At 67.4% G+C, this 54,363-nt stretch carries 56 protein-coding genes and 5 tRNA genes (2 of these 61 cut by a window edge); 36 read left to right on the top strand and 25 right to left on the bottom strand.

Translation table 11 applies throughout. The annotated features are described in order from the left end of the window. The 3 genes from alaS to NMB40_RS05745 form a co-directional block, all read left to right on the top strand. Nucleotides 1–1,256, top strand: the final stretch of a protein-coding gene (gene alaS / locus NMB40_RS05735; RefSeq protein WP_494360426.1) for an alanine--tRNA ligase. Its footprint begins 1,393 nt before the window's first position; 1,256 of the gene's 2,649 nt are visible here — the last part of the coding sequence; its start codon lies beyond the left edge, outside the window; its stop codon occupies nt 1,254–1,256. Between the two features lie 141 nt (nt 1,257–1,397). Next, the gene (csrA, locus tag NMB40_RS05740) at nt 1,398–1,601 is read left to right on the top strand and encodes a carbon storage regulator CsrA (RefSeq protein ID WP_019183311.1); all 204 of its coding nucleotides are present in this window, start codon (nt 1,398–1,400) and stop codon (nt 1,599–1,601) included. Between the two features lie 81 nt (nt 1,602–1,682). Continuing rightward, a tRNA-Ser gene (locus NMB40_RS05745) sits at nt 1,683–1,775 on the top strand. A gap of 200 nt (nt 1,776–1,975) precedes the next feature. Here NMB40_RS05745 and NMB40_RS05750 read toward each other — a convergent pair. Beyond that, nucleotides 1,976–2,677 (bottom strand): pirin family protein, encoded by a 702-nt coding sequence (locus NMB40_RS05750; RefSeq protein WP_282247741.1) that lies wholly within the window; start codon nt 2,675–2,677, stop codon nt 1,976–1,978. A gap of 141 nt (nt 2,678–2,818) precedes the next feature. On the opposite strand from NMB40_RS05750, the gene NMB40_RS05755 reads away from it, so the two are divergent. Together NMB40_RS05755 and NMB40_RS05760 are read left to right on the top strand one after the other, a co-directional pair. Then, nucleotides 2,819–3,742 (top strand): LysR family transcriptional regulator, encoded by a 924-nt coding sequence (locus NMB40_RS05755; RefSeq protein WP_494360427.1) that lies wholly within the window; start codon nt 2,819–2,821, stop codon nt 3,740–3,742. 111 nt (nt 3,743–3,853) lie between these two features. Continuing rightward, nucleotides 3,854–5,002 carry an alpha/beta fold hydrolase gene (locus NMB40_RS05760; RefSeq protein ID WP_494360428.1) on the top strand — a complete coding sequence of 383 codons (1,149 nt, stop codon included), beginning with the start codon at nt 3,854–3,856 and terminating at the stop codon, nt 5,000–5,002. Nucleotides 5,003–5,055: 53 nt separating this feature from the next. Here the strand turns inward: NMB40_RS05760 and NMB40_RS05765 are convergent. The 9 genes from NMB40_RS05765 to NMB40_RS05805 all read right to left on the bottom strand — a co-directional run bounded on the left by NMB40_RS05765 (nt 5,056) and on the right by NMB40_RS05805 (nt 10,226). Then, nucleotides 5,056–5,132: transfer RNA gene (locus NMB40_RS05765), tRNA-Arg, on the bottom strand. 32 nt (nt 5,133–5,164) lie between these two features. After that, a tRNA-Arg gene (locus tag NMB40_RS05770) sits at nt 5,165–5,241 on the bottom strand. Nucleotides 5,242–5,296: 55 nt separating this feature from the next. Continuing rightward, nucleotides 5,297–5,373, bottom strand: a tRNA-Arg gene (locus tag NMB40_RS05775). A 61-nt stretch (nt 5,374–5,434) separates the two neighbouring features. Continuing rightward, a complete protein-coding gene (locus NMB40_RS05780) occupies nt 5,435–6,274 on the bottom strand; it encodes an alpha/beta hydrolase family protein (protein WP_494360429.1) in 840 nt (279 codons plus the stop codon). Further along, nucleotides 6,271–7,080: a bifunctional hydroxymethylpyrimidine kinase/phosphomethylpyrimidine kinase gene (thiD, locus tag NMB40_RS05785; RefSeq protein WP_282248204.1), complete on the bottom strand. Its 810-nt coding sequence runs from the start codon at nt 7,078–7,080 to the stop codon at nt 6,271–6,273. Before thiD ends, NMB40_RS05780 begins: the two co-directional genes overlap by 4 nt. Before the next feature lie 42 nt (nt 7,081–7,122). Continuing rightward, nucleotides 7,123–7,626 (bottom strand): hypothetical protein, encoded by a 504-nt coding sequence (locus NMB40_RS05790; protein ID WP_494360430.1) that lies wholly within the window; start codon nt 7,624–7,626, stop codon nt 7,123–7,125. Continuing rightward, on the bottom strand, nt 7,623–9,023 hold the full coding sequence (locus NMB40_RS05795) for a PhoH family protein (protein ID WP_448142460.1): 1,401 nt from the start codon (nt 9,021–9,023) through the stop codon (nt 7,623–7,625). The genes NMB40_RS05790 and NMB40_RS05795 overlap by 4 nt, the downstream gene beginning before the upstream one ends. 81 nt (nt 9,024–9,104) lie before the next feature. Continuing rightward, nucleotides 9,105–9,584, bottom strand: a complete 480-nt coding sequence (locus NMB40_RS05800; protein ID WP_494360431.1) for a peroxiredoxin — start codon at nt 9,582–9,584, stop codon at nt 9,105–9,107. An 81-nt stretch (nt 9,585–9,665) separates the two neighbouring features. Next, on the bottom strand, nt 9,666–10,226 hold the full coding sequence (locus NMB40_RS05805; protein WP_019183297.1) for a glycine cleavage system transcriptional repressor: 561 nt from the start codon (nt 10,224–10,226) through the stop codon (nt 9,666–9,668). A 163-nt stretch (nt 10,227–10,389) separates the two neighbouring features. On the opposite strand from NMB40_RS05805, the gene dapA reads away from it, so the two are divergent. Beyond that, a complete protein-coding gene (gene dapA / locus NMB40_RS05810) occupies nt 10,390–11,283 on the top strand; it encodes a 4-hydroxy-tetrahydrodipicolinate synthase (RefSeq protein ID WP_282248200.1) in 894 nt (297 codons plus the stop codon). A 28-nt stretch (nt 11,284–11,311) separates the two neighbouring features. After that, a complete protein-coding gene (locus NMB40_RS05815) occupies nt 11,312–11,818 on the top strand; it encodes a hypothetical protein (RefSeq protein WP_494360432.1) in 507 nt (168 codons plus the stop codon). Between the two features lie 409 nt (nt 11,819–12,227). Here NMB40_RS05815 and fdxA read toward each other — a convergent pair whose 3' ends face one another. Beyond that, the gene (fdxA, locus tag NMB40_RS05820; RefSeq protein ID WP_282248242.1) at nt 12,228–12,551 is read right to left on the bottom strand and encodes a ferredoxin FdxA; all 324 of its coding nucleotides are present in this window, start codon (nt 12,549–12,551) and stop codon (nt 12,228–12,230) included. A 249-nt stretch (nt 12,552–12,800) separates the two neighbouring features. On the opposite strand from fdxA, the gene NMB40_RS05825 reads away from it, so the two are divergent. Beyond that, nucleotides 12,801–14,222 (top strand): sugar porter family MFS transporter, encoded by a 1,422-nt coding sequence (locus tag NMB40_RS05825; protein ID WP_282248241.1) that lies wholly within the window; start codon nt 12,801–12,803, stop codon nt 14,220–14,222. A 63-nt stretch (nt 14,223–14,285) separates the two neighbouring features. Here the strand turns inward: NMB40_RS05825 and NMB40_RS05830 are convergent. Next, nucleotides 14,286–14,360 (bottom strand) — tRNA-Glu (locus NMB40_RS05830). A 50-nt stretch (nt 14,361–14,410) separates the two neighbouring features. Here NMB40_RS05830 and pcnB point away from each other — a divergent pair. The 6 genes from pcnB to pgi all read left to right on the top strand — a co-directional run bounded on the left by pcnB (nt 14,411) and on the right by pgi (nt 20,138). Next, nucleotides 14,411–15,781 (top strand): polynucleotide adenylyltransferase PcnB, encoded by a 1,371-nt coding sequence (pcnB, locus tag NMB40_RS05835; RefSeq protein WP_494361046.1) that lies wholly within the window; start codon nt 14,411–14,413, stop codon nt 15,779–15,781. A gap of 3 nt (nt 15,782–15,784) precedes the next feature. Continuing rightward, a complete protein-coding gene (folK, locus tag NMB40_RS05840; protein WP_494360433.1) occupies nt 15,785–16,273 on the top strand; it encodes a 2-amino-4-hydroxy-6-hydroxymethyldihydropteridine diphosphokinase in 489 nt (162 codons plus the stop codon). Between the two features lie 31 nt (nt 16,274–16,304). Further along, nucleotides 16,305–17,120, top strand: coding sequence for a 3-methyl-2-oxobutanoate hydroxymethyltransferase (panB, locus tag NMB40_RS05845; protein ID WP_494360434.1), 816 nt, complete (start codon nt 16,305–16,307; stop codon nt 17,118–17,120). Then, complete coding sequence (gene panC / locus NMB40_RS05850; protein WP_282248238.1) at nt 17,117–17,959, top strand: pantoate--beta-alanine ligase; 843 nt, start codon at nt 17,117–17,119, stop codon at nt 17,957–17,959. Before panB ends, panC begins: the two co-directional genes overlap by 4 nt. Nucleotides 17,960–18,249: 290 nt before the next feature. Further along, on the top strand, nt 18,250–18,630 hold the full coding sequence (gene panD, locus NMB40_RS05855; protein WP_068850963.1) for an aspartate 1-decarboxylase: 381 nt from the start codon (nt 18,250–18,252) through the stop codon (nt 18,628–18,630). Further along, nucleotides 18,627–20,138, top strand: coding sequence for a glucose-6-phosphate isomerase (pgi, locus tag NMB40_RS05860; RefSeq protein ID WP_489989850.1), 1,512 nt, complete (start codon nt 18,627–18,629; stop codon nt 20,136–20,138). Before panD ends, pgi begins: the two co-directional genes overlap by 4 nt. 93 nt (nt 20,139–20,231) lie before the next feature. Here pgi and NMB40_RS05865 read toward each other — a convergent pair whose 3' ends face one another. Together NMB40_RS05865 and NMB40_RS05870 are read right to left on the bottom strand one after the other, a co-directional pair. Continuing rightward, nucleotides 20,232–20,810 (bottom strand): response regulator transcription factor, encoded by a 579-nt coding sequence (locus NMB40_RS05865; RefSeq protein ID WP_184124062.1) that lies wholly within the window; start codon nt 20,808–20,810, stop codon nt 20,232–20,234. Next, nucleotides 20,807–22,033, bottom strand: a complete 1,227-nt coding sequence (locus NMB40_RS05870; protein ID WP_448142469.1) for an ATP-binding protein — start codon at nt 22,031–22,033, stop codon at nt 20,807–20,809. The genes NMB40_RS05865 and NMB40_RS05870 overlap by 4 nt, the downstream gene beginning before the upstream one ends. A 93-nt stretch (nt 22,034–22,126) precedes the next feature. Here NMB40_RS05870 and ispG point away from each other — a divergent pair, with 93 nt between their 5' ends. The 3 genes from ispG to NMB40_RS05885 all read left to right on the top strand — a co-directional run bounded on the left by ispG (nt 22,127) and on the right by NMB40_RS05885 (nt 24,950). Continuing rightward, a complete protein-coding gene (gene ispG / locus NMB40_RS05875; RefSeq protein WP_448142470.1) occupies nt 22,127–23,392 on the top strand; it encodes a flavodoxin-dependent (E)-4-hydroxy-3-methylbut-2-enyl-diphosphate synthase in 1,266 nt (421 codons plus the stop codon). Further along, on the top strand, nt 23,373–24,080 hold the full coding sequence (locus NMB40_RS05880; RefSeq protein ID WP_494360435.1) for a phosphatase PAP2 family protein: 708 nt from the start codon (nt 23,373–23,375) through the stop codon (nt 24,078–24,080). Before ispG ends, NMB40_RS05880 begins: the two co-directional genes overlap by 20 nt. Before the next feature lie 222 nt (nt 24,081–24,302). Continuing rightward, complete coding sequence (locus NMB40_RS05885; protein WP_282248100.1) at nt 24,303–24,950, top strand: response regulator; 648 nt, start codon at nt 24,303–24,305, stop codon at nt 24,948–24,950. A 252-nt stretch (nt 24,951–25,202) separates the two neighbouring features. Here NMB40_RS05885 and NMB40_RS05890 read toward each other — a convergent pair whose 3' ends face one another. The 5 genes from NMB40_RS05890 to zwf all read right to left on the bottom strand — a co-directional run bounded on the left by NMB40_RS05890 (nt 25,203) and on the right by zwf (nt 31,202). Next, nucleotides 25,203–25,862, bottom strand: coding sequence for a bifunctional 4-hydroxy-2-oxoglutarate aldolase/2-dehydro-3-deoxy-phosphogluconate aldolase (locus tag NMB40_RS05890; RefSeq protein WP_494360436.1), 660 nt, complete (start codon nt 25,860–25,862; stop codon nt 25,203–25,205). Between the two features lie 211 nt (nt 25,863–26,073). Further along, nucleotides 26,074–27,990: a phosphogluconate dehydratase gene (edd, locus tag NMB40_RS05895; RefSeq protein ID WP_494360437.1), complete on the bottom strand. Its 1,917-nt coding sequence runs from the start codon at nt 27,988–27,990 to the stop codon at nt 26,074–26,076. A 46-nt stretch (nt 27,991–28,036) separates the two neighbouring features. Continuing rightward, nucleotides 28,037–28,762, bottom strand: a complete 726-nt coding sequence (gene pgl / locus NMB40_RS05900; RefSeq protein ID WP_282248211.1) for a 6-phosphogluconolactonase — start codon at nt 28,760–28,762, stop codon at nt 28,037–28,039. Beyond that, nucleotides 28,759–29,766, bottom strand: a complete 1,008-nt coding sequence (gene glk, locus NMB40_RS05905) for a glucokinase (RefSeq protein WP_282248212.1) — start codon at nt 29,764–29,766, stop codon at nt 28,759–28,761. The genes pgl and glk overlap by 4 nt, the downstream gene beginning before the upstream one ends. Continuing rightward, on the bottom strand, nt 29,763–31,202 hold the full coding sequence (gene zwf, locus NMB40_RS05910) for a glucose-6-phosphate dehydrogenase (protein WP_336618878.1): 1,440 nt from the start codon (nt 31,200–31,202) through the stop codon (nt 29,763–29,765). Before zwf ends, glk begins: the two co-directional genes overlap by 4 nt. 332 nt (nt 31,203–31,534) lie before the next feature. On the opposite strand from zwf, the gene NMB40_RS05915 reads away from it, so the two are divergent. Then, on the top strand, nt 31,535–32,629 hold the full coding sequence (locus tag NMB40_RS05915) for an ABC transporter ATP-binding protein (RefSeq protein ID WP_494360438.1): 1,095 nt from the start codon (nt 31,535–31,537) through the stop codon (nt 32,627–32,629). Between the two features lie 74 nt (nt 32,630–32,703). Here the strand turns inward: NMB40_RS05915 and ygfZ are convergent, their stop codons facing one another. Continuing rightward, a complete protein-coding gene (gene ygfZ / locus NMB40_RS05920) occupies nt 32,704–33,567 on the bottom strand; it encodes a CAF17-like 4Fe-4S cluster assembly/insertion protein YgfZ (protein WP_494360439.1) in 864 nt (287 codons plus the stop codon). Between the two features lie 39 nt (nt 33,568–33,606). On the opposite strand from ygfZ, the gene NMB40_RS05925 reads away from it, so the two are divergent. The 10 genes from NMB40_RS05925 (at nt 33,607) to NMB40_RS05970 (ending at nt 40,539) form a co-directional block, all read left to right on the top strand. Then, nucleotides 33,607–33,780: a DUF1674 domain-containing protein gene (locus NMB40_RS05925; protein ID WP_282248070.1), complete on the top strand. Its 174-nt coding sequence runs from the start codon at nt 33,607–33,609 to the stop codon at nt 33,778–33,780. Between the two features lie 57 nt (nt 33,781–33,837). Then, a complete protein-coding gene (sdhC, locus tag NMB40_RS05930) occupies nt 33,838–34,230 on the top strand; it encodes a succinate dehydrogenase, cytochrome b556 subunit (protein ID WP_282248071.1) in 393 nt (130 codons plus the stop codon). Then, entirely contained in the window at nt 34,227–34,613 is a 387-nt protein-coding gene (sdhD, locus tag NMB40_RS05935) for a succinate dehydrogenase, hydrophobic membrane anchor protein (protein ID WP_494360440.1), read from the top strand. The genes sdhC and sdhD overlap by 4 nt, the downstream gene beginning before the upstream one ends. 30 nt (nt 34,614–34,643) lie before the next feature. Beyond that, nucleotides 34,644–36,434, top strand: coding sequence for a succinate dehydrogenase flavoprotein subunit (gene sdhA / locus NMB40_RS05940; RefSeq protein WP_282248073.1), 1,791 nt, complete (start codon nt 34,644–34,646; stop codon nt 36,432–36,434). Nucleotides 36,435–36,518: 84 nt separating this feature from the next. Further along, nucleotides 36,519–37,304 (top strand): succinate dehydrogenase iron-sulfur subunit, encoded by a 786-nt coding sequence (locus NMB40_RS05945; RefSeq protein ID WP_282248074.1) that lies wholly within the window; start codon nt 36,519–36,521, stop codon nt 37,302–37,304. A 71-nt stretch (nt 37,305–37,375) separates the two neighbouring features. Further along, the gene (locus NMB40_RS05950; RefSeq protein WP_494360441.1) at nt 37,376–37,624 is read left to right on the top strand and encodes an FAD assembly factor SdhE; all 249 of its coding nucleotides are present in this window, start codon (nt 37,376–37,378) and stop codon (nt 37,622–37,624) included. A gap of 52 nt (nt 37,625–37,676) precedes the next feature. Beyond that, entirely contained in the window at nt 37,677–38,012 is a 336-nt protein-coding gene (locus NMB40_RS05955) for a hypothetical protein (protein ID WP_494360442.1), read from the top strand. Nucleotides 38,013–38,046: 34 nt separating this feature from the next. Beyond that, on the top strand, nt 38,047–39,288 hold the full coding sequence (locus tag NMB40_RS05960) for a lipoprotein-releasing ABC transporter permease subunit (RefSeq protein WP_282248077.1): 1,242 nt from the start codon (nt 38,047–38,049) through the stop codon (nt 39,286–39,288). Further along, nucleotides 39,281–39,994 (top strand): lipoprotein-releasing ABC transporter ATP-binding protein LolD, encoded by a 714-nt coding sequence (gene lolD, locus NMB40_RS05965; protein ID WP_068851023.1) that lies wholly within the window; start codon nt 39,281–39,283, stop codon nt 39,992–39,994. The genes NMB40_RS05960 and lolD overlap by 8 nt, the downstream gene beginning before the upstream one ends. Before the next feature lie 86 nt (nt 39,995–40,080). Then, the gene (locus NMB40_RS05970; protein WP_282248078.1) at nt 40,081–40,539 is read left to right on the top strand and encodes a DUF6491 family protein; all 459 of its coding nucleotides are present in this window, start codon (nt 40,081–40,083) and stop codon (nt 40,537–40,539) included. Nucleotides 40,540–40,550: 11 nt separating this feature from the next. On the opposite strand, the gene NMB40_RS05975 is transcribed toward NMB40_RS05970, so the two are convergent. From NMB40_RS05975 to htpG, 4 genes are all read right to left on the bottom strand, one after another. Next, nucleotides 40,551–40,820 (bottom strand): oxidative damage protection protein, encoded by a 270-nt coding sequence (locus NMB40_RS05975; RefSeq protein WP_214901428.1) that lies wholly within the window; start codon nt 40,818–40,820, stop codon nt 40,551–40,553. 3 nt (nt 40,821–40,823) lie between these two features. Continuing rightward, nucleotides 40,824–41,942, bottom strand: coding sequence for an A/G-specific adenine glycosylase (gene mutY / locus NMB40_RS05980; protein ID WP_494360443.1), 1,119 nt, complete (start codon nt 41,940–41,942; stop codon nt 40,824–40,826). Further along, nucleotides 41,942–43,231 (bottom strand): signal recognition particle-docking protein FtsY, encoded by a 1,290-nt coding sequence (gene ftsY / locus NMB40_RS05985; protein WP_494360444.1) that lies wholly within the window; start codon nt 43,229–43,231, stop codon nt 41,942–41,944. The genes mutY and ftsY overlap by 1 nt, the downstream gene beginning before the upstream one ends. A 199-nt stretch (nt 43,232–43,430) precedes the next feature. Then, on the bottom strand, nt 43,431–45,329 hold the full coding sequence (gene htpG / locus NMB40_RS05990; protein ID WP_494360445.1) for a molecular chaperone HtpG: 1,899 nt from the start codon (nt 45,327–45,329) through the stop codon (nt 43,431–43,433). 161 nt (nt 45,330–45,490) lie between these two features. Here htpG and rsmD point away from each other — a divergent pair, with 161 nt between their 5' ends. The 6 genes from rsmD to NMB40_RS06020 all read left to right on the top strand — a co-directional run bounded on the left by rsmD (nt 45,491) and on the right by NMB40_RS06020 (nt 50,268). Beyond that, nucleotides 45,491–46,096: a 16S rRNA (guanine(966)-N(2))-methyltransferase RsmD gene (gene rsmD, locus NMB40_RS05995; protein ID WP_494360446.1), complete on the top strand. Its 606-nt coding sequence runs from the start codon at nt 45,491–45,493 to the stop codon at nt 46,094–46,096. Nucleotides 46,097–46,103: 7 nt separating this feature from the next. Beyond that, on the top strand, nt 46,104–46,613 hold the full coding sequence (gene coaD / locus NMB40_RS06000) for a pantetheine-phosphate adenylyltransferase (RefSeq protein WP_068851045.1): 510 nt from the start codon (nt 46,104–46,106) through the stop codon (nt 46,611–46,613). 45 nt (nt 46,614–46,658) lie between these two features. Continuing rightward, nucleotides 46,659–47,150 carry a hypothetical protein gene (locus NMB40_RS06005; RefSeq protein WP_494360447.1) on the top strand — a complete coding sequence of 164 codons (492 nt, stop codon included), beginning with the start codon at nt 46,659–46,661 and terminating at the stop codon, nt 47,148–47,150. Between the two features lie 126 nt (nt 47,151–47,276). Beyond that, nucleotides 47,277–47,558, top strand: a complete 282-nt coding sequence (locus tag NMB40_RS06010; protein ID WP_068851051.1) for a YfhL family 4Fe-4S dicluster ferredoxin — start codon at nt 47,277–47,279, stop codon at nt 47,556–47,558. Beyond that, nucleotides 47,555–49,300 carry a gamma-glutamyltransferase gene (gene ggt, locus NMB40_RS06015; RefSeq protein WP_494360448.1) on the top strand — a complete coding sequence of 582 codons (1,746 nt, stop codon included), beginning with the start codon at nt 47,555–47,557 and terminating at the stop codon, nt 49,298–49,300. Before NMB40_RS06010 ends, ggt begins: the two co-directional genes overlap by 4 nt. Nucleotides 49,301–49,380: 80 nt before the next feature. Next, nucleotides 49,381–50,268, top strand: coding sequence for an MBL fold metallo-hydrolase (locus NMB40_RS06020; RefSeq protein ID WP_494360449.1), 888 nt, complete (start codon nt 49,381–49,383; stop codon nt 50,266–50,268). 54 nt (nt 50,269–50,322) lie between these two features. Here NMB40_RS06020 and upp read toward each other — a convergent pair whose 3' ends face one another. Continuing rightward, nucleotides 50,323–50,958 (bottom strand): uracil phosphoribosyltransferase, encoded by a 636-nt coding sequence (gene upp, locus NMB40_RS06025; RefSeq protein WP_068851060.1) that lies wholly within the window; start codon nt 50,956–50,958, stop codon nt 50,323–50,325. A gap of 157 nt (nt 50,959–51,115) precedes the next feature. Between upp and NMB40_RS06030 the strand changes: the two genes are divergently transcribed. Beyond that, nucleotides 51,116–53,665 (top strand): TonB-dependent receptor, encoded by a 2,550-nt coding sequence (locus NMB40_RS06030; RefSeq protein ID WP_494360450.1) that lies wholly within the window; start codon nt 51,116–51,118, stop codon nt 53,663–53,665. Continuing rightward, nucleotides 53,665–54,363, top strand: partial view of a phytase gene (locus tag NMB40_RS06035; RefSeq protein ID WP_494360451.1) — the 5' portion only. The gene runs 414 nt beyond the window's last position; only the first 699 of its 1,113 coding nucleotides appear in the window; the start codon lies at nt 53,665–53,667; its stop codon lies off the right edge, out of view. The genes NMB40_RS06030 and NMB40_RS06035 overlap by 1 nt, the downstream gene beginning before the upstream one ends.

Below are 54,363 nucleotides of genomic sequence, written 5' to 3' on the forward strand. Positions count from 1 at the left end.
GCTATGACCGCCTGCAGGCCGACGGCCTGACCGTGGTGGCCCTGCTCAAGGATGGCCGCCCGGTGGACAGCGTGCAGGCCGGCGACGAGGTGATCGTGCTGACCGACCAGACCCCGTTCTACGCCGAATCCGGCGGCCAGGTCGGCGATACCGGCACGCTGTCCGGCAACGGAGTGCAACTGCAGGTGAGCGATACCCAGAAGTTCGCGGGCCAGTACCACGGTCACGTGGGCCAGGTCGCCAACGGCAGCCTGAAGGTGGGCGATGTGCTCAGCGGACAGGTCGATGGCCAGCGCCGCGGCGCCACCATCCTCAACCACTCGGCCACCCACCTGCTGCACGCCGCGCTGCGTGAAGTGCTGGGCACGCACGTGCACCAGAAGGGTTCGCTGGTCGCGCCCGACCGCCTGCGTTTCGACTTCTCGCACTTCGAGCCGATCAGTGCGCAGGACCTGGCGCTGATCGAGCGCAAGGTCAACGAACAGGTGCGCATCAACAACGCTGTCGAAGTACGCAACATGGCCATGCAGGAAGCGCTCGACTTCGGCGCGATGGCGCTGTTCGGCGAGAAGTACGGCGAGAACGTGCGCGTGCTGAAGATGGGCGATTACTCCACCGAACTGTGTGGTGGCACGCACGTGTCGCGCACGGGTGACATCGGCCTGTTCAAGATCACCTCCGAAGGCGGCATCCAGTCCGGTGTGCGTCGCATCGAAGCGGTGACCGGGCAGGGCGCGCTCGACTATGTAGCCCACGAAGAAGCGCAGCTGGCCGAAGCCGGCGCGCTGCTGGGCGGCAATGCCGGCGAGGTGGTCGACAAGATCCGCCAGCTCACCGAGCGCCAGAAGAAGCTGGAACGCGAACTGGACGCGCTGAAGGCCAAGCAGGCCGCCGGCGCGACCGCCGACCTCGGTGCTGGCGCAGTTGAGGTCAATGGCGTCAAGATCCTGGCCGCGCGTCTGGAAGGTTTTGATGCCAAGGCACTGCGTGAAGCGATCGACCGCCTCAAGCAGCAGCTGGGCGATGCGGTGATCGTGCTGGCCGGTACCCAGGACGGCAAGGCAGCACTGGTGGCCGGCGTGAACGGCAGCGCAACGGGCAAGGTAAAGGCCGGGGAACTGTTGTCCCACATCGCCGGTCAGATCGGGGGCAAGGGCGGCGGCCGCCCGGACCTCGCCCAGGGTGGTGGTGAGGACGGGCCCGCCCTTGCTTCTGCACTGGCTGCCGTCGTCGACTGGGTCACCCCTCGTATCTGAACGCCTGAATCCTCCTGCTCCTTGATGGGGCGGGAGAGCTGACGGTACTATGGCTAATCTTTTCCCTTTGTCGTGTGGCGTTCCTTGGCTGGGCGCCGAGCCGGTCGGGAAAATCCACCGGTTCCCTGGAGACTTGCAAAAATGTTGATCCTGACTCGCCGTGTCGGCGAAACCCTGATGATCGGTGACTCGGTCAGCGTGACCGTGCTCGGCGTCAAGGGCAACCAGGTGCGTATCGGTATCACCGCCCCGAAGGACGTGGCCGTGCACCGCGAAGAGATTTACCAGCGTATCCAGCGAGGCGATGAGCCGAATGCATCGGGAAGTGAAAATTCTTCCGATTAAGGCTTTACCTCGGGGTGTGAAAAACGTTATTCTTCGCGCCCCCGCTGAGAAGAAACACCGCAGCGACGGAACCAGAATACTGGAGCGGTGCCCGAGTGGCTGAAGGGGCTCCCCTGCTAAGGGAGTATACGGCCAAAAACTGTATCGAGGGTTCGAATCCCTCCCGCTCCGCCAGTAATAGAAAAGGCCTTCGTACGCGAGTACGAAGGCCTTTTTCTTTGTGTGCTGTTGCCGCTGCGTTGACGCGATGCCCGCACGCCGTGCACCGGCACTACGCTTTCCTGCTTGGTCGCCAATACTCGCTGCTGGACAACCAGGCGGCGTTGCACGACAACGCCCCGATCAGCTCGGGGCGTTCTCTTCAACGGCGACGATTACAGCGGCAGGTCGAACACCAGCACTTCGGCATCGCTCGCGTTCTCCAGCGTCACCTGGGCCTCGTCGGTGATCTGCAGCGCATCGCCGGTGTCCAGGGTGATGCCGTTGACCTGCAGCTGTCCACGGGCCACCTGCACGTACGCACCGCGGCGCGGGGCCAGGGCCAGGTGGGCGCGCTCGTCGCCGTCCAGGATCGTGGCGTAGATGTTGGTGTCCTGGTGGATCAGCAGCGAACCGTCACGGCCGTCCTTCGAGGCGATCAGGCGCAGCTGGCCGCGCTTGGCCTCCGGGGCGAAGTGCGTCTCCTGGTAGCTCGGGGTGATGTTCTCGGCATCCGGGAACAGCCAGATCTGCAGGAAGTGCACGGTCTCGTCGGCCGAATGGTTGAACTCGCTGTGGCTGACCCCGCTGCCGGCGCTCATGCGCTGCACGTCGCCGTAGCGCAGCACCGAACCGGTGCCCATCGAGTCCTTGTGCTCCAGCGCGCCGCCGAGCACGTAGGAGACGATCTCCATGTTGCTGTGGCTGTGGGTGCCGAAGCCCTGGCCGCCGATCACCTTGTCTTCGTTGATCACGCGCAGCGGGCCGAAGCTGGTGTAGCGCGGGTCGTAGTAGCTGGCGAAGGAGAAGGTGTGCTGGGAGTTCAGCCAGCCATGGTTGGCCTGGCCACGGGTAGCGCTCTTGCGGATCTGCAGCATGATGTTCTCCTTGGGGTGTTCGATGGTTTCGATGGCGGTCCGGGGCGGTATGTGCTGCCCCTTTCCTGTTGGCGCCAGTATCCGCTTGCACCCGTCGCTTGAAAAACGGATAGTTTTGCAAGCCATCATCGAAAAATTCGAATGCTCAAGCTCAGCCTCGACGCCCTGCAGATCCTGGATGCCATCGACCGCCGTGGCTCGTTCGCCTCAGCCGGCAAGGAGCTGCACAAGGTGCCTTCGACCATCTCCTACACGGTGTCCAAGCTGGAACAGGACCTGGGCGTGCAGCTGTTCGACCGGATCGGCCCGCGCGCGCACCTCACCGAGGCCGGGGTGGCGTTGCTGGACGAGGGCCGGCACCTGCTGCGCGCGGCGCGCGAACTGGAAATGCGGGTGCGCCGGGTGGCGTCGGGCTGGGAGGCCGAGCTGACCGTGGCGGTGGATTCGTTGTTCCAGCCGGCGCTGCTGGCCGAGGACGTGCGCGCGTTCAGTGCGGTGGCCGAGCAGACCCGGATCCGGCTGATCAGCGAAGCGCTGTCGGGCACCTGGGAGGCCCTGCTGGACCGGCGCGCGGACCTGCTGGTGGGTGCGGCCGGGGAGGGGCCCAGTGGCGGCGGCTACGTGGTCGAACCGCTGGGCGTGGTGCGGTTCGTGTTCGCGGTGGCGCCCGGGCACCCGCTGGCGGCGCTGCCGGAACCGCTCGGGCGTGAGCAGCTGGCGGCGCACTGCGCCATCGCGGTGGCCGATTCGGCGCGGCGGCTGCTGCCGCGCACGGTCGGCCTGCTGATGGGCCAGGAGACGGTGACCGTGCCCGATACGGTCAGCAAGTTCCGCCTGCAGTGCGCGGGGCTGGGCTTCGGCTTCCTGCCCGAGCCGTATGTGCAGGCGGCGGTGGCGCAGGGGCGGCTGGCAGTGCGGCAGGTGGAGGAACCCAAGCCGGACGAGACCTTCTGGCTGGCCTGGCGCACCGGGGAGGAGGGTGCTGCGCTGCGCTGGTGGCGCGAGCGGATGCGCCAGCCGGGGCTGATGGAGGGGTGGTGGGGGCAGATGCGCGAATGGCTGTGATGCAGGATGGCTGAATGAATGCCGTCCTGTCATCGATTGGTCATCTGGTTGCGGTAGAGCGCCATCGGCGCGGTCGATAACCTGCGCGGCTCAATCTGACTCTCTGCGCCCATGAAACGCCTGCTGCTGCTCTTGCTGGCCGGGGCCGGCCTGTGGCTGGCTGCGTGCTCATCGCTCAATTCCTCTGCCGCGTCCACCTCGCTCAGCGATCGACTGGTCGCGCCCGGTGGGGTGTCCACGCTGCTCGATACCGCCCGCATCAGCGAAGCGGTGGCGGCGGTGCCCAACCGGCATGGCTTCGTGACCGGCCGGGCCGGGGTACCGCTGTTCTGGCGGGCGTTCGATCCGGGCCGCTATGGCCTGCGCTACCAGTACCTGGCGCAGCACCATGAGAACGGCGAGCCGTTGAACACGGGCCTGCAGCTGGCCCTGCCGCACCCGTTCAAGCCGCAGGCCCCGCGCGGCACCGTGGTGCTGCTGCACGGCTGGATGATGAACGGCGATTCGATGCTGCCGTGGTCGCTGCAGCTGGCCGAATCGGGCTACCGGGTCATCACCATCGACCTGCGCAACCACGGCCAATCCGGGGCGGGGCCGTCGGGCTACGGCACGTTCGAATCCGACGATGTGGTCGATGTGATCGATACGCTGCAGCAGCGCGGTGAAGTGGTCGGGCCGCTGTACCTGTTCGGCGTGTCCTACGGCGCGGCCACCGCGCTGTTCACCGCGGACAAGCTGGGCGACCGGGTCACCGGTGTGGTGGCGATGGAATCGTTCGCCAATGCCGGCGAGGCGATCCGCAGCATGATCCCGCACCTGATGTCGCTGCAGCCCACCGCGTGGAAGGCGCAGGCGATGGCCGCCTACGGGCGCTGGCGCTATGGCGGGCAGGACATCAACGCGGTGATCGCCGCCGCCAGCCAGCGCCTGGACCTGGACCTGGACGCGGTGGACGTGACCCGTGCGCTGGCCGATACGCGCGCCTGCGTGCTGCTGCTGCACGGCCAGGACGATGCACACGTGCGGGTGGACCAGGGGCGTGCACTGGCCGCCGCCAGCCCGCGCGTGCATTACATCGAGATGCGCGGCGAAGACCACATCACCCTGCCGCTGCGGCTGGACCTGCTGGGTGGCGTGGTCGATGACTGGCTGGCGCATGACGACCATGCCGGTGGCAGCTGCCCGGCGCCGGAGATCCCGCGCGAAGCGGACCGGATGGCCATGTCGGCGGTACCTGTCGGCGACCCGGTGCGGTCGTGAGCGCACCAACAAAAAAGGCAGCCCGTGGCTGCCTTTTTTCGTCTTCGATGCAATGGTGCGCCCGGAGAGATTCGAACTCCCGACCGCCTGGTTCGTAGCCAGGTACTCTATCCAACTGAGCTACGGGCGCGCTTGCATTGTCTGGTTGTTGCCGCGATGTAATGGTGCGCCCGGAGAGATTCGAACTCCCGACCGCCTGGTTCGTAGCCAGGTACTCTATCCAACTGAGCTACGGGCGCATTTACATCACGTTGTCTGTTGCTACCGGCAGAGGCGAAACTGCCAGCCTGTTGATGGTGCGCCCGGAGAGATTCGAACTCCCGACCGCCTGGTTCGTAGCCAGGTACTCTATCCAACTGAGCTACGGGCGCGTCAACAGGAGCGGAATTATGCGGATCGACGCCGCATCCGTCAACGCTTTTGTGAAGGACTTCATTCAAATGAATGAAAAAGCGCCTTCACCACGGCCTCCGGCGCCTTCATCCACGCGAAGTGGTCGGCCCGCGTGCCCAGCGTGCCCGCCGGTACGACGGACAGTGTGGAAGTGACCTGCGGCAGCTTGGCCAGCAGGCCCTGCATCGAGCTGGGCGGCGCCAGCCAGTCGTCGGCCAGCACCACCGCGTCGGCGTGGCCGTGCAGGCGCCGCATGCCGCCTTCCAGGTCCGCCTGCACGCCCTTCGCCGCGTAATGGTTGTTCAGGCCCACCCGGGCCCAGTCGCGGATCAGCCCGCGCGCTTCGGTGCCGCCAAAGCCGAGCCGGCGCCCATGCAGCACGCCCTGGCGCTGCGCCAGCCACGGCAGCAAGCGGTACACCAGCGGCAGCGTCCAGCCGCGCGGGGCAGGGAAGGTGCGCCAGTACGGCGTGCCGGTGGCGACCAGCCAGAAGCGTGCGAACACGCTGGGATGCAGGCCGGCGAACACGCAGGCCAGCTGCCCACCGAGGCTGTGCCCGCCGATGATCAGCGGCGCGGTGCCATGCAGGCGCAGCGCGGCGAGGCTGGCCGGAAGATCCTGCTCGAGGATTTCGCGGTAACCCCAGTCCTGCGCGCGCGACGGGCGCAGGCTGCTGCTGCCGTTGCCGCGCCATTCGTGCAGGAACACGCTGATGCCGCGTGCGGCCAGCGCATCGGCAAACGGCTGGTAGTTGCGCGCCGATACGCCCAGTGCCGGCAGCCACAGCAGCTGCGCGCGCGGCTGCTGTGGCACGCGCCCGATCAGTTCGAAGCGATGGCCGTCATCGGCCTGCACGGGAACCACCAGCGCGCGCGTCATGCCGGCCGCGCCGCGCCGAAGTGATCCAGCACCAGCACCTCGCTGCGGCCAGGCGTGTAGCCGCCCTGCAGGCCGCGTGCGACGTAGTCGATGGCCGCCTCGCAGGCGTTCGGCAGCGACAGCCCGCAGCACAGCTGCGCGGCAATGGCCGAGGCCAGCGTGCAGCCGGTGCCATGCGCGTCCACCGGCAGCCGGGTGTGGATGAATTCTTCGCGGGTGACGCCATCGAAGTAGCGGTCGATCACCCGCGCACCTTCGGCCATGTGGCCGCCCTTGAGCAGCACCGCACCGGCGCCGAGGTCGAGCAGCGCGGCGGCGGCATCTTCGGCGTCATCGGCGTTTTCGATGCGGCGGCCGAGCAGCAGTTCGGCTTCGGGGGTGTTGGGGGTCAGCAGCGTGGCCAGCGGCAGCAGCCGCGTGCGCAGCGCGTCCAGTGCGCTGCCTTCCAGCAGGCGCGCGCCACTGGTGGCTACCATCACCGGGTCCAGCACCACGTGGGTGGGACGATGCTTCTGCAGGGCATCGGCGACCAGCCCGATCACCTCGGCGTTGGCCAGCATGCCCAGCTTGACCGCGTGGATGTCGAAATCGGCGAAGCAGGCATCGATCTGTGCCTGCAGGAAGTCCAGTGGCGGCACGTGCACGGCGGTCACGCCGCGGGTGTTCTGTGCGGTGAGCGCGGCAATCGCCGACAGCCCATGCACGCGGTGCGCGGCAAAGGCCTTCAGGTCGGCCTGGATGCCGGCACCACCGCCGGAATCGGAACCGGCGATGGTGAGGACGGACACGGGGGTGGAAGGGCTCATCCCGCGATTGTGCAGCCGGGCGGCGCGTTGCGCCATCGGGTGCTACCCGGTCTTGCCGCCGTTGAACGCCAGCTCGGAGAACTCGCCACTGGCCGGATCGAACAGCGCGCCCCAGAACTGGTTGCCGCCATCGCACACGCGGATCGCTTCGCGGGCGGGGTCCATCTCGCTGTGGTCGGGCAGGCGGAAGGCGTTGAGGTAGATCAGCTTGCGGCCTTCCACTTCGATGCCGACGTATTGGCGGTCGAAATCGGTGACGTTGGGCACCTGCGCTTCCAGCGAGGGCAATCGGCTTTCCAGCTGTTCGATCTGCTGGCGGCTGGGCGCCCAGTAGCCGGTCACCCGCCCCGGCGTCTGGCCGGGGCTGGGACGCGAGCAGGTATCGAGTACCTGGGCAACCACCAGTGGGCGGGTCACCACCCACGACTGGCCGGTCTTGACCGCCGTCGGCACGGTGGCGCCGGGGCGGGTGTTGGCAGGCGTGCAGGCAGCCGCCAGCGCGGCCAGCGCCAGCGGCAGCAACGCACGGGAGAGGGAACGGTTCACAACACCTCCGAAGCGTAATCGGCCAGGCGCGAACGCTCGCCACGGCGCAGCGTGATGTGCGCGCTGTGCGGCCAGTTCTTGAAGCGGTCCACGGCGTAGGTCAGGCCCGAGGTGGTTTCGGTCAGGTACGGCGTGTCGATCTGTTCGACGTTGCCCAGGCAGACGATCTTGGTGCCGGGGCCGGCACGGGTGATCAGCGTCTTCATCTGCTTGGGGGTGAGATTCTGCGCCTCGTCCAGGATCAGGTAACGCGACAGGAAGGTGCGCCCGCGCATGAAGTTCAACGAGCGGATCTTGATCCGGCTGGCGATCAGGTCGTTGGTCGCCGCACGGCCCCAGGCGCCGCCTTCCTGGGTGTGGGTGAGCACTTCCAGGTTGTCGGTGAGCGCGCCCATCCACGGGGTCATCTTTTCTTCCTCGGTGCCGGGCAGGAAGCCGATGTCCTCGCCCACGCTGACCGTGGCGCGGGTCATGATGATTTCACGGTAGCGCTGCTGGTCCATGGTCTGGGCCAGGCCCGCGGCCAGCGCCAGCAGGGTCTTCCCGGTACCGGCGGTGCCGAGCAGGGTGACGAAATCGATCTCCGGGTCCATCAGCGCGTTCAGCGCGAAATTCTGCTCGCGGTTGCGCGCGCCGATCCCCCACACCGCATGGCTGCCATGGCGGAAATCGTTGACCAGCGACAGGGTGATCTTGCCGCTGCCGTCGACCTTGGCCACCCGCAGTTCGACTTCATCGTCGCCCGGCAGGTACGCGTACTGGTTGGGATGCCAGTCCTCGTCATCGGTGGCCTGGATTTCGTAACTGGTCCGGCCCTTGTCGCTCCAGCTGCGCAGGTCGTTGGTGTGCTTCTTCCAGAAATCTTCCGGCAATTCGGTGGCGCCGGTGTAGAGCAGGCTGAAGTCGTCCAGCGCGCGGTCGTTCTCGTAGTCTTCCGACACGATCCCGGCGATGGCCGCCTTGATCCGCAGGTTGATGTCCTTGGACACGAACACCACCGGGATCTCAGGCACCTGTTCCTTCAGCGCCAGGATCGCGCCGAGGATGGCGTTGTCCGGAATCACCGCGCCGAAGCTCTTGCCGGCATCGAAGTGGCTGGTCTGGAAGCGCAGCAGGCCCACGCTCTGCTTGCCGCGCAGCTGCAGCCCGTTCGGGCGCTGCAGCGGAATGCCGTCTGCCAGGTTGTCCAGGCCTGAGGCCTGCACCAGCTCGTTGAGGAAGCGGCTCACCTGGCGGGCGTTGCGGCTCGCTTCGGAGGTGCCCTTCTTGCCGTTGTCCAGCTCTTCGATCACCTGCATCGGCAGGTAGACATCATGCTCCTCGAACTTGAACAGCGCGGTTGGATCGTGCATGAGCACGTTGGTATCCAGAACGTAGATGCGCTTGCCTCGGGTCATCGTCATTTCCTGGTGGCAGAACAGGGACAAGCCATCACGACCTGCAGGGCAGGGTGATGGCCATTGTGGGGTGCAGGTGGGTCACTGGGTTTTCGCGCCCTTCAGCGCTTCAAGCACGGATTCGGCGTGGCCGGCGACTTTCACCTTGCGCCACGACTGCACGATACGACTGTCGGGAGAAATGAGGAAGGTGCTGCGTTCGATGCCGCGCACCTGCTTGCCGTACATGTTCTTCAGCTTGATCACATCGAACGCGGTGCACAGCGCTTCGTCGCCATCGCTGACCAGCGGGAAGGCAAAGCCCTGCTTGGCGCAGAAGTTGTCGTGGGACTTGACCGAATCGCGCGAAACGCCGAACACCTGGGCGCCGGCGCGCTTGAACTTCGGCAGCAGGGCGTTGAAATCGGTGCCCTCGGTGGTGCAGCCCGGGGTGCTGTCCTTGGGGTAGAAGTACAGCACCAGCCACTGGCCGGCGAGATCGCCGAGGGTGGTGTGGTCGCCGCCGGACAGGGCCAGCGGGAGGGCGAGGGTGGTGCTGTCCAGGGTATCGCCGTTGTTCATGAGGTCCTTGCTGCGGAGCCTGAGTGAAGCGTCTTACAACTGCATGAAACACCGCGCGTTCGTGATGAACGCGCGAAGCCGTCAGAACTTCATCGGGTCCATGATCGCGTCCAGGTTGAGGTGGTCGCAGAATTCGAGGAAATCGTCGCGCAGTGCGGCGATGTGCATGTTGGCGGGCACCCCGATGGTGACCTGCGCCGAGAACATCTCCGCGCCGGTCTGCATGGCGCGGTAGCGGGTGCTCTGCAGGTTTTCGATGGTGATGCCCTGGCGGTCGAAGAAATCGGCCAGCTGGAACAGGATGCCGGGCTTGTCGGCGGCGATCACTTCCACGATGTAGGGCAGCAGGTTGGACTGCGCCTGCTTGGCACCGGTGCGGTACCACACCAGTTTCAGGCCTTCCTCGCGTTCGAGCCGGGTCAGCATGGCTTCCAGCTTGGCCACCGAGTCCCAGGAGCCGGTGGCCAGGGCGGTGACCGAGACATCGCGGCCCACGGTGGCAAGGCGGGCATCGACCAGGTTGCAGCCGCTGTCGGCGATGCGCCGGGTGACGGGCAGCAGGGGGGACTCCGGATGCGTCGTGTAGGCGTTGATCAGGAGATGGTTTTCGGTCGGCGCAGGCCGCGGCGTGGTGTCGGTCAAGGTGGTTCCGGTAATGCGGGATGAGTCTGAACGGCGCCGGCGACGGCGCGTTCGCCGGAGTCCAGCATACTTGCCCGCGCTTTCGACCCGCAAGTAACATGCAACGTACGTCCGACCGCGCTTCCAGCGGCCTTCGTCCCCCTTTCTTCCGAGCATCGTTTCCTTGTCCCTTTCCGGTCTCATCACCGCGCTGGCCACGCCTTTCCAGGCCAATGGCGCATTGGATCCCGACGGTTGGCAGCGCCTGCTGCACCTGCAACTGGAGGGTGGCGTTCACGGGGTGGTGGTCGCCGGGTCGACCGGCGAGGCCGCGACCCTGTCCGATGACGAATACGACCAGCTGCTGCGCAGTGCGGTCAAAACCGTCGCCGGGCGCGTGCCGGTGCTGGCCGGTACCGGCCTGTCGGGAACCGCCAAAACGATCGAACAGACCCGCCGGGCGGCGGCCAGCGGCGCGACCCACGCGCTGGTGGTGACCCCGCCGTACGTGCGCCCGACCCAGGCCGGGCTGATCGCGCACTACCGGGCGGTGGCCGACCAGGGCGGCCTGCCGGTGATCCTGTACAACGTGCCGGGCCGTACCGGCTGCGACATGCTGCCGGAGACGGTGGCCGAGCTGGCCGCGCACCCGAACATCGTGGGCATCAAGGAAGCGGTGGGCGATGTGGGCCGGGTCCAGGCCCTGCTGGCGCTGCGTTCGCCGACCTTTGCGATCCTCAGTGGCGATGACGGCACGGCCGCCCGGTCGATCCTGTCCGGGGTGGACGGGCTGATCTCGGTCGGCTCGAACGCGCTGCCCGGTGCCTACCGGCGCATGTGCGACCTGGCTGCGGCGGGCGAGCGCGAGGCCACCGAGGCCTGGGATGCCCGGCTGGAGCCGTTCCATGAATTCTGCGGGGTGGAACCCAACCCCATCCCGGTGAAGGACCTGCTGCGCCGGATCGGCATCGGCCACGGCCTGCGGCTGCCGCTGCTGCCGTTGTCGGCCGCCCACCACGCCGCCGCCGAACACCTGGCCACCGACATCGGTGCGCTCGAAGCCCTTTCCAGCCACTGACATCAGTGGCCTGACCCAGGAGATTCACATGCGTCAATCCGTTTCCGCCATCCGCGTGCTGTCGTTCGCGATTCTGGCCACCGCCACGCTGGCAGGTGTCACCGGCTGCAAGCGCGGCGTCAAGGGCGACTACGCACTGGCGCCGGAAGTGCGCCCGCTGGAAATCCCGCCGGATCTGAACGCCCCGGGCGCCAGCCCGGCCGCCCAGATGCCGGTGCTGGCCTCGCAGGCCAACAAGCCGGCCCCGTCGCAGGCGCCGGCCAACAATGCCGGTTTCACCATCCCGGGCAGCAAGGACGAGGTGTTCGGCAAGGTCGGCACGGCGCTGGAGTCGGTTGAAGGCGTGAAGATCGCCAGCAAGGCGCAGCTGCTGGGCTCCTACGACGTGGCCTTCGAAGGCAGCGATTTCCTGGTCCGCGTGGTGGCCGTCGAAGCCGGCGCCTACATCTCGGCCGTGGATCCGCGCGGCCTGCCGGCTACCGGCGCGGCCCCGACCAAGCTGCTGGGTGAGCTGAAGGCCAAGCTCGCGCCGTAATTGCACGCTTATTGCGGTTGCAGATTGAAAGAGGCTGCCTGGCTTTGCCCGGCAGCCTTTTTGCATTTTGGCGAACAGCCGGTGGTTTTCGCATGGTCTGGGCTGGGCCGGCGGGTGCGGGGGTACGGGGGGGGCGCCGTAAACCCATCCTTGGGGGCTCTTGCGAAACATCCATGTTTCGCAAAGCCCCCGTACCCCCGCACCCGCCGGCCCCCGACGGTGTGTCGGTGGCCACGGGAGATCAAAAGCAGACGCACGCGCCGCGTAGAGCCGCGCCCTGCGTGGCTGCTCTTGCCATCCGCCTGCGGCCTCCCCGGCACGGGACAATGAAACGTTGCTGTTGCCGTTGCCGTTGCTTCTGCCCTGAAACCAACCAACAAAAAAGGCGCCAGAGGCGCCTTTTTCAGCTTCACCGCTCCAGATACTGGAGCTTGTCCGGCTTGCCGTCCCACTCGCCGGCGTCCTCGGGCGGGTCCTTGCGCACGGTCAGGACCGGCCAGGCCTTGGCCAGCTCGGCATTGAGTTCCACGAACTTTTCCTGGCCGGCGGGCACGTCGTCTTCGGGGAAGATCGCGTTGACCGGGCATTCGGGCTCGCACAGGGTGCAGTCGATGCACTCATCCGGGTCGATCACCAGGAAGTTCGGGCCTTCGTGGAAGCAATCCACGGGGCACACTTCCACGCAATCGGTGTGTTTGCACTTGATGCAGTTTTCAGTGACGACAAAGGGCATGGCTGGATCTGGATCCGACAGTAAGCCGGACAATTCTAGAACAGTTGGGCCTTTGTCGCAGTGCACGATGCGCCGGAGCCGGTCGGTGCGGTTAGATGCCGTTGCCTACCGGTAGACACCCGGGCGGCCAAGAGGCAGGCAGATCAGGCCCCCGCAGCCCTTTGTGGGCGGGCAGGGGCGTGTGAGAACCTGCCGGATGAGACCCCGCTGCGCTGATCCGTTGCTGTCCCACTCCTGCCAGGACCCTTCATGTCCACCACACTTGCAGCCAACGCCGCCCGCGGCGAGAACACCTCCTTCATCGTATTGATCAGCTGCGTCGCCACCATCGGCGGCTTCCTGTTCGGGTTCGACAGCGGCGTCATCAACGGCACCGTCGATGGCCTCAAGCAGACCTTCCAGTCCAGCGAGGCCGGGATCGGCTTCGAGGTCGCCTCCATGCTGCTGGGCTGCGCGATCGGCGCCTTCTTCGCCGGCCGGCTGGGCGACCGCATGGGCCGGCGCGGGGTGCTGATCATCGCCGCCGTCATGTTCCTGCTGTCGGCGCTGGGTGCCGGATCGGCGCACAGCTCGCTGGCGTTCGTGATCGCGCGCGTGATCGGCGGCTTCGCCGTGGGTGCGGCCAGCGTGATGTCGCCGGCCTACATCGCCGAAGTGGCCTCGGCCCGCTATCGCGGGCGGCTGGCCACGGTGCAGCAGATCGCCATCATCAGCGGCCTGTTCTGCGCGTTCCTGAGCAACTTCCTGCTGGCCCGGGCTGCCGGCGCCTCCACCGAGCCGCTGTGGCTGGGCCAGGAAGCCTGGCGCTGGATGTTCTGGATGCAGGCCATTCCGTCGGCCCTGTTCCTGGTGCTGCTGCTGGGGATTCCCGAAAGCCCGCGCTACCTGGTGGTGAAAGGCCGCCGCGCCGATGCGCTGGCGGTGATGACCCGCCTGTACGGCGAAGCCGAGGCCCAGGCCAAGATCGCCGAGATCGAAGGCTCGCTGGCCCAGGACCAGCACCGCCCGCGGCTGTCGGACCTGGTCGACAAGGGCACCGGCAAGCTGCGCGGCATCGTCTGGGTCGGCATCGGCCTGGCCGTGTTCCAGCAGCTGGTCGGCATCAACGTGGTGTTCTATTACGGCGCGGTGCTGTGGCAGGCGGTCGGCTTCTCCGAAAACGACGCACTGCTGATCAACGTGCTGTCCGGCGCACTCAGCATCGGCGCCTGCCTGCTGACCGTGGTGCTGATCGACCGCGTGGGCCGCAAACCGCTGCTGTGGGTGGGCTCGGTCGGCATGTCCGTGGCGCTGGCGCTGATGGTGGTGGCCTTCGCCAGCGGCACCCTGGCCGATGGCCACCTGCAGCTGTCCGACGGCATGGGCCGGCTGGCGCTGGTGGCGGCCAATGTCTACGTGGTGTTCTTCAACATGTCCTGGGGCCCGGTCATGTGGGTGATGCTGGGCGAGATGTTCCCCAACCAGATCCGCGGTTCGGGCCTGGCGGTGGCCGGCGCGGCCCAGTGGACCTCGAACTTCGCCATCACCGTGACCTTCCCGATCCTGCTGGCCGGCATCGGCCTGGCCGGCGCCTACGGTATCTATACGGTGGCGGCGGTGGCCTCGATCTTCTTCGTGCTGCGCTACGTGCGCGAGACCAAGGGCAAGGAGCTGGAGCAGATGGAGGGCTGAGGGCCGGCCCCACAACGCAAAAACCCCGCCAAGGCGGGGTTTTTCGTCGGCTGGCGCGGCAAATGGTGCTCCCTAGGGGACTCGAACCCCTGTTTTAGCCTTGAGAGGGCCACGTCCTAACCTCTAGACGAAGGGAGCATGCTTTGTCGCGAACTGCGCAGCGCGCTAGTATATGGACCTCGATGCCATTGGGCAATCCCGAAACTTCAACCGGAAGCGCCAACATCAATTCCTCCGCTACATCACCGTTCAGTCTGCGCGTGATCCCCCGCGACCAGCACAACATCTCCCGCAAGGACATCAGCCCCAACGCGTTGCGCGTCCTGTACCGGCTGCGCGACTCGGGCTTTGGCGCCTACCTGGTGGGTGGCGCCGTGCGCGACCTGCTGGTCGGCGGCAACCCCAAGGATTTCGACGTGGCCACCGATGCCACGCCGGAGCAGGTCAAGTCGCTGTTCCGCAACTGCCGCCTGATCGGGCGCCGCTTCCGGCTGGCGCACGTGGTGTTCGGCCGTGAAATCATCGAAGTGGCCACCTTCCGCGCCAACATCGACGATGGCAGCGGCGACCGCGAGATGGAAAACGGCATGCTGGTGCGCGACAACGTGTACGGCAGCATCGAAGACGACGCGGTGCGCCGCGACTTCACCTGCAACGCGCTGTACTACGCCATCGAGGATTTCTCGGTGCGCGATTACACCGGCGGCTTCGAAGACGTGCAGGCGCGCCTGATGAAACTCATCGGCGATCCGGAAAAGCGCTACCAGGAAGACCCGGTGCGCATGCTGCGCGCGGTGCGCCTGGCCGCCAAGCTCGGCTTCCAGATCGACGACGCCAGCGCCGAACCGCTGCCGCGCCTGGCCAGCCTGCTCTGCGAAGCCGCGCCGGCCCGGCTGTTCGAGGAAGTGCTCAAGCTGTTCCTGTCCGGCCACGGCGTGGCCAGCTTCGAAGGGCTGGAGCGTTACGGCCTGCTCGACGTGCTGTTCCCGGAAAGTGCCGCCGCGCTGCGCAGCAACCGCAGTGGCGCGCTGCGCCGCATGGTCATCGAAGGCCTGCACAACACCGACCAGCGCGTGGCCAACGACGAGCCGGTCTCGCCCTCGTTCCTGTTCGCACTGCTGCTGTGGCCGGCGTTCTGCCGCGCGCTGGCGACCCTGCAGAAGCAGGGCGTGCAGCTGGAAGAGGCGCAGCGCCGTGCCGCCGACCGGGTCACCCTGCACCAGCTGACCACCATCGCGCTGCCGCGCCGGTTCTCGCTGCCGATGCAGGAAATCTGGCTGCTGCAGGGCCGCTTCAGTTCGCGCCAGCGCAAGCGCGTGATCCGCACGCTGACCCACCCGCGCTTCCGTGCCGCGTTCGACTTCCTGGCCCTGCGCCAGGTGGCCTCCAGCGAGCACGAAGCCGATGTGGAGTTCTGGCGCGAAGCCCAGCTGCAGTCCGGCCCCGAGCTGGATTCCACGCTGGACGCCGCGCAGGCCGAAGGCGAGCTGGACGAGAACGGGGCACCGCGCAAGCGCCGCCGCCGCCGTCGTCGTCCCGGTGGCGCCGCAGGCGAGTAAGCCGTGACCCTGGCCTGTATTGGACTGGGCGCCAACCTGGGCGACGCCGCGCAGACCCTGCGCGCGGCGTTCGCGGCCATGGCCGCGCTGCCGCTGACCACGCTGCGGGCGCGCTCGCAGCTGTACAGCACGCCGGCCTGGGGCAATGAAGACCAGCCGGCGTTCGTCAACGCTGCCGCGCTGCTCGACACCGGGCTGGAACCGACCGCGCTGCTGGAGGCCCTGCTGGGCATAGAGCGCGACTTCGGCCGGGTTCGCGACGCGGCCGTGCACTGGGGCCCGCGCACGCTCGACCTGGACCTGCTGCTGTATGGCGATGCGGTGATCGACCTGCCGCAGCTGAAGGTGCCGCACCCCTACCTGCACGAACGCGCGTTCGCGTTGCTGCCGCTGGCCGAGATCGCCCCGGAGGCGATGATTCCGGGGCAGGGCCGCGTGCGGGACGCTGCGATGCGTATCGAGGCCTGCTGGATCGCGCCAATAGGAGGATAATGCGGGGCTTATCGCCACCGGTTATCAGCTCATGAGTACCCACGCAGACAGCAAGCCCTGGACCGTCCCCGCACTGGCCGAGGCCAAGCGAAACGGCCAGAAGCTGGTCATGCTGACCGCCTACGACGCCGGCTTCGCGCGTGCGTTCGATGCCAATGGCGTCGACCTGATCCTGATCGGCGATTCGCTGGGCATGGTGGTGCAGGGGCACGATTCCACGCTGCCGGTGACCACCGACGACATGGTCTACCACACCCGCGCCGTGGCCCGCGTGCTGCAGCGTGCGCTGCTGGTGGCCGACCTGCCGTTCGGCGCCGATGCCACCCCCGAACGCGCGCTGGACGCCTCGCTGCGCCTGCTCCAGGCCGGTGCGGAGATGGTCAAGATCGAAGGCGCCGGCTTCAAGCTGGACATCATCCGCTACCTGGTGGAACGCGAGATCCCGGTGTGTTCGCACCTGGGCCTGACCCCGCAGTCGGTGCTGCGCCTGGGCGGTTACAAGGTGCAGGGCCGCGGCGACGCCGCCCAGCAGCTGCGTGACGATGCCAAGGCCGCGGTCGATGCCGGCGCCACCCTGATCGTCCTCGAGTGCGTGCCGACCCCGATCGCCACCCAGGTCACCGCCGACGTGGCCGTGCCCACCATCGGCATCGGTGCCGGCCCCGGCTGCGATGGCCAAGTACTGGTGCTGCACGATTTCATCGGCCTGGACAGCGGCCATCGCCGTCCCAAGTTCGTCAAGGATTTCCTTGCCGAAGGCGGGTCGGTTGCCGGCGCCGTCCGTGCCTATGCCGACGCCGTGCGCGACGGCTCCTTCCCCGACGCAGAACACGCCTACGCCTCATGATCGACACCGTCACCGAACTGTCCCGCCTGCGCGCCGTCGTCAACGGCTGGAAGCGCGAGGGCCTGCGCGTTGCGCTGGTCCCCACCATGGGCAACCTGCACGCCGGCCATTACTCGCTGGTCACCCTGGCCAGGCAATACGCCGACCGCGTGGTCTCCAGCGTGTTCGTCAACCCGACCCAGTTCGGCCCCAACGAGGACTTCACCCGCTACCCGCGCACCCCGGAAGCCGACACCACCGGGCTCGAGCAGGCCGGCTGTGACGTGCTGTGGCTGCCCACGGTCGAATCGATGTATCCGTTCGGGGTGGAGCTGGCGGCCAGCGTGAACGTGCCGGGCATTTCCAGCCTGCTTGAAGGCGCACACCGCCCGGGCCACTTCGACGGCGTGTGCACCGTGGTCTCGCGCCTGTTCAACCAGGTCCAGCCGGACGTGGCCGCCTTCGGCAAGAAGGACTACCAGCAGCTGGCGGTGATCCGCCAGATGGTGGAAGACCTGGCCTTCCCGATCCAGATCGTGGGCGGCGACATCGTGCGCGAAACCGATGGCCTGGCCATGAGCTCGCGCAACCAGTACCTCAACGCCGAACAGCGCCCGGTCTCGACCACCATCCACCAGGTGCTGCTGGGCATGCGCGAAGGCTTCATCGCCGGCAAGACCCGCAGCCTGATCGAAGCCGAAGCCGCATCGGCCCTGCAGGCTGCCGGCTTCCAGGTCGACTACGCGGTAGTGCGCAAGCCGGACCTGTCCGAGCCGGCCGACAGCGAAGACGGCAACCGCGTCGCCCTGATCGCCGCGCGCATCGGCAACACCCGCCTGATCGACAACCTGGAGTTCTGAGCGGCAGCGCCGGCCGTTGGCTGCGGGCCGGCCCCGGGGTAGGGTCGGTTCCCAAACGACTGCCGATACAGGCACATCGTCCGGTAACGCATGACCTCTGGCAAAATCGCTTCTCCGGCCACGGTCATGCATCCCAGCGCGGATCAACAGGGTCGGCAGTCGTTTGGAAACCGACCGTACCGTCGTGCGCCACGGACGGTACCTGAATGGTTGGCAGCGGGCAGGGCTCCATAACGGCCGCCCGGCCCCCGGGTGCTAGAATTTCCCTTTCCTTTACGTCGTCCCGTGCCATGCACCTCTCCCTGCTCAAGACCAAGATCCACCGCGCCACCGTGACCCATTCGGAGCTGAACTACGAAGGGTCCATCGCCATCGATGACAACCTGCTGCTGGCCACCGGCATCCGCGAATTCGAGCAGGTGCACATCTGGGACGTCACCAACGGTGCGCGCTTCTCGACCTATGCCATCCGCGCCGAAGCGGGTAGCGGCGTGGTCTCGCTCAACGGCGGCGCCGCGCGCCACGTGCAGGTCGGCGACATCATCATCATTGCCGCCTTCGCCAGCATGAGTGAAGAAGAAGCTGACAGCTTCCGGCCGAAGTTGGTATATGTGGACGGCAACAACCAGATCTCCCACACCAACGACAGCATCCCGACCCAGGCCGCATGACACAGACCAACGGATTCGACCCGCTTCACTCCCATGCCCAGCGCCTGCGTGGCGCGAGCATCCCCGCACTGATCGCCGCCGAACCCGGTCGCGCACAATCGCTGGGGCTGCGGGTCGGTCCGTTGTATGCCAACTTCGCGCGGCAGAAGTACGACCGCGCGGCGCTGGATGCGCTGCTGCAGCTGGCCGCCGAGCGCGATGTCGCCGGCGGCTTCCAGCGCCTGTTCCGTGGCGAGACGGTCAACGTCACCGAAGGCCGCGCTGCGCTGCACACCGCCCTGCGTGGCGATGTCAGTGGCGCCCCGGTCGCCGCTGAAGCCTTCGCCACCGCCGCGCAGGTGCGCGCGCAGATGGGCGAACTGATCGCCGCGCTGGAAAAGACCAACGTCACCGACATCGTCAGCGTCGGCATCGGCGGTTCGGACCTCGGTCCGCGCCTGGTCGCCGACGCGCTGCGCCCGGTCACCGGCGCGCGCTTCCGCGTGCATTTCGTTTCCAACGTGGACGGCGCCGCCATGCAGCGCACGCTGGCCACGCTGGACCCGGCCACCACCGCCGGCATCCTGATCTCCAAGACCTTCGGTACCCAGGAAACCCTGCTCAACGGGCAGATCCTGCATGACTGGCTGGGCGGCAGCGAACGCCTCTACGCCGTCAGCGCCAACCCCGAACGCGCCGCCAAGGCCTTCTCGATCGCCGCCGGCCGCGTGCTGCCGATGTGGGACTGGGTGGGCGGGCGCTATTCGCTGTGGTCGGCGGTCGGTTTTCCGATCGCGTTGGCGATCGGCTTCGAACGTTTCGAACAACTGCTGGCCGGTGCGGCCGAAATGGATGCCCACGCGCTCAACGCACCGCTGGCGCAGAACCTGCCGGTGCTGCATGCCCTGACCGACATCTGGAACCGCAACCTGCTCGGCCATGCCACCCATGCGGTGATGACCTATGACCAGCGCCTGGCGCTGCTGCCGGCCTACCTGCAGCAGCTGGTGATGGAAAGCCTGGGCAAGCGCGTGCAGCTCGACGGCAGCCCGGTCGGCAGCGACACCGTGTCGGTGTGGTGGGGCGGGGCGGGTACCGACGTGCAGCACAGCTTCTTCCAGGCGCTGCACCAGGGCACCAGCGTGATCCCGGCCGATTTCATCGGCTGCGTGCACAACGACGATCCGTATGAAATCAACCACCAGGCGCTGATGGCCAACCTGCTGGCGCAGACCGAAGCACTGGCCAACGGCCAGGGCAGCGACGATCCGCACCGCGAGTACCCGGGCGGCCGCCCCAGCACGCTGATCCTGCTGGACGCGTTGACCCCGCAGTCGCTGGGTGCGCTGATCGCGATGTACGAACACGCCGTGTACGTGCAGTCGCTGATCTGGAACATCAACGCCTTCGACCAGTTCGGCGTGGAGCTGGGCAAGCAGCTGGCCAGCCAGCTGCTGCCGGCGCTGCAGGGCGAGGCCCATGGCATCACCGATCCGGTGACGCTGGAGCTGTTGGGTCGGCTTCGGTAACAAACGTATCGACCAACGGTCGATACCTACCGGCGTGACGACCGCCGGGCGCGGTAGGCGACGACCGTCGGTCGTCGCGCGGCGATCCCACCGTTACCGCGTCGGATCCCGCTCCGGGCTGGGCCGCTTGGCCAATTTCCGCTGCAACGAACGCCGGTGCATGCCCAACAGGCGTGCAGCGGCCGAGACATTGCCGCCCGTCTCATGCATCGCCTGCTGGATGTGTTCCCACTGCAGGCGGCTGATCGGGGTCATCGCATCCGGTGGCTCCATCTCGCCATCGTCGGCCGGGCCGTCGTCTTCCTCGCCCAGCGCACGCAGGATCATCGGCACCGTGGCCGGCTTGGGCAGGTAGTCATCGGCGCCCAGCTTGATCGCCTCCACCGCGGTGGCAATGCTGGCGTAGCCGGTCACCAGCAGGATGCGCATGTCCTCGCGCAGCGCCCGCAGCGGCTGGATCAACGCCAGGCCGGATTCCGAACCCAGCTTCAGATCGATCAAGGCGTAGGCCGGCGGCTGCTGCCGGGCCAGCACCAGTGCCGAGGCGATGTCGCTGGCGGTCACCGTTTCCAGTCCCTTGCGGGCCAGGCTGCGCTGCAGCGTGCGCAGGTACAGTTCGTCGTCGTCGACCAGCAGGCCGTGGCTGGAGGCGGGCAGGGTGGGGGTATTCATGGCGAAATCTCCGGTGCAGCCAGGGGCAGGCGGAAGCCGACGCGGGTGCCGGCGCCCTGCGCGGGCCGCATCCACAACTCGCCGTCCAGGCGCTCGATGGTGGCATGGGACAGGGCCAGGCCCACGCCCATGCCCTGAGTCTTGCCGCTGTTGAACAGGGTGCCGGGCAGCACCGCATCGCGCGCGTCGAAACCGCGCCCGTAATCGCGCACTTCGCCGATCAGGTCGTGTCCCTCGATGCGCAGGGTCAGGTCCACCTGCGGCCGTTCGGCCTGTTCGCCGGCGTCGGCGGCGTTGTTGAGCAGCACCATCAACAGATGGCCGATGCCCGGGTCCAGCGGCAGCTGCAGCGGGGCATCCTCGTTGCGCTTGAGGGTGATGGTCGGGCGCACCAGCTGCCACTGCTCCAGCACCTGCGGCAGGGTTACCGCCTCGTTGCCGCGCGCCTGGCCGGCGGCCGGGCGGGCCAGTGCCAGCACCCGTTCGCGGCACTGCACCAGCAGCTCGCGCAGCGTGTCCACGTCGTCGCGTACTTCCGGGTTGTCGGTCTGGTCGGCGATGTCGTCGGCCAGCAGGGTCATGGTCGCCAGCGGCGTGTTGAGTTCATGCGCCACCGAGGCGGCGTGGGTGGCCAGCGCCACGATGCCCTCGTTGCGCGCGAAGCGTTCGCGCAGCAGCGCAAGTTCGTGTTCGCGCCGGCGCAGCGCCATCGCCAGCCGGGTGGCGAAGGCCAGCACCACCGCCGCCGACAGCAGGAAGTTGGCCACCACGCCCCACTGGTGCAGGTCCATGGCGGTGAAATAGCCGTGCGGCAGCGGCTTGCCGAAGATACCGCTGACCGCATAGCCGATCAGGCAGGCGGCGGCCACCGCCAGGGTCCAGCGCACCGGCAGCGCCAGCGCGGCCAGCGCGATCAGGATCAGGAACAGCGAGCCGAACGGGTTGCCGACCCCGCCGCTCCAGCCGACCATCCAGGTCAGCACCGCCACGTCCACCAGGATGTGGCAGAACGCGGTCAGCGGCGCGGTATCGGCATCCAGCACCCGCAGCTGCGCGTACAGGTTGAACAGGATCAGCACGAGCACCCCGGACCACAGCGGCAGCTGCGGCAGTTCCAGCCCCAGCACCCAGCTGGCCACCAGGATGGTCGCGGCCTGGCCGGCCACGGCCAGCCAGCGCAGGCTGCACAGGGTGCGTAGGAAGGGGGCGTCGGTACCGGTCATCGGCTGCCATCGTATGCGCTTGCGCGGTTGGCTGCCTGCGACAATCGGCCGCATCGGGCCTCCCCGCGCGCGCTGGGCGCGCTAAAATGGGGAATGCACGACGCCGTCAGCCAACCGACCCAACCTTCCGACACCACCGTGTGGGCCCGCCGCCAGACCCAGCCTGTCCGCATCGGTGGCGTGGTCGTGGGTGGGGGCCAGCCCGTGGTGGTCCAGTCGATGACCAACACCGACACCGCCGACGTGGCCTCCAGCGTCAAGCAGGTGGCCGAGCTGTGGCGGGCCGGCTCGGAAATGGTGCGCCTGACCGTGAACAATCCCGAGTCGGCCGCCGCCATTCCACGCATCGTGGAAAAGCTGCGGATGATGGGGATCGAGGTCCCGCTGATCGGCGACTTCCATTACAACGGCCACCAGTTGCTGACCCAGGAACCGGCCTGCGCCGAAGCGCTGGCCAAGTACCGGATCAACCCCGGCAACGTCGGCTTCGGCAAGAAGAAGGACACCCAGTTCGCGCAGCTGATCGAGTTCGCGATCCGCTACGACAAGCCGGTGCGCATCGGCGCCAACTGGGGCTCGCTGGACCAGTCGCTGGCCGCGCGCCTGATGGACGAGAACAGCCAGCGCGCCCAGCCCTGGGACGCCGGCCGGGTGCTGCGCGAAGCGCTGATCCGTTCGGCGTTGGATTCGGCACACACCGCCGTGGAACTGGGCCTGCCGCGCGACCGCATCGTGCTGTCGGCCAAGGTCAGCGGCGTGCAGGAACTGATCGCGGTGTACCGCGACCTGGCCCAGCGTTCGGACTTCGCCCTGCACCTGGGCCTGACCGAAGCCGGCATCGGCAGCAAGGGCATCGTCGCCTCCTCGGCGGCACTGGCCGTGCTGCTGCAGGAAGGGATCGGCGACACCATCCGCATTTCGCTGACGCCCGAACCCGGCCAGTCGCGCACGCAGGAAGTGATCGTCGCCCAGGAACTGCTGCAGACCACCGGCCAGCGCGCCTTCACCCCGCTGGTCACCGCGTGCCCGGGCTGCGGCCGCACCACCTCCGAGTTCTTCCAGGAGCTGGCCAAGGTCGTGCAGAACCACGTGCGCGGCAAGATGCCCGAATGGAAGGTCAGCCACCCCGGCGCGGAAAACATGACCCTGGCCGTGATGGGCTGCATCGTCAACGGGCCCGGCGAATCGCGCCACGCCAACATCGGCATCTCGCTGCCCGGCACCGGTGAAACCCCGGCCGCGCCCGTGTTCGTCGATGGCGAAAAGACGGTGACCCTGCGCGGTGACAACATCGCCCAGGAATTCGTGGCGCTGATCGACGCGTACGTCGAACGCAAGTATGTCCGAAGCGTCGGATAAGCCCGCCGTGCTGGCGGCGCCGGAGCCGGCCGCCGGCTTCCGCCACTGGATGGCGCGCAATGCCTGGCGCTTCGTGCTGCTGTTTGCCGGCGTGCTGCTGCCGCTGGCCGGCTTCGTGGCCCTGGCCGACGAAGTGCACGAGCTGGAGGCGTTCTACTTCGACGCCCCGCTGCTGTGGAAGATGCATGACGTGGCCCGGCCCAGCCTGGATGCCGCGTTCGTGTTCATTTCCCGGATCGGCTACCAGTGGGGCGTGATCCCGGCCGACATCCTGATCGTGGCCGTGCTGCTGCTGCGCCGGCGCTGGCGCGAAGCCAGCTTCGCCGCGCTCAGCTTCGCCGGCTCGGCCCTGCTCAACATCGGCAGCAAGCAGTTCTTCCAGCGCGACCGGCCGACCCTGTGGGAGTCGATCGCCCCGGAAAGCACCTACAGCTTCCCCAGCGGCCACGCCATGGGCTCGATGACCCTCGCCGCCGTGCTGGTGCTGCTGGCCTGGAACACCCGCTGGCGTTGGCCGGCGGTGGTGTTCGGCGTGCTGTTCGCCGGCTCGGTCAGCCTTTCACGCATCTACCTGGGCGTGCATTACCCTTCCGACATCCTGGCCGGATGGTGTGCCGCACTGGTTTGGGTGGTAGGGTGTTTCCTGGTGATGTTCCGCCGCCGCCATCCTTGGCGCCGCCGGCACTGACCGGCCTGCTGGGAGCAGGCTGGATGCGGCAGGGGTTTCCGCGGACCGTGATAGGTCCAATAAACCGATATGGCCTGGGGGATAGGCAAAGGGCAGGGGTAGCCCGGCACGGATGTGACGCGGGCATCAGAACGCGCTGATGGGGAAACTACTTCCTTGTTATCGCTTGACCCCGTCGCTAGGCTGGCCCCGGTTTGCAGCGTTTGGACGAAGGTGGGTGGGATGACGATTCGAGTGTATCTGGTGGACGACCACGCGCTGGTGCGAACCGGCATGAAGATGATCCTGTCCAACGAGACGGACATCGAAGTGGTGGGTGAAGCCGAATCCGGCGAAGACGCGCTGCCTGCGATCCGCCAGCTGCGCCCGGACGTGGTGCTGTGCGACCTGCACCTGCCCGGCGTGAGCGGAATGGAAGTCACCGAACGCGTGGTCCGGGGCGACCACGGCACCCGCGTGGTGATCGTGTCGGTGCTGGAAGACGGCCCGATGCCCAAGCGCCTGCTTGAAGCCGGTGCCTCCGGCTACATCGGCAAGGCCTGCGACGCCCAGGAACTGCTGCGCGCCGTGCGCGACGCCGCGCTCGGCCGGCGTTACCTGGGCAGCAGCATCGCCCAGAACCTGGCCTTGTCCAATGTCGAAGGCAGCCAGTCGCCGTTCGACAGCCTGTCCCCGCGCGAACTGGAAGTGGCGCTGCTGCTGACCCAGGGCCTGCGCCAGGAAGACATCGCCAAGCGCCTGAGCCTGAGCGCCAAGACCGTCAACACCCACAAGGCGCGCCTGTTCGAGAAGATGGGGATCCACGACAACATCGCGCTGGCGCGCATGGCCAGCCAGTACGGCCTGGTGGATCCGGCGCGGCCGATGTAAACGCGAGCGTCCGGAGCGCTTCGTTTGGGCTTAAACGTCGGTAGAGGCGTGCAGGGCGGTCGGTGCCCCGGTTTCGGATGCTTGTGCCGCGCTGCGCGCGGTGTCCACGCAGGGCGTGGACCTACGAATTGTTACGTGCGCAGGACGATCACGTAATCAAAAGCAACCGCGGGCAGCGACCCGCGAGTTGCCCAACGTAATCCGCCAACCGCGTAGAGCCACGCCCTGCGTGGCTGCGCGATCTTCGTAACCTCAGCGCGAGCGCACCCGCGCGACGATCTTCGCGGCCTGGGCCGCGCTTTCGCGCACCTTGTCCCACTCGCCGTTCTCGATCCAGTTGCCCGGCACCATCCACGAGCCGCCGATGCAGACCACGTTCTTCTGCTCCAGGTACTCGGCCGCCGTGGTTTCCGTGATGCCGCCGGTCGGGCACAGCTTCAGGTCCGGAATCGGACCGGCCAGGCCCTTGATCATCGCCAGCCCGCCCACCGCCGAGGCCGGGAACAGCTTGCACACCCGGAAACCGCGCGCATACAGCGCCAGCAGCTCCGTCGGCGACGCCGCACCCGGCACCACCGGCAACGGCGCTTCCGCCAGCGCATCGGCCATGAACGCCGGCGTTCCCGGCGTCACCAGGAAATCCGCCCCGGCATCAACGGCCTGCTGCATCTGCTCCACCGTCAGCACCGTGCCCGCACCGACCACCACATCCGGCAGCTCGCGCTTGAGCATGCCCAGCGCCTCCATCGCGATCGGCGTGCGCAGCGTCAGCTCGATGGCCGGCAGGCCACCTTCCAGCAACGCCGCGCTGACCGCGCGCGCCTGGTCAAGCGTGTGCACGGTAACCACCGGCAGGATGCCTGCCGCAAGCAGCAGGGTTTCAGCGCGTTTCTGGTGTTCGGCAATGCCCATGAACATTTCTTCCTGTTGATACCAAATTCGCCGACGCCAAAGAGGCGCCGCAATGTGTAGTGAGGCAGCGGCGGGCGTCCCCGTAGGGACCGTAGAAAACATGGATGTTTTCTACGAGCCCCCATGGATGGGTTCACGGCGTGTCCCGTAGGGGACCCCCGCCGCTGCCTCACCCAAGCAGGCCCAACCGCCGCTCTTGGCGGTACAACCGTCAGGCGTCCTTCGCCTCATGCGGCGCAAGCGCAGCAGCAGCGTCATTCCCGAGCTCATACTCCGCGTCGTAATTCCACATATCACCGTCGTCCGCAGCCGGTCCGCACGAAATAGAGATCGCGCCCTGGTCAGCCGGACCCACCAGACGGCGGTTCATCGCGAACAGGTTGCGGCCCAGATCGTGCGCCGCCGGTGCCGTGTTCGGCGCCTGCTCGCGCGCTGCCCATTCGGCCGCGTCCACCAGCACCTCCAGCGTGCCCGCCTCACCATCCAGCCGGATGATGTCGCCCTCGCGCACCCGTCCCAGCGGACCACCGCGCGAGGCTTCCGGCGTCATGTGGATCGCCGCCGGGAACTTGCCCGACGCGCCCGACAGACGACCATCCGTCACCAGCGCCACCCGCCGGCCCTGGTTCTGCAGCAGCCCCAGCAACGGCGCCAGCGAATGCAGCTCCGGCATCCCGTTCGCACGCGGCCCCTGGTAACGCACCACCGCCACGAAATCCTGCGGCAGCATTCCCGCCGCATGCAGCTTGTTCAGCACCTGCGGCGCATCCACCACCACCGCCGGTGCCTCGATCGTCCGGTACTGCGGCTTCACCGCCGACAGCTTGATCAGCGAACGGCCCAGGTTGCCGCGCAGCAGCCGCAGCCCACCCTGTGCCTCGAACGGCTCGGCTACCCCGCGCACCACCTCACGGTCCGCGCTCTCGGCAATGCCCTCGATCCACGTCAGCGCACCCTCGCGCAGCGCCGGATCCTGCGTGTACTGGCGCATGCCACCTTCGGCCACCGTCACCAGGTCCGCGTGCATCAGCCCCGCGTCCATCAGCTCGCGGAACACGAACGCCGTACCACCGGCCGCCGCGAAACGGTTCACGTCCGCCTCGCCGTTCGGGTACACCCGCGCCAGCAGCGGCACCAGCTGCGACAGCTGGTCCATGTCATCCCACGTCAGCACGATGCCCGCCGCCCGCGCCACCGCGATCCAGTGGATCGTGTGGTTGGTCGAACCACCCGTGGCCATCAACGTGACCACCGCATTGACGATCGCGCGCTCATCGATCAACCGGCCCAGCGGCCGGAAGTCATCGCCCAGCGCACTGATTTCCAGCGCACGCACCGCCGCATGGCGGGTCAGTGCATCGCGCAGCGGTGTTTCCGGATTCACGAACGACGCGCCCGGCAGCTGCACGCCCATTGCTTCCAGCAGCGTCTGGTTCGAATTGGCCGTGCCGTAGAACGTGCACGTGCCCACCCCGTGGTACGACGCCGCTTCGGCTTCCAGCAGCTCCTCGCGCGTGGCCAGGCCTGCCGCATAGCGCTCGCGCACCTCGGCTTTCTGCTTGTTCGGGATGCCCGGCGTCATCGGCCCGGCCGGCAGGAAGATCGCCGGCAGGTGGCCGAAGGCCAGCGCGCCGATCAGCAGGCCCGGCACGATCTTGTCGCACACGCCCAGGTAGACCGTGCTGTCGAACATGTCATGGCTCAACCCGATCGCCGTGGACTGCGCGATGACATCGCGCGAGAACAGCGACAGTTCCATGCCGCCACGGCCCTGCGTGACCCCGTCACACATCGCCGGCACGCCGCCGGCGACCTGCGCCGTCGCGCCGACCGAACGCGCGGTCTCGCGCAGGATCTCCGGATAGTGCTCGAACGGCTGGTGCGCCGACAGCATGTCGTTGTAGGCAGTGATGATGCCCAGGTTCGGCGTGACCCCGCCGCGCAGGCGGCTCTTGTCGGTCGGGCCACAGGCCGCGAAGCCGTGGGCCAGGTTGCCGCAGCTCAGGCGCGAACGGAACGGACCGTCGCGCAGCGCGGCGTCGATGCCCGCCAGGTACGCAGCGCGCGAGGCGACGCTGCGCTGGACGATGCGCTCGGTGATGGCATGGAGTTTGGGGTGCAGGCTCATTGGCTACCGGCTATGAGAGGGCGAACGGAATGACAGCGGCATCGAATCAGTCGCACCAGTGGATGCGCAGCTTCGGGCGGCCATCGAGATCGATCGCGTTGAGAATGGGATACAGCGCTGCGTTGTTGCTTTCCAGTGCCTGCTTGAGCACTTCCAGCTTCTGCTTGCCACGCAGCAGCAGCAGCCGCTGGCGGCACTGGCGCATGCCGTGCGGCGTCAGTGTGATGCGCAGCGGCCACTGGTTCGATCCGGGGCAACCCGTGGCATCCAGCGCGGCGTAGGGCAGGGTGCTTTCCAGCGCGCGGGCCAGGTCCTTGGAGCCTGGGAACAAAGAAGCCGTATGCCCGTCATTGCCCATGCCGAACACGGCCAGCGACGGTGCCTCGGTGTGCTGCGCCTGCAGGTTGGCGGTGTAGACGCATTCCGGCAACGGCTTGCCCACCCGCACCAGCGGATCGAAGTGCGCGCCCTCGGCGCGGTTGAGCAGGCTCTGGCGAACCAGCCATGCATTGCTGTCGCGGTCCTGCGGTGACAGCCAGCGCTCGTCGACCAGGCTCACTTCCACCCGGTCCCACTGCACGTCCAGTTCGGCCAGCGCCTGGTACACCGGCGCCGGCGTGGTGCCGCCGGACAGCAGCATCCGGGCCCGGCCCGCAGCGCCGATGTCATGGTTGAGGATCTGCGCCATTTCGGCGGCGATCGTTTCGATCCACGCATCGGCATCGGTGTGGCGGATCAGGGTGAAGCGGTTGGTTTCTTCAAGTGCATTCATGCGGCGCCTCCTGGCAGGTCGCGTTCGAGATCGGCCGAGTAGGCGGCCGCGCCCAGCAGGCCCGCGTGCGGGTGCATCACCGCCAGCGACGGCACCCGGGCCATGATCGACGAGAACCGGCCCTTGTGTTCGAAGCGCTGGCGGAAGCCGGAATGCTGCAGCGAATCGAGCATCTTCGGTACCAGCCCGCCGGTCAGGAATACGCCGTCCCATGCGCCCTGGATCAGCACCAGGTCGCCGGCAATGGCGCCGAACACCGCGCAGAACAGGTCCACCGTGCGCATCGCCTGGGGATCGCCGTGCAGGGCGCGCGCGGTGACGTCCACCGGCTGCAGCTGGCCCGGGTCGACATCGGCCATCTCGCACACCGCGCGATGGATGTTGACCAGGCCCGGCCCGCAGATCAGGCGTTCATTCGAGACCCGGCCGAACTGCTCGGACAGGATCTCCAGGATGCGGATCTCCTCCGGCGTGCCGGGCGGGAAGCTGACGTGGCCACCTTCGGTTTCCAGCGGGTAGCAGCGGCCGTGGCGCAGGATCAGCCCGCCCACGCCCAGCCCGGTGCCCGGGCCGATCACCGCATAGTTGCGCGGCTGGCCGGGCTGGCCCGGCACCCACGCCGCGCCACCGACCTGGACCACGTCCTGCGGCTGCAGCAGCGAGATCGCCATCGCCTGCGCGGCGAAATCGTTGATCAGGTGCAGGTCATCGAAGCCGAGCATGTGCGCGGTGCGCATGCGCGAGATCACCCACGGGTGGTTGGTGATGCGCGCCTCGTCACCATCGACGCGGCCGGCCACGGCGAACACGCCGCGGCGTGCTTCGGCACCGATCTGCTCCAGGTAATGCCGCGCGGCATCGCCCAGCGACGGGAAATCGGCCACCACGAACTCGCGGATGCTGTCCTTGAGCAGCGGCGCGGCCAGGCTGGTGTCAGCCAGTGCGAAGCGGGCGTTGGTGCCCCCGATATCGGCCACCAGCGCCGGTTGGGTCGACACCGTCATGCGCGATCCTTGCGGTTGGCCTCGGCATCGACGTCGGCGGGCAGGAAGCCGAACGCCTGTTCCGGGCCCCATTCGCCGGCCGGGTAGGGCTGCAGCGGCAGCTGCGCTTCCTTCCAGGCATCGCTGACGCTGTCGATCCAGGCCCAGGCCGCGCGCACTTCATCGTCGCGCACGAACAGCGCATGGTTGCCGTTGAAGGCATCCAGGAACAGGCGCTCGTACGCGATGCGGCGGTGCAGGCCGGTCGGCACGGACAGTTCCAGCTCCAGCGGGTGCAGTTCCAGCGCGCCCCATTCCGGGCCGGCCAGGCTGCTCATCAGGCCCAGCTCGATGTTTTCCTGCGGCTGCAGCTGGAAGGTGATGCGGTTGGGCGTGGCGTTGGCGCGGTCGGGACGCTCGAACAGCCAATGCGTGACCGGCTTGAGGTTGACCACCACGCGGGTGGTGCGCTCGGCCAGGCGCTTGCCGGTGACCAGGTGGAACGGCACGCCGGACCAGCGCCAGTTGTCGATATGCGCGGTGACCCCGGCGAACGTTTCCACATCGCTGCCTTCCGGCGGCTGGTAGGCCTGCGCGGGCTGGCCGTTGATGGTGCCGGCGGTGTAGCGGCCGCGCACGCTGTCGCGCGCCGCATGCTTGGCATCCAGCGGGCGCAGGGCGCGCAGCACTTTGACCTTCTCATCGCGGATGCGGTCGGCTTCCAGCGACGCCGGCGGTTCCATCGCCACCAGGCACAGCAGCTGCAGGATGTGGCTCTGGACCATGTCGCGCAGCGCGCCCGAACGCGCGTAGTAGGCGTCGCGGCCATCCACGCCTTCGCTTTCGGCGACCAGGATGTGCACCGATTCGATGTAGTTTCGGTTCCACACCGCTTCGAGCAGCGTGTTGCCGAAGCGCAGTGCGATCAGGTTCTGCACCGCCGCCTTGCCCAGGTAGTGGTCCAGGCGGAACACGCGGTCTTCGTCGATCCACTGGCCGATGGTGGTCAGGATCTGTTCGGCGCTGGCGCTGTCGCTGCCGATCGGCTTTTCCAGCATCAGGCGCGCCGGCGCGGCCAGTGCGCCACCCAGGGCCAGGCCCTCGCAGGTGGAGATGTACAGGCCCGGCGGAATGGCCAGGTAGCTCACGCATCTGCGATCCACCAGGTCGCTGACCGAGTCGGCCACCGACTGCGGATCACGCAGGTCCACCGAACGGTAGTCGATGCGGTCCAGCAGCGACTGGATGTCGTCCAGGCTGGCCGCCGGCATCGCCTGCTGCAGGCGCGGGCGCAGGATCTGGCGGAAGGCGTCGGTGTCGTGCGGGGACAGTGCCAGTGCGCGGACTTTGAAGTCTTCCGGCAGCAGGCCATCGCCCAGCAGGCGCAGCAACGAAGGGAACAGGTAGCGCTGGGCGAGGTCGCCGGTGGCGCCAAACAGGAAGAGGGTATCGTGCATCGCTCGAGTTTCAGATCCGGGTGACATCGTTGTCAATCGCTTCTCGTCTATGTTCTCGGGGGTCAGGCTGGCCGCGGTGTCCGGTTGCTGCAGTCGCAACATGAACAGGCGCGGGCCCGCCCATCATGGGGCATGACACGCCCCGACAGCGACGCGGTCATGACCGACCATTGGATACTGCCACGTGAAAACGTTTACATGGCAGAATGAGCAGACTGTATTCGATTGCAGTGGTCGCCGTCATGCGGCACCACGCCATCGACCTGCCATCGGGAGGGCCGAAGGCAGTTCCGCATCAACAGCCCGGCAGCGGGCGGACTGGAATGGGTGATATGGCAAAAGTGCAGTTGCAGGGCGTGCGCAAGGTGTACGACAACGGCCAGGTGGCCGTCCAGGGCGCGACCTTTGAAGTAGCCGATGGGGAATTGATGGTCCTGGTGGGACCGTCGGGGTGTGGCAAGTCGACCCTGCTGCGCATGGTCGCCGGCCTTGAGGAAATCAGCGGTGGCACGCTGAGCATCGGCGACCGCGTGGTCAACGACGTGGCGCCGAAAGACCGCGACATCGCCATGGTGTTCCAGAGCTATGCGCTGTACCCGCACATGACCGTGGCCGAGAACCTGGCCTTCGGCCTGAAGCTGCGCGGCCACGACAAGGCGACCATCGCCAAGCGCGTGAACGAAGCAGCGCAGACGCTGGGCCTGACCGAGATGCTCGACAAGCTGCCCAAGGCGATGTCCGGCGGCCAGCGCCAGCGCGTGGCGCTGGGGCGTGCGCTGGTGCGCGAACCGGCGGTGTTCCTGCTCGATGAGCCGCTGTCGAACCTGGATGCCAAGCTGCGCCACAGCGTGCGCACCGAAATCGCGCAGCTGCACCGCAAGCTGGGCACCACCATGATCTACGTGACCCATGACCAGGTCGAGGCGATGACCCTGGGCCAGCGGATCGTGGTGCTCAAGGACGGGGTGATCCAGCAGATCGACACGCCGATGGCGCTGTACGACCGCCCGGCCAACCTGTTCGTGGCCGGCTTCCTCGGCAGCCCGGCGATGAACGTGCTGCGCGGCACGCTGGAACGCGGCGAAGGCGGGATGGTGGTCAGCGAGGCGGCGCTGCGTGCGCCGCTGGGCGAGGCGACGATCGATCCTGCGTGGATTGGCCGCACGCTGGCCGTTGGCGTGCGCCCGGAGCACCTGCAGCCGGCTGCGGCGGGCGATGCCACCGCGTTCGAGGCCACCATCGATGGCATCGAACCGGTCGGCAACGAGATCTTCGTCAACATGACCCACGGCAACCAGGCGCTGGTGATGCGCGTGGCACCGCAGGCCTTGCCGGCGGTGGGCGGCACCATCCGCGTGGCGATCCAGCCACAGGGGCTGCATTTCTTCGATGCCGAAACCGGCGAGCGCTTGAACCACGACGTGTGATGCGTCGTGGTGCCCAATGGAATGATGATCGGTAGAGCCACGCCCTGCGTGGCTGCGCGACGCGCCCGGCTGGCCTAGCGGGCCAGGCCTTCCAGCAACGGAACGCCATGCGCTTCCATGCCGCCAACGCTCAATGCGCCCTCGGCCATCTCCAGCGGCAACACCGCCAGCGCCAGGTCCCCGGCCACGCTGGCCACGGTGCCCACCGCCGCGCCGTTCTGCTCGACCTTCGCCCCACTGGCGCTGCCATCGGCCACGCGCAGCAACTGCAGGGCGCGCTTGGCCTTGCCCAGGAAATGGGTGCGCGCCACGATTTCCTGGCCCGGGTAGCAGCCTTTCTTGACGCTGTAGCCGTTCAACCGGTCCAGGCCCAGCTGCTGCGGGGTCCACTGTTCGCGCTGGTCGGCGGCCAGGCGCGGCACGCCATAGCGCAGGTCGGACTGGCGCCAGGCCAGGTCGAACGCGGCATCGGCCGGCGCTGCATCCGCCGGCGCGGGGGCGATCTTCAGGGTGCGCGGCAACGCATCGCTGCCCACATCCAGCTCCAGTGCATCGCCCTCCAGCGCAATCGCTGCGCCAGACGCCGCTTCCGGCGCGGTGAAGCTGCCGGCCACCGCCAGACCGGTGCGCACCTCGATCTTGACCTTGCGGCGGAACACGAAGCGCTGTAACTGCGACGCAATCGCATCGGCGTCGCCATCGGCCAGCACCAGCAGGACATGTTCTTCGTCCAGCCGAAGCAGCTGAAACACAGCAAGGGTGCGGCCCTTGGCGCTCAGCCAGGCGCTCCACTGCCAGTGCCGCAGGGGCAGGGCAGTGACATCGCTGGCGAACTGGGCATGGGCGAACGCCGCCGCTTCCACACCGCGCAGGCTGAGCAGCGCGTGACCGGAAAGGCGCGGAAAACCACTGAAATCGAAGGGTAGGTTGTCAGGCACGTGAACGGGGTCTAAAATTTGTGCGTTGCGAGACCACCCATGATAGGCCAAACAACCCCCACTCCCGATATCGATCCTGAAGCCCCGCTGGTACCGGAGGAGCAGCCGCTCGCCGATACGCCGGTGGTGCCTGTGGAGATCGGTGGCCGCGGCGGACTGGATCCGGTGCGGTATGGGGATTGGGAAAAAAACGGACGCTGCATCGATTTCTGATCAGCATTGAGCCAACGCGGCAATTGTGCCGCCCAGCCGAGACAACGAGCCCAGCGAATGGCCGCCAGAGAACGTCCCCTTTCCCCGCACCTTCAGGTGTATCGCTGGCAGATTCAGATGGCCACCTCGATCCTGCATCGAGCCACCGGCATCTTTCTGTCTGTTGGAGCCCTGATCATCGCTGGCGGCCTGCTCGCCCTGATGATGGGTCCTGAATCCTGGAACTGCTTCACCGGCCACGCCGGCAGCTGGTATGGAAAGCTGTTCCTGTTCGCATGGACGTGGTCGTTTGCCTACCACCTGTGCAATGGCCTGCGCCATATCGTGCAGGACTTCGCGATCGGCTTCAGCATTCCCGCCTTCGTGCGCAGCAGCTGGATCTCGGTGTTCGCCAGCCTGGTGATCACCGCGCTGGTCTGGGCCTACGTCTTCCTCGGAGCCACCGCATGAGCAAGTTCCGTACCCCGCTCAAGAACGTGCGTGGCCTGGGCGCCGCCAAGACCGGCACCGAGCACTTCGTGATGCAGCGCCTGACCGCCACCGCGCTGGTCCCGCTGACCATCTGGTTCCTCATCTTCGTGCTGGGCCTGGTCAACGCTGATTACGTGACCGCCGCCGACGCGGTGTCCAAGCCGTGGAACGCGGTGCTGCTGGTGGGCTTCCTGGTGGCCATGTTCTGGCACGCCCAGCTGGGCCTGCAGGTCGTGCTGGAAGACTACATCCATAATTCGTTGCTGGCCCTGGCGCTGCAGACCACGGTGAAGTTCATTGCCGTGCTGGGCGCGATCGTCAGTGTTTTTGCGGTCGCCCGCATTGCGCTCGGCGTTGCCTGAGTCAGGCACCAAGACAGGAATCCAGAGTAGATGTCCGCTTACAAGATTACGGAACACAAATACGACATGGTCGTGGTGGGCGCCGGCGGCGCTGGCCTGCGTGCCACGTTCGGCCTGGCCGCCAAGGGCCTGCAGACGGTCTGCCTGACCAAGGTCTTCCCGACCCGTTCGCACACCGTGGCCGCGCAGGGCGGTATTTCCGCCGCGCTGGGCAACATGGGTGAAGACGACTGGCGCTACCACTTCTTCGACACCATCAAGGGCTCGGACTGGCTGGGCGACCAGGACGCCATCGAATACATGTGCCGCGAAGCGATTCCGGCCATCATCGAACTGGAACACTACGGTGTGCCGTTCAGCCGTACCGAAGACGGCAAGATCTACCAGCGCCCGTTCGGCGGCATGACCACCAAGTACGGCGAAGGCCCGTCCGCGCAGCGCACCTGCGCCGCCGCCGACCGTACCGGCCACGCCATGCTGCACACGCTGTACCAGCAGTCGCTGGCGCACAACGCGCGCTTCATGATCGAGTACTTCGCGCTCGACCTGATCTTCGATGAGGAAGGCGTCTGCCGCGGCGTGCTCGCGCTGGACATGGCCGACGGCTCGCTGCACCTGTTCCGCGCCCATGGCGTGGTGCTGGCCACCGGCGGCTACGGCCGTGCCTACTTCAGCGCTACGTCGGCCCACACCTGCACCGGCGACGGCGGCGGTCTGGTCATGCGTGCCGGCCTGCCGATGCAGGACATGGAGTTCGTGCAGTTCCACCCCACCGGCATCTACGGTGCGGGCTGCCTGATCACCGAAGGCGTGCGCGGCGAAGGCGGCATCCTGCGCAACAGCAACGGCGAGCGCTTCATGGAGCGCTACGCACCGCATTACAAGGACCTGGCCTCGCGCGACGTGGTGTCGCGTTCGATGACCATCGAAATCCGCGAAGGCCGCGGCGTCGGCGAGCACAAGGACCACATCCTGCTCGATCTGACCCACCTCGGCCCGGGCGTGATCGACGACAAGCTGCCGGGCATTGCCGAAAGCGCGCGGATCTTCGCCGGCGTGGACGTGCACAAGCAGCCGATCCCGGTCATCCCGACCGTGCACTACAACATGGGTGGCATCCCGACCAACTACCACGGTGAAGTGGTGCGCAAGGTCGGCGACAACCCCGATGCCGTGGTGCCGGGCCTGTACGCCATCGGCGAAGCGGCCTGCGTGTCGGTGCACGGCGCCAACCGCCTGGGCTCCAACTCGCTGCTCGACCTGGTCGTGTTCGGTCGTGCGGTGGCCAACCGCTGCGCCGATACCATCAAGCCGGGCCAGCCGCACAAGACCCTGCCGTCGGATTCGTGCGACAAGGCGCTGGGCCTGCTGGACAAGCTGCGTTACGCCAACGGCGACACCCCGACCTCGGTCATCCGCGACCGCATGCAGCGCACCATGCAGAACGACGCAGCGGTGTTCCGTACCAGCAAGACGCTGGAAGAGGGCTGCGCCAAGATGTCGGAGATCTTCGACTCCTTCCAGGACGTCAAGGTGTCGGACCGTTCGCTGGTGTGGAACTCGGACCTGATCGAAACCTACGAGCTGAACAACCTGCTGCTCAATGCGGTGGCGACGATCAACTCGGCCGAACAGCGCAAGGAAAGCCGCGGCGCGCACGCGCACGAGGATTTCCCGGACCGCGACGACGTCAACTGGCAGAAGCACACGCTGGTCAACGTCGACGACAACGGCAAGTGCAGCTTCGATTACCGCCCGGTGCACATGTACACGCTGAGCAAGGACGTGGACGTGGTCCCGCCCAAGCCGCGCGTCTACTAAGCGCCATGCGGATCGACTTCCTCACCTTCCGAGCCAGCCGCGCCTGCCCTGCAGCGCGAGCCGCCTGAGCCAACGAGAACAGCCATGGCCGAGTTTTCCCTCCCCAAGAATTCCAAGATCGGAAAGGGCAAGCACTTCCCCGCCAAGAGCGGCACGAAGAACGCGCGCACCTTCAAGATCTACCGCTGGAGTCCTGACGACGACAGCAACCCGCGGACCGATACGTACGAGATCGATCTGGACACGTGCGGCCCGATGGTCCTGGACGCGCTGATCAAGATCAAGAACGAGATCGACCCGACCCTGACCTTCCGTCGTTCGTGCCGCGAGGGCATCTGCGGTTCGTGCGCGATGAACATCGACGGTACCAACACGCTGGCCTGCACCCGCGCCATTGCCGACTGCGGCAAGGCCGAAGTGCCGATCTACCCGCTGCCGCACATGAGCGTGATCAAGGACCTGGTACCGGACCTGACCCACTTCTACGCGCAGTACGCCTCGATCAAGCCGTGGATCCGCACCCAGACCCCGCCGCCGCCGGACCGTGAGCGCCTGCAGTCGCCGGAAGACCGCAAGAAGCTGGACGGCCTGTACGAGTGCATCCTGTGCGCGTGCTGCTCGACCAGCTGCCCGAGCTACTGGTGGAATGGCGAACGTTACCTGGGCCCGGCGATCCTGCTGCAGGCCTACCGCTGGATCGTCGACTCGCGCGACGAAGACACCGGTGCGCGCCTGGACGACCTGGAAGACCCGTTCAAGCTGTACCGCTGCCATACCATCATGAACTGCGCCCGCACCTGCCCGAAGGGCCTGAACCCGGCGCTGGCGATCGCCGAGATCAAGAAGCTCATGATGGCGCGCCGCGCCTGATTTCTTCGCGGAAATGATCGAAACCGGCGAAGCCACGCATTGCGTGGCTTTGCCATATCTGGGAACCCGAAATGGACGAAGCCACCCTCCTCAAGAAGCTCCGCTGGCGCTGCCGCCGCGGCATGCGCGAACTGGACCAGCTGTTCGAGCGTTACCTCGACCGCCAATGGGCCACTGCACCGACCCACGAGCGCGAGGTTTTCCTGCGCCTGCTCGACTGCGAAGACGATAAGTTGTGGCGTTGGTTCATGGGTTACGAGGAATGCCCGGATGCCGATCTCGCCGCCCTCATCGCCCGGATCCGCGCCCTGCCGGCTTGAGTGGCACCCCTCGCGCTGGCAGATCGCCGCGCACGTACTGTTTGCTCTGCTGATGCCGTGGGTAGCCACGGCCAGCGCGCTGCCGGGCGCCGCGCAGTGGCCGCTGGGCCTGGCGGCCGGGGCAGGGACGGCCTGGCAGGGCTGGCGGCATGCCCGCCGCCGCCCGCGTGCCTTCGTCATCCCCGCCGGTGACGCCCCGGCCCTGGTCGATGGCCAGCCGGTGGATGCCCTTGCACTGCATGACCGCGGCCCGCTCCTGCAGCTCAGCTGGCGCCAGCACGGCCGCCGCCAGGCCTGCCTGTTCTGGCCCGACACCCTTCCACCGCCGCGCCGACGTGAACTGCGACTGGCGATCCAGGCCCGTCCCATTCCGCGTTCACCTCCGTGATGGCACCATAGGCTGAATTGACCGGCGTACCTGCATGTTCAAACCCATACCAGTAGCCATCGGCCTGCGCTACCTGCGGGCCAAGCGCCGCAACGGCTTCATCTCCTTCATCTCCATGGCCTCGATCCTCGGCATCGCGCTGGGCGTGACCGTGCTGATCACCACGCTGGCGGTGATGAGCGGTTTCCAGAAGGAAATCCGCGACCGCCTGCTGCAGATGACCGCGCATACCACCATCACCGCCGACGGCGCGCCCATGGCGAACTGGCAGCATGCGGTGGACGTGGCCCACAAGGATCCACGCGTGGCCGGCGCCGCGCCGTACATCGAGATCCAGGCCATGCTCAGCGGCGCCCGGGTGCAGGGGGCCATCGTCCAGGGCATCGACCCGGCGCTGGAGCCGGCGGTGTCGGTGATCAACACCAAGCTCAAGAAGGGCAGCTTCGACAGCCTGAAGGAAGGCAGCTACAACCTGCTGGTCGGCCAGGAACTGGCGATCTGGCTGGGCGTGGACGTCGGCGACACCGTGCTGGTGACCCTGGCCGAAGTACAGGGCACTCCGATGGGCGCGATGCCACGGCTGAAGCGCTTCACCGTGAGCGGCATCTTCGAGGCCGGCTACAACGAAATCGACCGCGGCGTGGCCTACGCCAACATGGCCGACCTGGAGCGCGTGCTGCGCATGGACGGGGTCACCGGCGTACGCCTGAAGCTGCATGACATGGACAAGGCGCTGGACGTGGGCGTGGACCTGGCCCACAACCTCAGCGGCGGCTACCGGGTCAGCGACTGGACCCAGCAGAACGCCAACCTGTACCACTCGCTGCGCATGGAAAAAGTGGTGATGGGCATCCTGCTCTCGCTGATCATCGCCATGGGTGCGTTCAACCTGGTGTCCTCGCAGGTGATGCTGGTCACCGACAAGCAGGCCGACATCGCGATCCTGCGCACCCTGGGCCTGACCCCGGGCGGGGTGATGCAGGTGTTCATGGTGCAGGGCTCGCTGATCGGCATCTTCGGTACCGTGCTCGGCGTGGTCGGCGGCATCACCCTGACCTTGAACCTGGAGCGCATCCTCGGCGCGATCGAGACGCTGTTCAACGTCAAGCTGCTGCCCGAAGACGTGTATTACATCACCGGCCTGCCGACCGACATGCAGACCCCGGACATCGTCATCATCACCGTCATCGCGCTGGTCATGAGCTTCCTGGCGACCCTGTACCCCGCGTGGCGCGCTGCCCGCACCCAGCCGGCGGAGGCCCTGCGCTATGAATGAGCCGATCAACCGCGGCGACGAAGTGATCCGCGCGCAGGGGCTGGCCAAGACCTACGCCGAAGGCCGCATGCAGACCCCGGTGTTCAACGGCCTGGACCTGAGCGTGGCCGCCGGCGAGACGGTGGCCATCATCGGTGCCTCCGGCGCCGGCAAGAGCACGCTGCTGCACCTGCTGGGCGGACTGGATACGCCGACGGCCGGCGAAGTGTTCGTGGCCGGCAACCAGATGTCGTCGCTGTCCGACAGCCAGCGCGGCCGCCTGCGCAACCGCGCGCTGGGCTTCGTGTACCAGTTCCACCACCTGCTGCCCGAATTCACCGCGCTGGAAAACGTGATGATGCCGGTGCTGCTGGGGGGCGAGGAGGTGGCCGATGCCCGCTCACGCGCGAAGGCGCTGCTGGAATCGGTGGGCCTGGGCCATCGCCTGGAGCACAAGCCGGGCGAGCTGTCCGGTGGCGAGCGCCAGCGGGCCGCCGTGGCCCGTGCGCTGGTCAACCGCCCGGCCTGCGTGCTGGGCGACGAACCCACCGGCAACCTGGACGACAAGACCGCCGCCACCGTGTTCGAGCTGATGCTGGACCTCAACCGGGCCCACCACACCAGCCTGGTGCTGGTGACCCACGACCGCAGCCTGGCGCGCAAGCTGGACCGGGTGCTGGAACTGCGCGAAGGCCGGCTGCACGCCCTGGCCCACGCCGAGGTCTGAGCTGGCAGCTGAACAGCCGCCAGCCCGTGCCTGCGGGCCGGCGGCGGCGGGTGCATGATCGCCTTGTTCCCCATCGCGGAGGTGCCATGAAGACGCTTATCGCCATCGTTGCAATGGGCCTGGTGCTGGCCGGTTGCGCCACCGGCCGGCTGACCAGCGCCGAACGCCTGGAGCTATATCGTGCCCACGCGGGCCCGCCGCAACCGTCGATGCGCTACTTCGGCTCGCTCAACGGCTGGACCGAGCTGGGCGACAGCGCGCTGGCGGTGTGGACCCGCCCCAGCGAGGCCTACCTCATTGAGCTGCGCGGTCCGTGCTACGGGCTCAGTTACGCCACCGCGATCGGGCTGACCAGCCAGACCGGCCAGGTGTCATCGCGCTTCGACCGGGTGCTGGTCCGCGATCCCAACCACGGCCCGAGCGTGCCGTGCTTCATCGGCTCGATCCGCCCGCTCGACGTCAAGGCGCTGCGCTCCTCGGAACAGGAAATGCGCCAGGCGCAGGTGCAGGAGCGCGAAGCGGGGCAAACACCGCCGGCGGAATGATGGGGCCCCGATCAGGCCTCGGGAACGAACCCGGCCGGCTTCTCGGCGCCACCGCTGAACAGGTACTTGACCAGTTCTTCCTCCAGGAACGCGCGATGCTTCGGATCGCGCGGCGACAGCCGGTTTTCGTTGATCAGCATCGTCTGGTGCGCCAGCCACGCGGCCCAGGCGGTCTTGCCGATGCCGTTGAAGATGCGCTGGCCCAGCTCGCCGGGATACGGCACGAAATCCAGGCCGTCGGTGTCGCGTTGTTCGTACTGGCAGAAAACGGTGCGGGGCATGGGCTACTCGATGTTCTTCAAGGTCGTTGCAGCACGTAGTTTACGGCGTGCGGCGGGAACGGGCGGAACACTGCCGTTTTCAAGCAGCTTGCGGATCGGTGCAGGCAGGCCCAGGCTGGGCAGCTCCTGCACCGGGACCCAGCGCAGGCCAGGGTCGTCACTGCGCAACCCGTCCACCCGCCGCGCGAGGATCTGCAGGTGCAGGCGGTAGTGGCTGAAGGTGTGCTGCAGCACCGGCAGTTCCTCGGCATCTTCCAGCGAACCGCGCACATGCGCATCGAACCAGTCCTGCAGCGCGGCGCCGCTGTCGGCCTGCGGCAGCGTCCACAGCTGTGCCCAGATGCCGGTGTCGGGGCGCTTCTGCAGCAGCACCCGGCCCTGTGCATCGCGCAGCAGCAGCGCCACCGCCTCGCGTTCGGGCAGGACCTTGCTGGGCTTCGGGGTGGGCAGCTGCTCGCTGCGGCCTTCGCGGCGCGCTACGCAGTCGTCCTGCAGCGGGCAGATCACGCAGGCCGGCCGGCTGCGGGTGCAGACCGTGGCGCCCAGGTCCATCTGCGCCTGCGTGTAATCGGCCAGGCGGCCGCCGGGGACATGCTCCACGTGCAGCTGCGCCAGCGCCCACAACACCTTCTCCACCGCCGGCAGGCCGGGGAATCCCTCGATGCCGTGGTAGCGGGTGAGCACGCGCTTGACGTTGCCATCGAGGATGGCGAAGCGGTCGTTCCAGGCCTGGCTGAGGATCGCGCCGGCGGTGCTGCGACCGATCCCGGGCAGGGCGTGCAGTGCATCGACGTCGCGCGGCAGCTCGCCGCCGTGCAGCGCGACACAGCGCTGCGCCGCGGCATGCAGGTTGCGCGCGCGGGCGTAGTAACCCAGCCCGGCCCACTGCGCCATCACCGCGTCGTTGCTGGCGGCGGCGAGGTCGGGCAGGGTGGGGAACACGCCGAGGAACTTCAGGAAGTACGGAATGACCGTGGCGACCTGGGTCTGCTGCAGCATGATTTCCGACAGCCACACCCGGTACGGCGTGCGCGGATGCTGCCAGGGCAGGTCATGCCGGCCATGGCCGTCGAACCACGGCAGCAGCCGCTCGACGAACGCGTCGGCGATGGCGGGCGCCATCAACCGCCCAGCGCTTCCGGCAGCAACGCATCCACGAACGCTTCCGGGTCGAACACGCGCAGGTCTTCCGGGCGCTCGCCGATGCCGGCGAAGCGGATCGGAATGCCGAATTCGCGCGCCAGCGCGAACACCACGCCGCCCTTGGCGGTGCCATCCAGCTTGGTCACCACCAGGCCGGTCACGTTGACCGCGGCATGGAACTGGCGCAGCTGCGAGAGTGCGTTCTGGCCGGTGGTGCCGTCGATGACCATCAGCACCTCGTGCGGCGCGCTTTCATCGATCTTGCCCAGCACGCGACGGATCTTGCCCAGCTCGTTCATCAGCCCGCCCTGGGTATGCAGGCGGCCGGCGGTATCGGCGATCAGGACTTCGGTGCCGCGCGCCTTGCCGGCCTGCAGCGCATCGAATGCCACCGAGGCGGCATCGGCGTTCTGGCCCTGGGCCACCACGGCCACGCCGTTGCGCTCGCCCCAGGCCTGCAGCTGCGCCACGGCGGCGGCGCGGAAGGTATCGCCGGCGGCCAGCATCAGGCTGTGGCCATCGTCCTTGAAGCGCTTGGCCAGCTTGCCGATGGTGGTGGTCTTGCCGACGCCGTTGACGCCCACGGTGAGGATCACGAACGGCTTGGCGCTGCGGTCGATCACCAGCGGGCGGGAGACCGGCTGCAGGATCGCGATCAGGTCGGCACGCAGCGCCTTCAGCAGCGCGTTCGCGTCGGTGAATTCGCGCGCCTTCATGCGCTTGCGCAGGCCTTCCACCAGTGCGGTGGTGGCACCCACGCCGACATCGGCGGTGATCAGGGCGGTTTCCAGCTCATCCAGCAGGTCGTCGTCGAGCTTGGGGTTGCGGGAGAACAGGCCGCCGAAGCTGCGCGCGATGACGCTGTTGCGCAGGCGGTCGCGCCAGCCGGTCTTGCCGGGCGCGGCCGGAGCGGCCTCGTCGGCGGCGGCGGGCGAGGCCAGCGGCTGCGCGGCTTCCTGGACGATTTCGGTAGCGACCACGACCGGGGTGGGGGCGTGGATCGGGGCAGGCGGTGCTTCGACGGGGAGCACCGGGGCCGGAAGGTCGGCGGGCGCAGGTTGCCGGCCAACGGCCGGCGCTACCGGGGGCGTGTCCGGGATGACCGGTTCCGACGGAGCGGCAGCCGGTTCGATGGCCGGGGCCGCCGGTTCATCGACGGGCGCGGCCGACGGGAACGCCGCGGCCAGCTCTTCAGCCGAGTAGTGCTGGGTCTTGGGCGCGTCCTGCGGAGCGTCCTGGGGCTTTTTGCGACGGAAGAAGCTGAGCATTGGATTCGGCGCTGAAATCAGGGGGCTATGTTATCACCCGGGTCTGTGCGGCCCGCGTGGAAACGCGCGACACGGCGCGCACGACCAACGGTCGTGCGCTACCGCCGCCTCGAACCAGGCGGTAGGTACCCACCGTTGGTGGGTACGTACGCCGCCTCGACCCGGGCGGTAGGTACCCACCGTTGGTGGGTACGGCGCCTCAGGCCGACAGTTCGAGCAACAGCTTGTTGAGCCGGCGCACGTAGGCCGCCGGGTCCTTCAGTGTATCGCCGGCCGCCAGCGCGGCCTGGTCGAACAGCACCCGGCTGAGGTCGCCGAAGCGGGCGGCATCGGCTTCCTGGTCCAGCTTGCCGATCAGCGGGTGGGCCGGGTTGAACTCGAACACCGGCTTGCTGTCGGGCACCTTCTGGCCGCTGGCTTCCAGGATCTGGCGCATCTGCAGGCCCAGGTCCTGTTCGCCGATGGCCAGGATGGCCGGCGAATCGGTCAGCCGGTGGGACACGCGCACATCGGCCACGTCATCACCCAGCGCGCCCTTGATCCGCTCGACCAGGCCCTGCTTGTCCTTGGCGGCCTCTTCCTGCGCCTGCTTGTCTTCGGCCGTTTCCAGCGCGCCCAGGTCGAGGTCGCCACGCGCCACATCCACGAACGACTTGCCGTCGAACTCGGTCAGGTAGCCCATCAGCCACTCGTCGATGCGGTCGGTGAGCAGCAGCACTTCGATGCCCTTCTTGCGGAACACTTCCAAGTGCGGGCTGTCCTTGACCTGGGTGTGGCTGTCGCCGGTCAGGAAGTAGATCTTGTCCTGGCCCTCGATCATGCGGCCGATGTAGTCGGCCAGCGAAACGCTCTGCTCGCCGCTGGCGTCATGGGTGGAGGCGAAGCGCAGCAGGCCGGCGATCTTCTCGCGGTTGTTGAAGTCTTCGGCGGGGCCTTCCTTGAGCACTTGGCCGAACTGCTTCCAGAACCCGGCATACACCTCGGGCTTGTCGGCGGCCAGCTTCTCCAGCATGTCCAGCGAGCGCTTGGTCAGCGCCGACTTCATCGAATCGATGACCGGGCCGGACTGCAGGATTTCGCGCGACACGTTCAGCGACAGGTCGTTGGAATCGACCACGCCCTTGATGAAACGCAGGTACAGCGGCAGGAACTGCTCGGCCTGGTCCATCACGAACACACGCTGCACGTACAGCTTCAGGCCCTTGGGCGCGTCGCGGTGGTACAGGTCGAACGGCGCGTGGCCGGGCACGTACAGCAGCGAGGTGTACTCGAGCTTGCCTTCCACCTTGTTGTGGCTCCACGCCAGCGGGTCCTGGTGGTCGTGCGCGGCGTGCTTGTAGAACTCCTGGTATTCGGCGTCGCTGATCTCGGTGCGCGGGCGGGTCCACAGCGCGCTGGCGCGGTTGACGGTTTCCCACTCGACTTCGGCTGGGGCGTCATCGCCGTGGTGTTCCTTGACCATCTGGATCGGCAGGCCGATGTGGTCCGAGTACTTCTTGATGATGCCGCGCAGGCGCCAGGCATCGGCGAAGTCCTGCTGGTCGTCCTTGAGGTGCAGCACGATGCGGGTGCCGCGCTCGGGCTTGTCGATGCTTTCGACGTCGAACTCGCCTTCGCCACGCGAGGACCAGTGCACGCCCTCGCTGGCGGGCAGGCCGGCGCGGCGGGAGTAGACATCGACCTGGTCGGCCACGATGAACGCGCTGTAGAAGCCGACGCCGAACTGGCCGATCAGCTGCGAATCCTTCTTCTGGTCGCCGGACAGCTGGCGCAGGAAGTCGCCAGTGCCGGACTTGGCGATGGTGCCCAGGTGGGCGATCGCCTCATCCCGGCTCATGCCGATGCCGTTGTCGTCGATGGTCAGGGTATGCGCCTGCGGGTCGACGCTGACCTGGATGCGCAGTTCACCGTCGTTTTCGAGCAGGCCCGGCTGGGTCAGCGCTTCGAAGCGCAGCTTGTCCGAGGCATCGGCGGCGTTGGAGATGAGCTCGCGAAGGAAGATTTCCTTGTTGGAGTACAGCGAGTGGATCATCAGCTGCAGCAGCTGCTTCACCTCGGTCTGGAAGCCCAGGGTTTCTTTTTGGGTCTGCTCGGTCATCGGGGAGTGCTCCTTGGACGGTACCGCGCCCGGCGCGGCGGCTGCACAAGGGGTAAGGACGGATTGTCCCGTTTTCAAGGCGTCAGCGTTTCAGTTGCTACGGGCTGGGAGGCCGACGGTGCGTCGCGGGCGGTTGGTGACCGTTACGGTATTCTTCACGCATGAAAGCACGCTCTTCCGCATCGACTGCCGTCGGCCAGGTCCGCATCATTGGCGGCAAATGGCGCAATACCAAGCTGCCGGTGCCGCTGGCGCCGGGCCTGCGGCCCAGCAGCGACCGGGTCCGGGAGACCCTGTTCAACTGGCTGATGCCGCGCCTGGGCGGTGCCCGGGTGCTGGATCTGTTCGCCGGCAGCGGTGCGCTGGGGCTGGAGGCGGTGTCGCGCGGGGCAGCCCAGGCCACGCTGGTGGAGCGCGATGTCGCGCTGGCCCGCCAGCTGCGCGAATCGGTGGCCAGGCTGGGCGCGCAGGGCCAGATCGAGGTGGTGCAGGGCGATGCGCTGCACTGGCTGGGCCAGCGCCCGTCGGGGCTGGCCGACATCGCCTTCATCGACCCGCCGTTCGCCGATGGGCTGTGGGAGGCCGTGCTGGCCGGGCTGGGGCCGCACTTGGCCGCCGATGCATGGCTGTACCTGGAGTCCCCGGCCGGCCAGACCCTGCGCCTGCCGCCGGGCTGGCTGCTGCACCGGGAGGGCGGCACCCGCGAGGTCCGCTTTGCCCTGTACAGGCGCGCCACTGCTACACTTTCACCAGATCAGAACGCGTAGCTTCCGCATGACCGTAGCCAACCGCCGCATCGCCGTATACCCGGGCACCTTCGATCCGATCACCAACGGTCACATCGACCTGGTGAACCGGGCCGCGCCGTTGTTCGAGAAGCTGGTGGTCGGCGTGGCGCAGAGCCCGTCCAAGGGGCCTTCGCTGCCGCTGGAGCTGCGGGTGTCGCTGGCGCGCGATGCGCTGGCCCACCACCGCAACGTGGAAGTGCGCGGTTTCGACACCCTGCTGGCGCATTTCGTGCGCTCCGAGCAGGGCGGGGTGCTGCTGCGCGGGCTGCGCGCGGTGTCCGATTTTGAATACGAGTTCCAGATGGCCAGCATGAACCGCCACCTGATTCCGGAGGTCGAGACGTTGTTCCTGACCCCGGCCGAGCAGCACAGCTTCATTTCGTCCTCGCTGGTCCGCGAGATCGCCCGTCTTGGCGGCGACGTGTCCGGCTTCGTGCCGGCCTCGGTGCTCGAGGCGCTGCGCAAGGTCCGCGAAGCGAAGTCTGGCCCCACGTAAACCCCAAGACCCACACATACCAAGCATCACCAAGAGGGAGACTCCATGAACAACACCATGCGTGCCATGTTGATCGCGTCGTTCGCGCTGGCCTTCACCGCCTGCAAGAAGGAAGAAGCCGCACCGGTCGCCGATGCCCAGCAGGCGCTCGTCGCCCCGTCCAAGGATGACGATGCGGGCTGGAAGAAGTACCTGCAGGCCGTCGCCGTGCAGAACATGGGCAACATCACCAACAGCCCGTTCCTGTACTACCTGTCCCCGGAATCGGATCCGGAGTTCCAGGCCAAGTACGACCGCCAGGTCGAGAGCGCCACTGCTGCTGTCGCCCGTGGCGTGCAGCCGGGCAACATGCTGGCCTTCGGTTCGTCCGCCTCGGGCAAGATGGCCGACATGATCCAGGCCGTGTTCAAGGACGTGTCCGCCGACTCGATGAAGGGTGTGCGCGTGGTGTTCATCGGCCAGGCGGCCGACAACGCCCGTGTCCAGTCGATCGTCCAGCCGACCGGCGCCGAGTACATCTTCGTCGAAGCCAAGTAAGCCGTGCCATGGCGGCCGCGCCCTGCGCGCGGCCCGGGCGGCGTCCTTCGTGGACGCCGCCGTTGACCGGCCCGCGCAGCTGCGCAGGCCGGTTTTCCTCTGCCGGCACTGGCGTGGAGTAACGCCATGTCGCTGAAAATCAATGAGCTCTGCGTCAACTGCGACGTATGCGAGCCCGCCTGTCCCAACCAGGCCATCTCGATGGGTGAAACCATCTACGTGATAGACCCTGCACGCTGCACCGAATGCGTGGGGCATTTCGACGAACCGCAGTGCGTGGTCGTCTGCCCGGTGGAATGCATCGATCCCGATCCGGACATTCCCGAAACCCAGGAAGCGCTGCTGGCCAAGCTGCATGGGCTCCAGCGCGATCATCCCGAACTCTATGTGGAGTCTGCGCCCGAATGAACACCCCCTCCCGTCGCTGGTTGCTGTTGCTCCTGTTGTGGACGCCGGCCCTGTGGGCCGCCGAGCCTGCGCCGCAGGCCACGCTGGCCGCACATCCTGAAGGCGTCGCCATCGCCAGTGGCCATCACCTGGCGACCGAAGCGGGCATGGAAATCCTGGCCAAGGGCGGCAACGCGTTCGACGCCGCGGTGGCGGTGTCCTCCACCCTGGCGGTGGTCGAGCCGATCAGCTCCGGCTTGGGCGGCGGCGGGTTCTTCCTGCTGCACGATGCCAGCACCGGCAAGGACGTGATGCTGGACGCGCGCGAAACCGCGCCGGCCGCCGCGACCCCCGAAGCATTCTTGGACAGCAAGGGCGAGCTGGACCGCGATCGTTCGGTGAACGGCCCGTGGTCGGCCGGCATTCCCGGCCTGCCGGCGGCGCTGGTGGAGCTGTCGGCCAAGCACGGCAAGCTGCCGCTGCAGGCATCGCTGGCCCCGGCGATCCGCATCGCCCGCGAAGGTTTCCCGGTGTATGCGCGCATGGCCAAGGGCTATGCCTCGCGCCGTGAAGTGATGGAGCGTTACCCCGGAACGCGCGAGGTGTACCTGCGCAACGGCAAGCCGATCGCCGAAGGCGATGTGTTCAAGCAGCCGGAGCTGGCGCAGACGCTGGAGCGCCTGGCCGCAGGCGGCTTCGACGGCTTCTACAAGGGCCAGACCGGCAAGCTGCTGCTGGCCGGGGTGAAGCAGGCCGGTGGCAATTGGACGGCCGACGAGCTGGCCGGTTACCGGGTCAAGCAGCGCGAACCGATCGTGTTCAATTACCGCGACTGGAAGATCACCACCGCCTCGCCGCCGTCCTCCGGTGGCATCGCGCTGGCATCGATGCTGCAGATCCTGGAAGGCTGGGACCTGAAGGCGATGGACCCGGCCCACCGCACCCACCTGGTGGTGGAATCGATGCGCCGCGCGTTCCGTGACCGCACCTTCTTCCTGGGCGACCCGGACTTCGTGCAGATTCCGCAGAAGGTGCTGACCAGCCGCGATTACGCCCAGGGCCTGCGCGCCACCATCCACCCGGAAAAGGCCACCCCGAGCGACCTGCTGTCGGGCAACCCGACGCCGCTGGAAGACGACGAGACCACCCACTTCTCGATCATCGACCAGCAGGGCAACCGCGTCGGCGCCACCCAGACGGTGAACCTGCTGTACGGCTCGGGCCTGATTCCGTCGGGCACCGGCGTGCTGCTCAACAACGAGATGGACGATTTCGCGCTCAAGCCGGGCACGCCCAATGCGTTCGGCGTGATGGGCTATGCGGCCAACGCGCCGAAGCCGGGCAAGCGCATGCTCAGCTCGATGACCCCGACCTTCATGGAATCGGCCGACAAGGTCGTGGTGCTGGGCACCCCGGGCGGCAGCCGCATCATCACCATGGTGCTGCTGGGCGTGCTGGGCTATGACGATGGCCTGGACGCGCAGCAGGTTGCCGCGCTGCCGCGCTTCCACCACCAGTGGCTGCCGGACGTGATCGAGGCGGAAACCGGTGCGTTCGATGCGGGCACCATCAAGCAGCTGCAGGCGATGGGCCACAAGATCGACCTGCCCGGGGACAGCGCCGAAGGTGGGCGCGGTTCCAGCCACGTGTGGGGCAACCTGCAGACGGTGGAATGGAACCGCCGCAGCAACCAGCTCAGCGTGGGCAGCGATCCGCGCAACCCGGTCGGCTCCGGCGCCGTCGAACCGGCGGCGGCAAAGTAGAACGAAAACCCCGCTGCGGCGGGGTTTTTTCATGCCGGCGGATAGCGAATTATTAACGCGGCCCGCCGGATAATTTACCGATGAAACTATGGTCCATCCGCGGTAACTCACAGAAGCTCGATGGCGGCGCGATGTTCGGCAATGCGCCGCGTGCGGTCTGGGAAAAATGGGCGGCACCCGACGATCTCAACCGGATTGAACTGGCCTGCCGCGCACTGCTGGCCAGCCCGCTGGCCGGAAAGACGGTGCTGTTCGAAACCGGTGTCGGCGCGTTCTTCGAGCCGAAGCTGCGTGACCGTTACGGCGTGCAGGAACCCAGCCATGTGCTGATCGAATCGCTGCGCGAAGCCGGCTTCGAGCACGAGGACATCGACGTGGTGGTGCTCAGCCACCTGCATTTCGACCACGCCGGAGGCCTGCTGGCGCCGTGGAGCGAAGGCCGCGCGCCGGAGCTGTTGTTCCCCAACGCGACCTTCCTGGTCGGTGCCGAACACTGGGAACGCGCGCTGCATCCGCATCCGCGTGACCGCGCCAGCTTCATTCCCGAACTGCCGCAGCTGCTGCAGGACAGTGGGCGGCTGGAGATCGTGCGGGGGCCGTATTCGCGCACGCTGGGCAACAGCGTGCGTTTCAGCTTCAGCGATGGGCACACCCCGGGCCTGATGCTGGCCGAGATCGTCGGCCCCGAACAGGTGCAGGGCGAGCCGCGCGGTGGCGTGGTGTTCTGTGCCGACCTGATTCCGGGGCGTTCATGGGTGCACGTGCCGATCACCATGGGCTACGACCGCAACGCCGAACTGCTGATCGACGAGAAGCGCAGCTTCCTCGAAGACAAACTGGCGCGCAACGTGCACCTGTTCTTTACCCACGACCCCGAATGCGCGCTGGCCCAGGTCACCCGGGACGAGAAAGGGCGGTTCGGTACCGCCCACGAACAGGGTGAATTGAAGGCCCGCGCCCTGGCCTGACAGCGCGCGGGACACGCCATGCGTGTCCCTCGGAATGTCGGATCGACGCCGGATTCAGCCGGCCACGCGGGTCCCGAAAATGCGATCGCCCGCATCGCCCAGGCCCGGCAGGATGTAGCCCTTCTCGTTGAGCCGTGCATCGATCGCGGCAGTGAAGATCTCCACGTCCGGGTGCGCCGCCTGCACGGCCGCAATGCCTTCCGGCGCCGCCACCAGGAAAATACCCTTGATCCGCCGTGCCCCGGCGCGCTTGAGCATGTCGATGGTGGCGATCAGGGTGCCGCCGGTGGCCAGCATCGGGTCCAGGATCAGCGCGTCGCGCTCTTCCAGGCGGCCGGTGAGGCGCTCGAAGTAGGGCACCGGCTGCAGGGTTTCCTCATCGCGCTGCAGGCCGACCACGCTGACCCGCGCCGCCGGGATCAGCGACAGCACGCCACTGAGCATGCCCAGCCCGGCGCGCAGGATCGGCACCACCGTGATCTTCGCGCCGGCAATGCGCTGCACGGTCACCGGGCCGGCCCAGCCGGAAAGGGTGTGCGCTTCAGTGTCCAGGTCGGCGGTGGCCTCGTAGGCGAGCAGGCCGCCCAGCTCGTTGGCCAGCTCGCGGAAGTCCTTGGTGCTCAGGGACGCATCGCGCATCAGGCCGATCTTGTGCTGCACCAGCGGGTGGCGAACTTCGACGATTTTCATGGGAATGCCAACAAAACGGGGAGATCGCCATTTTGCCGCACCGGTGCCATGGCCGGCCATAGTCCGCCCCTGAAGGTGCCCATCGCCACCGGTGTCACGTTCATGCAATCTCCCGGACATACCGTGCTGACCCAATCTTTACACCGTTGGGGAAGCCGTGCAGAACAAATCGCCGTTGGGGCTGGCCATCAGCCTGTCGTTGCTCGTCCTGTCCACCGCGCCTGCCGTGGCCGCCGCGAGCGGGGAGCTCGCCGGCGCTGCGGCAGCCACCGAACTGGACCGGGTGGAAGTGCGCCCGCAGCTGGAATCGCAGACCCGTGCGGTTGACCTCAAGCGCAGCAGCGACGCCATCCAGGACGCGGTATCGTCCGATGCCATGGGCGTCTACCCGGACAAGAACGTGGCCGAATCGCTGCAGCGCCTGCCCGGCGTCAGCGTCACCCGTGACCAGGGCGAGGGCCGCTTCGTGGTGGTGCGCGGCCTGGATGCCAACCTCAACAGCGTCAGCATCGACGGCATCGCCGTGGGTACCCCGGAAGATTCCAGCCGCGCCGCGCCGCTGGACGTGATTCCCTCCGACTCGACCGAACGCCTGCGCGTGGTCAAGTCGCCGACCCCGGACATGCCCGGCGACGCCATCGGCGGCGCGATCCTGGTCGAGTCCGCCTCGGCCTTCGACCGCGACGGGCGCAGCCTGCGTGGCAAGATCGAAGCCAGCCACCAGGACCTGTCCGGCCACACCAGCCCCAAGGCCGCGTTCAACTACAGCGAAGTGTTCGCCGACACCTTCGGCGTGGCGCTGGGCGTGAACTACCAGAACCGCAAGTTCGAGTCCGACAACAGCGAAGTCGAGTACGGCGAATTCGACGGCGGCAGCGAAGACGAGCTGTTCGCCAACAGCCTGCAGCACCGCAAGTACGAGATCGAGCGCAAGCGCATCGGCGCCAACCTCAACTTCGACTGGCGCCCCAACGAAGACAGCCAGTACTACCTGCGCACCCTGTACAGCCAGTTCGATGACGCCGAAACCCGCCAGCGCACCATCTTCAACTTCGGCGATGGCGAGGTCACCGCGCTGGGCAACAACCAGTTCCGCGTCGATGACCTGCCGGCCGATGCGATCCAGAAGCGCATGCGCTACCGCACCAAGAAGGAAAACACCTTCGCCGCCAGCCTGGGCGGCGAGAACCGCCTGACCAACGCAGTGCTGGATTACAAGGTCGGTTACACCCGCACCGAAGAACGCGTCAACGACGAGATGGAAGCGCGCTTCGAGTACAACGGCGATGACCTGGCCGCCACCGTGGACCAGAACAGCGGCATTCCGCGCTACACGCTCAGCGATGCCAGCTGGATGGACAACGGCAACTACGATTTCGACCGCTTCGTGATCTCGCCCAAGCGGGTGGACGACAAGGAGCACAGCGCCCAGGTCAACATCCGCTTCGACGGCGACAACAGCAGCTACAAGTTCGGCCTGCTGGGCCGCTGGCGCGACCGTGACGTGGACACCGACGAGCGCGAACTGCGCGTGGGTCCGGACGTGGCGTTGTCGGACTGGACCGCCGCCACGCCCGACCACCGTGGCGGCAGCCTCGGCCAGGGCATGAGTTCGGATGCGATGCGCCGCTACTGGGCCCAGTTCGGCAGCCAGTACAGCGCCCGCCCGCAGGATGTCGGCGCCAATGCGATGACCTCGCTGGAAGAGGACTACACCGCCAGCGAAGACATCTTCGCCACCTACGCCATGGGCACCTGGGATGTGGGCAACCTGCGCATCATCGGCGGCGTGCGCGTGGAAAACACCCAGTTCCAGGCCACCGGCAACCAGGTCGACGTGGCCGCCAATGGCCGCAGCTACACCGTGACCCCGCTGACCGCCGACCGCAGCTACACCAACGTGCTGCCGGGCCTGCACCTGCGCTATGACGCGGGCAGCGACTGGGTGCTGCGCGCGGCTGCCAACAAGACCGTGTCGCGCCCGTCGTTCGGCGATATCGCGCCGCGCATCGGCTACAACCGCGGCGACGAGGAAGTGCGGTTGGGCAACCCGGAACTGGATCCGTACGAATCCAAGAACGTGGACCTGTCGTTCGAGCGCTACATCGGCAGCACCGGCATCCTCTCGCTGGGCCTGTTCCACAAGTCGATCGACGGCTACATCGTCAACACCGTCAGCGACAGCGATCCCGAATACCCGGGCTTCGACGTCACCCGCGTGATCAACGGCGACAAGGCCAAGGTCTACGGCGCCGAGTTCAACTGGCAGCAGCAGCTCAGCTTCCTGCCGGCCGGTTGGGATGGCTTGCTGGTCGGTGCCAGCGGCACCTGGCTGGAGACCGATTTCGACCCGGGCCTGGACGGCCGTGCCGACGAGGACTTCACCCTGCCGCGTGCCTCCAAACACGTGTACAGCGCACACCTGGGTTACGAGAAGGCCGGCTTCAGCACCCGCATCGCCGCCGTCTACCGCAGCGAGTACCTGGATACGCTGGGCGACAGCCGCGCCTACGACATCTTCGTGGCGCCCAATACCCAGCTCGATTTCAGCCTGGACTACAAGATCACGTCCAACGTGAGCGTGTACTTCGAAGCGCAGAACCTGCTCGACAAGCCGCTGGAGCTGTACCAGGGCGTGCGTTCGCGCACGCTCCAGAACGAAGAGTACGGCCGCACCTACGCGCTGGGCCTGAAGGTGGCCCTGTGATGCGCGCACGCCCCGCACTGGGCCTGCTTGCGCTGGCGCTGCTGGCCGGCTGCAAGCCGGCTGCCGCCCCCGCGCCGACCGCGCCCGCCGTGGACGCCGCCGCAGCCACCACCGGCCGTAACGTGGCGACCGTGGCCGAGGCCTTCCTCACGCCGATGACGCCTGCCGACAACATCGACTCGCCGGCCAGCTGGACCAGCCCGGAAGGGCAGGTGTGGCTGATCGCCACCGCCAAGGCCACCGACAAGCTGGTGGTCTATGACGGCCAGACCGGCGCGCACCTGCGCGACGTGGGCAGCACCGGCACCGCGCCGGGCCAGTTCGTCCGCCCCAACGGCATCGCCGTGGTCGATGACCTGGTGCTGATCGTGGAGCGCGACAACCACCGCGTGCAGGTGTTGCAGCTGCCGTCGTTCACGCCGCTGGGCACGTTCGCCGCCGACGACCTGCGCAAGCCGTACGGGCTGTGGGTCAACAAGCAGGCCAACGGTTACGACGTGTACGTGACCGATTCCTACGACGCCGGTGAAGACGCGCAGGGCAACGACGTGCTGCCGCCGCTGGCCGAGCTGGACAAGCGCGTGCGGCGCTATGCGGTGCAGGTGCAGGACGGCACGGTGCAGGCGACGTTGACCTCCAGCATCGGCGACACCTCCGAGGCCGGCGCGCTGCGTGTGGTCGAATCGATCTGGGGCGAC

This window comes from Stenotrophomonas sp. FBCC-B152 (assembly GCF_059134105.1).

Excerpts from the sequence above, each read along its gene's own strand:
- csrA (WP_019183311.1), top strand. The coding sequence starts at position 1,398 with ATGTTGATCCTGACTCGCCGTGTCGGCGAAACCCTGATGATCGGTGAC.
- NMB40_RS05750 (WP_282247741.1), bottom strand. The coding sequence starts at position 2,677 with ATGCTGCAGATCCGCAAGAGCGCTACCCGTGGCCAGGCCAACCATGGC.
- NMB40_RS05755 (WP_494360427.1), top strand. The coding sequence starts at position 2,819 with ATGCTCAAGCTCAGCCTCGACGCCCTGCAGATCCTGGATGCCATCGAC.
- NMB40_RS05760 (WP_494360428.1), top strand. The coding sequence starts at position 3,854 with ATGAAACGCCTGCTGCTGCTCTTGCTGGCCGGGGCCGGCCTGTGGCTG.
- NMB40_RS05780 (WP_494360429.1), bottom strand. The coding sequence starts at position 6,274 with ATGACGCGCGCGCTGGTGGTTCCCGTGCAGGCCGATGACGGCCATCGC.
- thiD (WP_282248204.1), bottom strand. The coding sequence starts at position 7,080 with ATGAGCCCTTCCACCCCCGTGTCCGTCCTCACCATCGCCGGTTCCGAT.
- NMB40_RS05795 (WP_448142460.1), bottom strand. The coding sequence starts at position 9,023 with ATGACCCGAGGCAAGCGCATCTACGTTCTGGATACCAACGTGCTCATG.
- NMB40_RS05800 (WP_494360431.1), bottom strand. The coding sequence starts at position 9,584 with ATGAACAACGGCGATACCCTGGACAGCACCACCCTCGCCCTCCCGCTG.
- NMB40_RS05815 (WP_494360432.1), top strand. The coding sequence starts at position 11,312 with ATGCGTCAATCCGTTTCCGCCATCCGCGTGCTGTCGTTCGCGATTCTG.
- fdxA (WP_282248242.1), bottom strand. The coding sequence starts at position 12,551 with ATGCCCTTTGTCGTCACTGAAAACTGCATCAAGTGCAAACACACCGAT.
- NMB40_RS05825 (WP_282248241.1), top strand. The coding sequence starts at position 12,801 with ATGTCCACCACACTTGCAGCCAACGCCGCCCGCGGCGAGAACACCTCC.
- panB (WP_494360434.1), top strand. The coding sequence starts at position 16,305 with ATGAGTACCCACGCAGACAGCAAGCCCTGGACCGTCCCCGCACTGGCC.
- panC (WP_282248238.1), top strand. The coding sequence starts at position 17,117 with ATGATCGACACCGTCACCGAACTGTCCCGCCTGCGCGCCGTCGTCAAC.
- panD (WP_068850963.1), top strand. The coding sequence starts at position 18,250 with ATGCACCTCTCCCTGCTCAAGACCAAGATCCACCGCGCCACCGTGACC.
- pgi (WP_489989850.1), top strand. The coding sequence starts at position 18,627 with ATGACACAGACCAACGGATTCGACCCGCTTCACTCCCATGCCCAGCGC.
- NMB40_RS05865 (WP_184124062.1), bottom strand. The coding sequence starts at position 20,810 with ATGAATACCCCCACCCTGCCCGCCTCCAGCCACGGCCTGCTGGTCGAC.
- NMB40_RS05870 (WP_448142469.1), bottom strand. The coding sequence starts at position 22,033 with ATGACCGGTACCGACGCCCCCTTCCTACGCACCCTGTGCAGCCTGCGC.
- ispG (WP_448142470.1), top strand. The coding sequence starts at position 22,127 with ATGCACGACGCCGTCAGCCAACCGACCCAACCTTCCGACACCACCGTG.
- NMB40_RS05880 (WP_494360435.1), top strand. The coding sequence starts at position 23,373 with ATGTCCGAAGCGTCGGATAAGCCCGCCGTGCTGGCGGCGCCGGAGCCG.
- NMB40_RS05885 (WP_282248100.1), top strand. The coding sequence starts at position 24,303 with ATGACGATTCGAGTGTATCTGGTGGACGACCACGCGCTGGTGCGAACC.
- NMB40_RS05890 (WP_494360436.1), bottom strand. The coding sequence starts at position 25,862 with ATGGGCATTGCCGAACACCAGAAACGCGCTGAAACCCTGCTGCTTGCG.
- edd (WP_494360437.1), bottom strand. The coding sequence starts at position 27,990 with ATGAGCCTGCACCCCAAACTCCATGCCATCACCGAGCGCATCGTCCAG.
- pgl (WP_282248211.1), bottom strand. The coding sequence starts at position 28,762 with ATGAATGCACTTGAAGAAACCAACCGCTTCACCCTGATCCGCCACACC.
- glk (WP_282248212.1), bottom strand. The coding sequence starts at position 29,766 with ATGACGGTGTCGACCCAACCGGCGCTGGTGGCCGATATCGGGGGCACC.
- zwf (WP_336618878.1), bottom strand. The coding sequence starts at position 31,202 with ATGCACGATACCCTCTTCCTGTTTGGCGCCACCGGCGACCTCGCCCAG.
- NMB40_RS05915 (WP_494360438.1), top strand. The coding sequence starts at position 31,535 with ATGGCAAAAGTGCAGTTGCAGGGCGTGCGCAAGGTGTACGACAACGGC.
- NMB40_RS05925 (WP_282248070.1), top strand. The coding sequence starts at position 33,607 with ATGATAGGCCAAACAACCCCCACTCCCGATATCGATCCTGAAGCCCCG.
- sdhC (WP_282248071.1), top strand. The coding sequence starts at position 33,838 with ATGGCCGCCAGAGAACGTCCCCTTTCCCCGCACCTTCAGGTGTATCGC.
- sdhD (WP_494360440.1), top strand. The coding sequence starts at position 34,227 with ATGAGCAAGTTCCGTACCCCGCTCAAGAACGTGCGTGGCCTGGGCGCC.
- sdhA (WP_282248073.1), top strand. The coding sequence starts at position 34,644 with ATGTCCGCTTACAAGATTACGGAACACAAATACGACATGGTCGTGGTG.
- NMB40_RS05945 (WP_282248074.1), top strand. The coding sequence starts at position 36,519 with ATGGCCGAGTTTTCCCTCCCCAAGAATTCCAAGATCGGAAAGGGCAAG.
- NMB40_RS05950 (WP_494360441.1), top strand. The coding sequence starts at position 37,376 with ATGGACGAAGCCACCCTCCTCAAGAAGCTCCGCTGGCGCTGCCGCCGC.
- NMB40_RS05955 (WP_494360442.1), top strand. The coding sequence starts at position 37,677 with ATGCCGTGGGTAGCCACGGCCAGCGCGCTGCCGGGCGCCGCGCAGTGG.
- NMB40_RS05960 (WP_282248077.1), top strand. The coding sequence starts at position 38,047 with ATGTTCAAACCCATACCAGTAGCCATCGGCCTGCGCTACCTGCGGGCC.
- lolD (WP_068851023.1), top strand. The coding sequence starts at position 39,281 with ATGAATGAGCCGATCAACCGCGGCGACGAAGTGATCCGCGCGCAGGGG.
- NMB40_RS05970 (WP_282248078.1), top strand. The coding sequence starts at position 40,081 with ATGAAGACGCTTATCGCCATCGTTGCAATGGGCCTGGTGCTGGCCGGT.
- NMB40_RS05975 (WP_214901428.1), bottom strand. The coding sequence starts at position 40,820 with ATGCCCCGCACCGTTTTCTGCCAGTACGAACAACGCGACACCGACGGC.
- mutY (WP_494360443.1), bottom strand. The coding sequence starts at position 41,942 with ATGGCGCCCGCCATCGCCGACGCGTTCGTCGAGCGGCTGCTGCCGTGG.
- ftsY (WP_494360444.1), bottom strand. The coding sequence starts at position 43,231 with ATGCTCAGCTTCTTCCGTCGCAAAAAGCCCCAGGACGCTCCGCAGGAC.
- htpG (WP_494360445.1), bottom strand. The coding sequence starts at position 45,329 with ATGACCGAGCAGACCCAAAAAGAAACCCTGGGCTTCCAGACCGAGGTG.
- rsmD (WP_494360446.1), top strand. The coding sequence starts at position 45,491 with ATGAAAGCACGCTCTTCCGCATCGACTGCCGTCGGCCAGGTCCGCATC.
- coaD (WP_068851045.1), top strand. The coding sequence starts at position 46,104 with ATGACCGTAGCCAACCGCCGCATCGCCGTATACCCGGGCACCTTCGAT.
- NMB40_RS06005 (WP_494360447.1), top strand. The coding sequence starts at position 46,659 with ATGAACAACACCATGCGTGCCATGTTGATCGCGTCGTTCGCGCTGGCC.
- NMB40_RS06010 (WP_068851051.1), top strand. The coding sequence starts at position 47,277 with ATGTCGCTGAAAATCAATGAGCTCTGCGTCAACTGCGACGTATGCGAG.
- ggt (WP_494360448.1), top strand. The coding sequence starts at position 47,555 with ATGAACACCCCCTCCCGTCGCTGGTTGCTGTTGCTCCTGTTGTGGACG.
- NMB40_RS06020 (WP_494360449.1), top strand. The coding sequence starts at position 49,381 with ATGAAACTATGGTCCATCCGCGGTAACTCACAGAAGCTCGATGGCGGC.
- upp (WP_068851060.1), bottom strand. The coding sequence starts at position 50,958 with ATGAAAATCGTCGAAGTTCGCCACCCGCTGGTGCAGCACAAGATCGGC.